Origin of the sequence: Dendrosporobacter quercicolus (assembly GCF_900104455.1) — a bacterium.
Lineage (GTDB): Bacteria > Bacillota > Negativicutes > DSM-1736 > Dendrosporobacteraceae > Dendrosporobacter > Dendrosporobacter quercicolus.
On sequence record NZ_FNHB01000003.1, the window covers coordinates 115,343 to 168,621 of the forward strand.

The following is a 53,279-nucleotide window of genomic DNA, read 5'->3' on the forward strand; positions in this document are numbered from 1 at the left end:
GCGTCTGACTGCGGGCCTGGGCTTTGTCCACCGCATTTTGCATCGCCCCGCCGCATCCGGCGGGCTGTAAACAGGACGCAATCCTATCCATTGCCGCCTGGCCGTCTTTGTCGACAATCGTCCGGCCGTTAACCAAATAAACACCATGGCGAATTAATTTAATCACTGTAATCACCTTTTTCAAATTTGATTAAATGCAGTTAATATCAGGATTTAGTGTACCGCATTATTCTGAATTGATAAAATCTTTTAATTTTATTGTATTCAATTAAATTTTTTTATTATAATAAACCTATTAACGCTAAAGGACTGTGATCGCAATGGACCGAAGAGACTGGATTATTCTTAAAACGATAGCCGAGGAAAAAAATATGACTAAGGCGGCGGAACGCTTGTACATCTCACAGCCGGCCCTCAGTTACCGTCTGAAAAACATGGAGAAGAAGCTTGGCGCCGCCATCCTGATCCGTACCGCCAACGGCGTTTCACTTACCCAGCAGGGCGAGTATCTGCTGGAATACGTCAACGACATGCTGCGGCAGTTTACCCGGTTGAAAGAAACCATTCAAAATATGGGCGGTAAGGTGCAAGGCATGCTTCGGCTGGGCTCTTCGACCGTCATTGCCCATTATAAGCTGCCGGCGATTCTCAAGGAATTTCTTGATTTGTATCCCGAGGTGGAGGTTTCGCTGAAAACAGGCATGAGCCAAAAAATTTACCGCCTGCTGCAGAAGGACGAAATTTCAGTCGCTATTCTGCGCGGCGATTTCAGCTGGGACGAAGAAAAGCATCTGCTGGCGAACGAACCGATCTGCCTTGTTTCCAGTCAGTCGCTTAAGCTGGCGGACCTGCCCCGCAGGCCGGGACTTGTTGCTCAGACCGACGCCTCGCTGCAGGCGATATTCCACGAATGGTGGCGGCAGAACTTCGACCGGCCGCCAATGGTGACAATGGAGCTTGACAGTATGGAAACCTGCCGCCAGATGGTCTGTCAGGGGCTGGGCTGGGCGATCATGCCGGCGATCGGCATCTCCAGCCATCATGAACTGCACCGGCAGCCGTTATACTGGAAAAATGGACAGCCTCTCTGCCGGCCGACCTGGCTGTTATGTCATCGCTCAGCGCTGGAGCTTTCGGCGGTGCAGGCTTTTGTCGAATTCGTACAGACCGCATTTCAGGCGGAAGCGGATATTTTTGAAAAAAATGTGTCGCCAACCCCGTCCCCTTGACACGGCAGGAATGCCGCTGCTGAATGCGCGGGGCGGAGCAGTTGGAGCTGTAGCAGCTTGGATGGCCAACGAAAATACCTTTCGCGCTGATAATAATCCCTTTTACCGGTAGGAAAAAAAATCATTTGGCGTAAAATAGATAGTGATAATTAATTTCAATTATTTTGGGAGGTCTTAGCTTGAGCCAAATGGTAGTCAATAATAAAGAAAAACAGAAACAGCTGATTTTGACTGAAAACCTGTGGAAAGTCATGGTTAAGTTATCGTGGCCCGCCATTATCGCTATGGTGCTTTACGGCTTAAACACCGTCATTTCGGCTGTTTTTGTCGGCCGCTATGTCGGGGAAACCGCGCTGGCGGGAGTTTCTGTGGCCTATCCGTTAACGCAGATCAGCATTGGTATAGGGTCTTTGATCGGCGTTGGCGCGGGTTCCGTATTAAGTATCGCCCTGGGCAGCGGGGATAAACATACTCAGCGGAGGCTGCTGGGCAATGTGAATGTTCTTTCGCTGGCCTTAACCGTTGTTTATATGGCGCTGGGGACTTTTTTCTCCACCCGGCTGGTTGGGATGATGGGCGGAGAAGGTGAAGTATTGGCGCTGGGCGACATTTATTTTAGAATTACGGTGCTGGGCGCTTTTTTCTGGATTTATGGCCTGGCGGCCAATATGATTGTCAGAGCCGAAGGGAAAATGAAATCAGCGGCGGTGATGATGGGGATAGGGCTTGCCGCCGATGTGCTGGCAAACTATATCCTGGTCGCGGTGCTTGGGCTGGGTGTGGAAGGCTCGGCTTGGGCGACCAATATCGGCATGCTCGTCTATACGCTGCTCGGCTGGATTTATTTTGGCCGTGATTTTTCTTCCTTTTCAACGGAAGCATTTTCCTTTTATTGGGACAAAGCTGCCGTAAAGTCCATCGTGAGCCTGGGAATGTCGTCCTTCATCATGATTGTCATGAGCCTGGTGCAGGGCGTGGTTGTGTTTAACGCGCTGGCCCGGTACGGCACAGTGCTTGATATTGCCTTCTACGGGGTGGTCTACCGGATCTTCGTATTTATGCTGACGCCCATCTTCGGCCTAATGCGGGCGCTGCAGCCGGTCATCGGCATCAACTACGGCGCCGGTCAATATGACCGCGTCATCAGCTCTTACAAGATATTTACTGCGGCGGCGATGCTGCTGACCCTGCCTTTCTGGCTTGTTTGCATGGCTGGCCCGGCTTTTGTTGTCGGTCTGATGCTGCCCGGGCAGAGCTTTAGCGGCGAGCAGCTGATGTATTTTCAGGTCTACATGCTAATCCTGCCGCTGTTGTCAGCCATTTTTATGGCAATGACCCTGTTCCCTTCGATCGGCAAAGGAAAGCCTGCGGCGCTGATCGGCATTGCCAGACAACTGGTTTTCTATATTCCGGTCATGATTTTTTTGCCGGCCAAGATCGGTGTTCCCGGCATTTATTTTGGGTCGCTGGGTATTGATGCGGTGATGGTTTTGTGGACCGTGATTATGGTGCGGCAAGAATTTGCGTTATTAAGAACAAAAAATCAGCCTGCGGCAATTAGTGTTTCCTGACTGAGGGAAAGCACAAGCTCAAAAGTGAGCAGCCGGTCAGGGGAAAAGTTGCCCCGGCCGGCTTGTTTATTTGCTTTCCGGGCAGGAGCCCGGCCAGGCGCTTGGCGTTTTCGGGAGAGGGAAATGTGGAGAATATGGGATGGGTTTGGGGAAATCTATTGACAAAATATTCAAGAAAATAAATAATATAAGTAAGTTAAATAACTAATGTACAGGCTGTCCCTGAAGCTGAACTGAAAGGCTGCAATGGCGATGAAAACCTCAAAATGTCTAAGCCGGACAGGGCTTGGCTTGCAGACCGGCGGGGCGAAGCTTTCGCGGGAGTGAATGGTGAACAGAGCCGCCGGCGAACTGCCTGTACGACAGTCACCCGTTTTTACCTGCGAGCGATCGGGCGGATTTACCCGAAGATTGCATTTTGCACTGGTATGGCGGCCGAAGTGAGACAAGCCTCCTGATGGTGTAGCGGCGCAGGGGGCTTCTTTGTTTTTTTCGGGTGGCCAGTTTTTTGCTAAAGGAGGGGATATAGCCGGCCTAAACGGAAGGAGAATTTGGCGGTCTCAGTCGCTGGATCAACGCAATAGGGCAAAATCAGCTGAAATAAGTTCTTTATGCTGTAAAGAAGCTTACAAAAAGGTTCTAATGCGGCGCAGGCTTGCGTAGAATGAAATTGTGTCTCAGCGGTGCATTTTCGTTTGCCGAACCCTTGTGCAAAGGTGTTTTATGAAATGGTTGATAATTAATATCATTAATGCTATAATTAATTTACAAAAAATACCATAAATGAGATTGGATTATATGTTTTTTATCGGCTAAAAAAATATTCGGAATAGGTGCCCTTAGGGGCTTAATAGGGAAGACCGGTGTAAAACCGGCGCGGTCCCGCCACTGTAACGGGGAGCAAGGCCAAATAAATGCCACTGGAACGGAAGTTCCGGGAAGGTTTGGCGGCGCAATGATCCGGAGCCAGGAGAACTGCCTATTTAACAATCACCACTTTTACCTGCGAGCGACAGGGAGGGGATTACGAAAGCCGGCGGACAATCAATCCGGCGGTCTGGCGTAAGCACACTCCCCTGACGGGAGTTTTTTTATTGCAGCAGGGCTGGATGGACAGCTATCCGGTCATTTAGATGTTTGATCAATTTGTTACGAATTTAAGTTCATATGGGGTTAAAAAGGAGTAGATTTTGTTGTGAAGCAAAGCAAGTTAACATATAGAGCGCTGGCCGTGAGTATGGCCTGTACGCTGACGTTCAGCCTGAATCCGTTTATCGCCGGGATAGCCTATGCGGCTGAGGAACAAGTGCAGGAAACAACGGAGGCGGAGCGGGCGGGCGGTGAGGACCTACAGGCGGCCAATGAAGCCCTGCGCAGTGACAAGCCGTGGAGTACAGAAGACTTTGCCCTGCCTGCGGTGACGGTGCAAGCGCCCCGACCGGACTGGGAAACTAAGCTGTCGCCGGGCACAGTGACCGTTATCCGCCCGGAGGATTATAAAGGCGAGCAAAAAACGCTGCCCGAACTGCTGAAAGATGTGCCGGGGGTTCATGTGCGCTATGTAAGCGGCAAAGGCCAGTATACCACCGTTACTGTCCGCGGCAGTACCGCTGCCCAGGTCGGCGTATTCGTAGACGGCGTGCTGTCCAATCTGGGCGGCGATGCGGCGGTGGATATTTCCACCATTCCGGTGAAAAATGTTGAGCGGATTGAAGTCTACCGCGGCTACATCCCGGCTCGCTTTGGCGGCACCTATATGGGCGGCGTCATCAATGTCGTAACCAAAAAGCCGGAGAAAACTAATATTTCCGCCTCTGTCGGCCAAAGCTCCTGGGGCGGCTACAATACCAGTTTAGAGATCACCGAACCGCTGGGCAGCGGCAGTCTGATGGTCGGTATAAACCATGACCAAAGCGACGGCGATTTTAGATATAAGAATCCGGGGTCTGATGCTGCGTACGCAAAATATATGCCAGGTTATCAAGCACAATTAGTAAGTCAAATTGCTTGGACTAATGAGTATATGGGGTATATGGGAGTTAATACAGATTTTGCTACGGTGGACGAAGTTAATTCTGCCTTTGATAATTCGGCTGTTTATAATCAGTACTTATCCACAGTGGTAGATCAGTACTATAATTATCTGGGATTTTCGAGTAAGCAAGAGGTACTTTCGGTATTTGGATGGAGTGAGCAGCAGTATTATGGCAGCGCAAAGCTAGAACTAGATCATGTCAGAACTAGTTTGAATAATCAAACGGAAGGAATTAGAAAACGAATAAAAGGCCTTTCTTCTGATGCTATGCGTTGGCGACGTAATAACGATTATAAAAATACTGATGCTCTGATTAAATGGCAAGATGACCATTGGATTATTAAAGGAAGTTGGAAAAAAATTGACCGGGGCATGCCACAGCCAAACATTCTAACGGGCGATATCACTGACCCTAGCCATGTAAGTGTGGATCTCCCAGGTTTTTTCGAAAGAAAAAGGCAAAAATTGACTACAAAAGACTTGCTGATTGGCCGGAGGGATACCGCTGACAATTTAGAATGGGGCTGGCAGGTCAACTATCTGGATCAGGACAAAGACTACCGCAATCCGGATCATGCCCTTGACGGCTCAGCCGAGCGGGCAATGGGCAAATGGAGCACCTATGATTCCCGGCGGTTTGGCGGGGCGGTTGACGGGAGCTATAAAGCCGGAAAAAACCATCTGCTGGAATTCATGACCAACTGGTCCTTTGAAAAAATGGATATCGACGGCAGCCGTATGGAAAAATTCGATATGAGTGATGAGCTGCCAAATGCACTGCGTTATCGCACTTATTATGAACAGACGCTGTTCAATCTCCAGCTGCAGGACACCATTACGCTAAATAAGGCGGAGGACTTATGGCTGACGCCAAGCGTCAGGTACAACTCCTCAAAAGTAATGGGGCGGGCCGCAGGCCCTAACCGGAGTGCAATTGACCCCAACCATCGCTGGGTAAAGCAGGAGGATACCCAAACAGACAGCAAGACCACCTGGCAGGTGGCCCTGAAAAAGAAGGTCAACGAGCAGTTAACCCTGCGATCCACCATGGGGACTTACTACCGGCTGCTCAACCTGTATGAAATTGCCGGCGATGGGGCCGGCATCATGCCTCGGCCCAATACCGGATCTGATGGAAAACTGCTGGGCGGTTCGATGTTTCCGGTGCCGGAGGAAGGCCGCCAGTGGGATATTTCCGCCATTTGGGACGGTAAATTCCTGGGGGCGGATTCCTCGAATATCCAGTTGACCTATTTTGGACGCAAATCAGAGAATTTATTGCAGCTGTACCGTTTTGGCCTGGACTACTGGTCTTATACCAATACGGCCAAAGGACGGGTTAACGGTGTGGAGATGCAGGGCAACTTCAGTTGGAACAAATTGGATTTGAATTTGTCCGCCACCTATATGCATACTAAAGCCCGGGAGAAAAATGATTCCCCGACAGGCGACAACATTTATTACGATCAGCCGCATCTTTATGCACCGGACTGGGAAGGCTCGGTAAGGCTGACCTACCGGCCTGACAGTAGAACATCAATCTTTACTGAACTGAAATATGTGGATGAAATGTACTGTTGGAATCAATGGCCCAAGTATGTTCAAAGTTCCTTAACAACCATCGGCCTTGGCGCAAAATATAAAATAGATAAAGATGTTCAGGTCATTGCCGGTGTCAACGATTTATTTGACAAAGGACCGGAAGCTACCTTTACAAGCAAGTCATCCTATGATGGCAGTGCTCAAAATAAACCGGTGGAATATCCATTACAGGGCCGCACCTATTATGTGACATTGCAGTATAAATATTAATTTCAATTATTCTGAAATCAGTTGAGGAGGTGATGCCAGGGATGAACGCTTTGCAAGGCTAACACAAAAAGGAAGGAGATGATGTGTGCTAGGCACCATCAATAGTTTTTTCGTTAAGCAGTAAAAATAAATGAAAAGAGGGATTGTATTATGGCTGAAACTTTGTTTGCGTATACCATTACCGATCAATATTATTCTCAGGGAACGGCCGGCGCCATCAAAGGAGACAGAAGTGCGACAACTCCCGCTGCTTTCACTACAGATATAGATAAGGTTGAGCCTTTAAATGGCGATCCAGCGGTATTTAATTTCTTTGATACCAATAATCAGAGCCGGTTGGTGTTGCGGCAATATACCTACAGTCCGACGGCTGAACCATACAAAATCATTAACCCTTTCGCATCTTCATGGATGCCTTCAATTGTTCTGCCGGAACCAAGCTGGTCTAATGTTGCTAATTTGCATGCGGTTGCTACTACAGGCAGATGGTTGTATGCAACTGGGTATGACCTGGCAAGAATTGCTAGAATTGATATGCAAAGTGGCTATACTGAATCAACGAGTTATCAATTTCCAACAGCATGGCCGAGCATTTCCTTACCATCAACTGCAGAGTGCCATGGTGAAGGATTAGTGGTTGTTGGAAATTTCCTCTATGCCCTTTTTACAGTTAATCCGTCCGGTGGCTATTCAGAATACAGTAATAGCATTGTTGTGAAATTAAATATTACTCCTAGTACTGGTGCGCTTACTTACGTTTCTCATCTGGAAGTCGGTAAAAATGCATTCACCCTGGAGCTTTTCAATAATAAACTGTATGTCTGCGCGTTGGGTGGCATGCAGAATGCAGGCAGCGCCAATGCCGACACCCGCCTGGATATCATTGATTTAGCCACTTTCACTAAAACCTCTGTTTCCACCATTTCCTCCATTGGCGGGGATTTTCGCGATGTCACCATCCGGGACGCCAATAACGCCTATATTTTTGTCGGGCATTATGATGCTTCTTTTGCCAATATGGTCGGGGGCGTATATCGTACCAGCGTAGCCAACATACCTTCTCCTTCGGCCTGGACGAAAGTGGCTACGATTAATTCTCCCGGCTATCTTTGGGGGCTTTACGCTGAAACCAACCGCTTATGGTTCATCAAGGGGACGCCGGTGGAAATTTTTGCACCCCTCCCGACTGCTGCCGCCACTCCGGCGAAAAATTTTACGGCAGCTCAGATGGGCAGCTTTGGCGCCAGCGCCAACCTGAATTCGGCAACCATTATTGCCCCCAACCCGACGATGGCCAGCGATGTTGCCTTTAAAGCGGCTGTCGCCAAGTCGTTTGCCGCCCATGCTGTTTTGGCGCAACAGGCCCGTCAGGCTGCTGAAGCGCTCAAAGGCGCAGCGGAAGCTGCCGCCGGCGAGGAAAAGAACTAACTTAACCCTGCATTCGGCGTAACGGTTGCCGCACTGAGCAGCGATACGCCGCAACAACTGTTCCGCCCGCAGCTTCGTTCGGCCAACCGGCGGCGAAGCGGCGCGGCGGAACAACATTTACTACTCAGAGTCCATTTAACAAAGGCAAGAACGGTTCTCGTGTATCTTATTGTTAAAATACAGATTGTTAGTTTGCAGGAAAAGCAGTCCTGGAATTTATGGACAAAATGGTAATAAAATTTGTCCCTCCCGCATAGAACTGCTATGAATGGCGTTAACATGAGCTGAGGAGGTATTTGCATGAATGAAATGAACCTAATGCCCTTTACTGTTGAAAATATTATTGACCGTACGGAACAAATTCCCGAAGGTATTCAACTGATGAAAGCGCCCGAGGTATGGGAGGAAGGCAAGCGGGGCAAGGGGGTGGTGGTGGCGGTTTTGGATACAGGCTGCCAAATCGATCATCCTGATTTGCAAGACCGGATCATCGGCGGGCGCAACTTTACCACCGACGACAATAGCGATCCGGAAAATTTTACCGACTATAACGGACATGGCACCCATGTGGCGGGCACCATTGCCGCGGTGGAGAACGGGCAAGGTGTTGTCGGCATGGCCCCGCAGGTCGGGCTGCTCATCCTCAAGGTGCTGGACAGCAGCGGCAGCGGCGGGTATGAGAACCTGATCAGCGCCATTGATTATGCGCTTGCCTGGCAGGGGCCCGAAGGACAGAAGGTGCGCATTCTGTCCATGTCCTTAGGGGGGCCGGCCGATAACCAGGAGCTGCATGACGCTATTATCCGGGCAATACGCAGCGGGGTACTGGTGGTATGCGCCGCCGGCAATACCGGGCAGGTCGAGAAGCAGTTTCCCGGCGGCTATAATGAAGTGGTCGGTGTGGGGGCGGTGGATCTGGAGAAAAAGCTGGCCGAATTCAGCACGATGAACAAAGAGATCGACGTCGTTGCGCCCGGCGTTAATATTGTATCCACCTATCCGGACAGCCGCTATGCTGTTCTGTCCGGCACCTCTATGGCCACGCCGCATGTCGCCGGGGCGGCCGCGCTCATTATTAACCAGTGCGAAAAAGATTTTGAACGCACTTTGACCGAAGCCGAAATTTACGCCCAGCTTTGCAAACGGACAAGCGCTCTGGGCTACAAAAAAATCAAAGAAGGCAATGGTTTCCTTGATTTGACTGTCGGCTATCAGATTATCCTGAATCCGCTGGCGGCAATTGATCAATGCAAGCAGGAAGTGGCGGCCGGTTAGAGCGTTATTGCAGTCAAAAGGATGTGCTGGTGATGAAGAAAAAACTGCTGTTATTTCCCCTCGCGTTTTTATTTGCCTTTCCGTCTTGCGGCTGCGCCGCCGATACCGCGAAAGCCGCCGAACTTCCTGCCTCATTCTATTGCGCTTCGGCCAAGCAGATTGCTGAAGGCTACGTTTCTCTGATTAAAGAAAAATACGCCGATAAAGAAAAAGACCAAACCTACTATGAAGCCAGACTGAAATATCAGATTGCGGCGGCCAAGTTTTCCGGAGTGCGTTCCACCTTTGAATTAGAAATGATTGGCGGCAGCCGTATTCCCAATATAAACAACGCCCAATATCAATCGATGGTAATGGATGCACTGAGAGCTTTTGACGAATTTGACGCTATTTCCCAAAAGATTATCTTTTCTTCGCCTGACCAATTTAACGGGCATTCCATGGCCGAGCTTAACTTCGCAACCGTTATTACCGACATTTTCACATTTGTAACCAGATTTCAGGAGATTTGGGTTAGGCATGATCAGATTAGGGAGACCAGACTAAAAAAACTGGAAGAATGGGTTGACGATTATTTTAAATGGACAAATTGGGAGGAGCTTGGCAAACCAGCTTCAGGTGACAATGCGTTAGCGTAAATTAGCGGAACAATCCCGGGACGCCGCAAAACAAATTGCCGGCCTCATTGGAGAGATTCTGCAGGACATGAATCAGTCTTTGGCGGAAGTTGTTCCCTTGATCGGCCAGGTAGCGGGACAAATCCGGAAAATGGCGGAAAACCTGCAGCACACCTGCGGCGAGAGTACACAAATTGTCTCGTCAGTACAAGCAATTCACCAAATCAGCCAGGACATAGCAGCCCAGAAGCAAACGGTTTCGGCTGCGACGGGAGAGAAATCGGCGGCCGGGGAGGAATTGCTTCCGCCAGCCAGGCGCCGGCCCGCCTAGCGGAACAGCTGCCAACGCCGTTAATAAGTTTCATCTACAGGATATTTATTACTGCTAAGCAGAATACAGGCTCTGCCCTTTTTGGGCGGAGCCTGTTATTTCTAATGTATCTGTCGCCTTTTCCATTCAGCCGGTTTACCTTGTGATTCAGCCGTTCCGGTTGCCGGCGTTAATGGCGGGCTGCAAACAGAGAAATTGGGCTGCAATATCCAGGAATATGAAGCCCCTGCCCCAGGAAAATGGGAAGAATGTCCCGCTGGAATTCTATAGAAATACGATATAATAAAGATAATCATTCTTAGTAAACCATATATCAGCCGGGAGGAATTAACTTGCAGCGGATTGTTGTAATTATTTTTGTCTTAGTATTATCAGCGGCAGTGGCAAATGGCGCTGCTGCGGAAGATGCCCCGCCTGCCGCGCAAGGTGAGGTGGTCAGCGGGAATGCTTATATTCCAAAAGGCACGGTATTGCGGGCTGAGTTAATGGACACTCTGGATTCGAAGACCTGCAGCGCTGGGGATAAGTTTTCATTTAAAATATTACATCATGTGATTATTGCCGGGAATCTGGTGATTGCCAAGGGAACGGTCGGGGAAGGAGTGATAAAGTCGGTTAAAAAAGCCGGACTGTTTGGCAAAGGCGGCAGGATTGAATTAGAAGCCACCAGCATAAAAACCCGCAATGGAATTGAGGTTCCGGTGATATTACGGAAAAAGAGCGACGGGGGCGGACATAAGGCTGATTTGGACTGGTATGATGATGCTTCCAGCGCTACGCCTGCTTTGACGATTGGCGTGATGAGCGGTATTGCCGCCGGAAGTGATATCCGTCTGGGCGCGGGTGAGAAATTAACGGTTACCGTACCTTTTCGTGTGGACTTGCAGGCAACACTGCAGGAACTGCCCGGTAGACTGCATCATGCTGTGGCGGAAGAAGAAGCTGGCTCTGACAAAACTGACCGGAATTCTGCGGAAGTGACGGCAATGAATACTGAATGAAGTTAAAAAAACCGTCTGATTTTTAGAAAAAATAATGAGAAAATTGTACTTAGGAAGTGAGCGTTGATTTATGAAAAAAGTTTTGTTGATAATGATGGTGCTTTTTATGGGAATTACAGCTATGGCAGGGGCCGGCGAAGTAAAAGAACCGGCGGAGGAAATGACGGTAAGCGAGGTTATGCCGGGAAACGCCTATCTGCCGAGAGGAACAATGATACCGGCTGAATTGTTGACGGCTGTGAGTTCGGGGGACAATAAAGCTGGCGATAAAATTTCTTTTAAAGTCTGCGAGGATGTTGCGGTCGGCAATATTGTTGTTATACCGAAAGGAACTGTTGGCGAAGGTTATGTCAAGGCAGCAAAAAAAGCAGGATTATTCGGCAAGAGCGGTTCCATCCAACTGGATGCATCCAATATAGAGACCCCTGGTGGCCTGGATGTACCGTTAACCATGGATTTTGCCAAAATTGGCAAAAATCAACGGGTTGAGTTGAATTATAATAACTCGATTGCCGGCGCGGCCTTATCGGCATTAATTCCGGGGAGCAATCAAAAAATCAATGAAGGGGCTCCCATAATGATTTTTGTTCCGGTAAATGTGGACTTGCAGGTCAAAAGTGACGAAGTAAGCCCGCCGGCGGATGATCCCGCCGGGAAGAACATCTTTGTTCAGCCAGCGCCAATGGCTGCAAATCCTTATGTGACCGGAAATGAATGGACTTATACAGGCAGCAAGGGAACGATCGCTTTTTCCATTGTGGAAGTTGGCAAAAAGAAATTTAAAGGACAGCTAATCAGTACGGGAGATGAATTACTCGTTTTTGATCAGTCCTTTGAAGCGGAAAAGACGAATCAATTTACCTCGATTAAAGCGAAAAGCAAGACTGATGGGAAAAAGTATACGATTCAATTATTTTTCCGAGACGACGGAACATGGCAATATGTTGTTGATCATTCACCAAAGGCCGATCAAGAATCCATTATTTTAATTAAACAGGATTCCGGCAATAGCCTATAGTCATTCAATAATGTTTTGTATTATTCTTTAAGAGGGCTGATTTGAACGGTGGTTTACATGTCAAATCAGCCCTCTTTTTTATTATGGCTTTAGCCAGTGTGTCGAGAAGGACGGGTGAAAGCACTGAAATATCCCTGTTATTTATATAGATATTGCAAGATGAGGATCTTTGCTACAGAATGGCGATCGTCTTCAGAATATGATCGTTGGGGATTTTGTCATTAACAGGCTATATATACTTAATTGCTTCGGCGCTTCTCTAAGCAAAGCAATCCCTCCATTACGGCAAATATCTATAGTTATATTTTACCATAATTGAGGGCCGCTGGGTATTTATTTGACTTTTTCAGTGGTTTCACCCCGTCCCCCTGAAACGTGGTTTCTCTGACACGCATGCAGAGAGAGCGCAGGCAAACCACCAAATCATGAAGAGATTGCAAAATGATGCAGAATAATAAAGTAAAACTCTACTAGTAAAACTTTACTAGTAGAGTTTGTTTTGTTATAATAAGAAAAAATGGCAGAATGGATTAGGCGAAAAACGAGAGAGGATGAGGAGATGCAGCTCGCTAAAATGGTCGCGCTGGGGGCGCTGGAAGCGCTGGGAACGGCCAGCGGCTACGATATTTTTCAATTTCTGGCGGTCAACCAGATTGACAAGTGGACCGATATTCAAAAACCGTCCATCTATTACGCCTTGCGTCAATTGGAAAAGGAAAGGGCCGTTGAAGGAATCAGCCGGCTGAGAGAGGGCAAATACCCCGAAAAAGTCATGTACCGGCTGACGACAAAAGGGGTGGAGCTGTTCGACCGGTTACAGGAGAAAGCCTTTTTAGGCATTTATCCCCGTTTTTACGGCTTTAAGCTGGCGCTGAAATTCAATATCCGCCGCTCCGCAGCCGAAATCGAGGTTTTGGCTAACCGGGCGGTAACGGCTATTGACCGGCAACTGGCGATGATGGAAAAATACTTATCCGGCTTGCCGGCCGGCGAGCGGGAACGCAACGCTTTTTTTATTGAACATGACCGCCGCCTGTTTACGGCCGAGCGGCAATGGATTTTGGAGGCGGCGGAATGGGTAAAGACAGGGCAGTAAGCAAAAAAGGGGCGGACGGGTTGCCCCTGTATATGCTGCTGGCTTTGGCCGTTGGCTCGGCCTTCGTCAGTATTCGCTTTCATGCCTGGACCGGCGGCGCGTTATTCCTCGCGGCCGCCGTGCATGGCTATCGGCGGCGGGGTCTGGTGACAGGAAAGCAGTTTTTCACGCCGAGGGGCGCGGTAGGCGCGCTGTTGGCCGCGTACAGCGTCTTGCTGATAGTAAGCGGCCTCCTGCTTTTTGGGGTCTATGCGCCCCGGCTGAGCTTGCTCCATAAGTTGCTGACGGTTCCATTCGTCGTTTTGACAATCGGTCATGTTCTGCAAAACCGTCTTGTTAGGCGGAAAAGTGAAGGGAGGTCAACAAGGTGACACAGCATAAAATCAGCCGGAGAGGTTTTCTGCTGGGAGCGGGAGCCGGCCTGGCGGCGCTAGGCGGGGGCCTTTTCTGGGGAGCGCGTTCTCCGCAAATCTCGTTCGCCGAACCCAACTTTGCCGGCGGCAAGGATCATCTCCTGGTGGCTTACTCCAGCCGCTACGGCTCAACCGGAGATGTGGCGGCGGCCATCGGCAAGACCCTGCAGCAGCACCGTTTTCGAGTAGACGTTCGGCGGCTTAGTCGTGTGGAGGGGATCGCGGGCTATCGGGGCGTGGTGCTCGGGTCTCCTGTCCATTCGGGCAAGTGGCTGCCTGAGGCGACCGACTTTATTCAGCAGCATCAGGATGAGTTGGCCAAGCGGCCAGTTGCTTATTTTCTCACCTCTATGACCCTGGCGCTGACGCAGGAGGTACAGGCGGTTGCAAAGATCGGGGGCGCGTTGACGGCGGTCCGGCAGCAGTTCACCCGGATCGAGCCGGTGGAAACGGCCCTGTTCGCCGGTGCGCTGGATTATCGGAAGATGTCGCCGCTGATGCAGGTGATGTACCGTATTTTCGCCGCTGACGACCGTTCGGGTGATTATCGCGACTGGAAGGCGATTGCCGCCTGGGCCGGTCAAGTGGCCGTCCGGTTTTCATAAACGGGCGCGCAGTGCTGGTATGGGAAAACCGTCTGTCGGTATTGGCCGTCTTTGGGATGGTGTGCAGGTCACCAAGCCGCAGTTTTGAGGACGGCGGCTTGTTTCTTGTTGGCTGAAAGGAGAAAGCCAGGGTGCTTCGGCTTCAAGATTTCCCCAGCCACATAGACTTTGACGTTTTGGATGCCGAAGGTGTTGGCGGCCTTGCCGGAGTCCAACACGATATTGATGCGGCTGCCTTTGATGGCGCCGCCGTCCGGGTATTCGAGGTAGACCCGGCTGCCGAGAGGGATGACGTTAGGATCGACGGCGATGACGTCGGGTTGGGCGGGCGTACCGAGATAGGTTGTCATGCCGTCCTTGTAATTGTCGGGCTGACCCGGGGCGTAGACGGTGGCTTTGACCTTCCGGCAATCCCGGCAGCAGCGCTGAGGATGCCAGCGCCACGCCGGCCAGAGCGGCGGCGACATGCTTGGCTTTTGGACCGGGACGCTTGCTGTATTTACGGGACGATTGGTGATTATCTTACAGGGGACGGGGTTATCGACACAAACTAATTTGAAGTAAGATAACCTGGAGATGAAATGAATGCAGCGAAAGCCATAGAAGAAAGTAAGTGGAAATTACTGTAGCCAGACCTGTCTACAGGCCGTAAATAGGAAAAGGCTGCTGCAGTTGAAACAAGATTTATTTAATGACCAAAACAGGGCACGGGGAGTGATGAAGGACGTAAGTGCTGACGCTTCCCAGGAGCAAGCCGGAAATCGCTCCTAATCCCCGATTGCCGATGACAATGATATCATAGTTGTTTTGGGCGGCGAAGTCGATAATTGCAGTACGCGGTTCGCCAATTTCGTTGTGGGCTTGAACGTTAATGCCTTCCGGAATGTGTTTGATAGCCTCCGCCAGAATTGCTTTAGCAAAGCTGGCGGGATTTGTAGATGCGTTTGGCGGGATTTTGGCTCCCTTTACTTGGTCATATAAAGGGACTTGCTGCGATAGAACCGATACGTAAAGAATACTGATCTCAGCAGCAAAGGAACGGGCTAACGCTACTGCATGCGACAAAGCCCTAAGCGAATTGTTAGAACCGTCCACCGGAACTAAAATTTTGCTATACAAAACTTCCATAATGACCAACTCCTTATAAAATATTCGATAAAATATACGCTGGCTAAGCTAAAAATTAACTTTGTCAAGGTACTAGTACCTTGCGTCGCTTGAATTTTGCAATTGGAATGCGAGGTTTTTTTGCCCTGCGAGGCGGAGAAGCACATGCAAGGGCCGGCAACGAGGCGGAGTGAAAAAAGACTGCATGATAAGCCAAATGTTTAGGTGACGCACGGTACTGGCGGAGTCTGAGAAATCAACCGGAATGATTGGCAGTGCCGGTAGTTGAAGAGCTTTGCATATCCATGTTGGGCTGGGCTTTATACCAGGCGGCATACATGACCGGCAGCACCACCAGGGTGAGGACGGTGGCCCCCATTAATCCCGCCGCAATGGCGACAGCCATCGGACCCCAGAAGATGCTTGAGACCAATGGCAGCATTCCTAAAATTGCCGCCGCTGCTGTCAGGAGGATGGGGCGCAGCCGGATAATAGTGGCATCGATAATGGCATCCCAGAGGTTTTCGCCGGCCTCCAGCAATTGATCAATCTGATCCATTAATATAATGGTATTGCGCATAATGATTCCGGCTAAAGCCAAAATACCCAGCTGTACGACAAACCCCATAGGGCTGTTCGTAAAGACAAGCCCGACAGCTACGCCGATAATGCCCAGCGGCGCCGTAAGCAGCGTCAAAATCATTTTTGGAATATTTTGCAGCTGTATCATTAACAGAATCATAATCGCAATGATCATGGCCGGTATTGGTTGTGACATGAATTTTACTGCTTTGATGCTGTCTTCTTTGCCGCCGTCATACTCAATACTGTAGCCAAATGGCAAATTTGCGCGCAATTCCGCCAAGCTGTTGTATACCTGTTCGGCCACATCGTCACCGGTTACATCTCCGGAACTTAATTCGGCCTGTATCCAGATCATCGGCTTTAAATCACGCCGGTAAATCAAACCGTCCTCAGTCTCGAAGCTGATTTTTGCAATCTGGTCCAGTGGCACGTATTTGCCGTTGCCGATTGGAATATTCAAATCTTTCATATAGGCGGGATCGTTCCTATCCTGGGCATCAAAACGCAACACCATATTGACTGTTTTATCGCTTTCCCTGAATTGTGTAATGTCCGCTCCCGACTGCTGCATCTGCAGTGCAGTAGCCAGCGCCTGTGAGGTTATGCCCAGTTTACGGACTTTATCCTGATCAATGGCTAAATGCATAATCTTGCTTTTTTCGCTCCACTTTAGGTTTACATTGCGGGTATGGGGATTCGCGGTCATGATTGTCCGTGCTTGTTCGGCAATGTCGCGTACCTTGTCCACATCGTAACCTTTTACGCGCAGCATGACCGGATAGTCGGACGAGGGGCCATTGTTGATTATCTTGGTGTGAACGTGCACGTTAGGAAATTCCCTGATTAATAGTTCGCGATAGTTAGTCTGCAGTTCGTCCCGTGCTTTGGCGTCTTTGGCCACAATAATAAATTCCGAAAAATTCGGTTTGTAAGAGGTCGGCTCAAAACTCAACACAAAACGGGGAGCGCCTTCGCCTACATGATAGGTATAGTAGGAAATTTGCGGATCGCCTTGTAATTTTTCCGCAAACTGACGGGCAACGGCATCCGAATTTTTAATGGAAGAGCCCTCAGGCAGTTCCAGTTGAATAATCAGTTCCGGACGGGTGGAAGCAGGAAAGAACTGTTGCTTTACCAGCCCCAATAAGCCAATGGCGGCAATAAAAACCCCTACAGTGGCAATTAATACGGTTTTTTTGTGGGTCAGGCACCAGACCAATAATCTTCTGAACCTTTGATAAAATTTCGTATCATAGGGATCATGTGCCGTCTCGCCGTCACCTTTTGGTTTAATTCTGATAAACAAATAGCCTAACAGCGGGGTGGCCGTTCCGGCAACAAGCCAGGAGGTGAGCAGGGCGATGGTTACAACCATAAAGATGCTGGCGCAGTATTCCGAAGCGGTCCCCGCAGCAAAGCCTACCGGGATGAAGCCGGCGCAGGTTACCAGTTCGCCGGTTAAGCGTGGATAGGCTGTGGAAGTATAGGCAAAGCAGGCGGCATTAAACCTGCTCCAGCCCTGCTCCAGCTTAACGACCATTGCTTCAATGGTAATAATCGCGTCATCCACCAGCAAACCCAGCGCAATAATCAGAGCGCCAAGGGAGATACGCTGTAAATCAATGCCGAACAGATTCATGAAGGTGAATACAATCGCGATGACCAGCGGAATACATAACGCCACGATAATGCCGGAACGCATGCCCAGACTGACAAAACTTACAATCAGAACAATGACGATGGCTTCAAACAAAGATTTAACGAATTCATCAATCGAACTTTCCACCACCTTGGGCTGATTGACGGTCTGGTGAATCTCCAGGCCGGCGGGCAGTTCTTTTTTTATCTCTTCAATTGTCTGTTCGATGTTTTCTCCCAGGACAAGCACGTTGCCGCCTGGTTCCATCGCCAGGGAAATGCCGATGCCGGGTTCCCCGTTATAATAAAACCGGGGATCGGAAGGCTCGCTATAGGAACGGGTAATGGCAGCAATATCACCCAAGCGGAAGGTGCTTCCATTTGCCTGAATCGGCGTATTTTGAATATCCTCTAGGCTTTCAAACATGCCGGTAATGCGTAAATAAATATTATCGGTTCCCGTTTCCAGCATGCCGGCTGCTGACATGGCGTTTTGCGCCTGCAGCGTTGTTGTAATTAAATCAGGGTCGACTCCCAGTTGCGCCAGCTTGCTATTTTCAATTTCTATATAAATTTTTTCGGTTTGTACCCCGAGCAGGTTTACTTTTTTCACACTGGGAACCCCGAGTAAGATCCGCCGGATTCTTTCCGCTTTTTCGCGCAGGTCTTCATAAGTATAGCCATCGCCGGTCAGGGCAAACACCACACCGTATACTTCATCAAACCGGTCGTTAAACTGTGGAGTCGCAACACCGGTGGGGAAAGTGCTGGCTATATCGTTGACCATATTGCGCACTTCCAGCCACTTGCCGCGCACATCTTGTTGCAGAACAGTGTCTTTTAAATGGACGTAAATCACTGTGGTTCCCGGGGTGGAGTAGCTTTTCAAATAATCAAGCCCTGGCAGATCCTGCAATTTTTTTTCGATTTTGTCAGTAACCTGCTCTTCCATCTGCTGGGCAGTAGCTCCCGGCCAGGCGGCGGTTACGATCATTTGCTTGATGGTAAAATCAGGGTCTTCCATGCGGCCTAGGTTTTTATAAGAGACGACGCCGGAAATAAAAAAGAGAATAATGAAGAAGTAAACAAACTGCTTATGGTTGAGGGACCATTCGGTCAGATTGAACCCCTTCATAGCGAATCACCGTCGAGTTTCACCTGTTGCCCCTCGGTCATTTTATGTACTCCGGCAATGACGATCCGCTCACCCTGGCGCAGGCCGCTGATTATCTGGACGGTATTGTCTTTGCCGTAATTGCCGGTCTGAATGGAGCGCTGGGTTACTGTTCCGTCTGTTACTACCCAAACAGCGGGGGTGGAGTTTCCGGCTTGATAGACAGCCGTTACAGGAATGCTTATGACCGGTTCGGTTGTGCTGCCTATCGATACGGCAGCGGTCATGCCTAACTTCATTTCCGGCGGCGGGTTGCTTACACTGATTCGTACTTTAAAGGTCCGGGTGATTTGGTCGGCCATTGGGGATATTTCTCTTAATCTGCCATCGGTTGTTATATTGGGTAAAGCCCAGAAGGAAACCTGAAATTTTTCCGCCTTGCGCAGTTCTTCAATCCGGTTTTCCGGCACGCTGATTTCCACTTCCCGTTCGCCGTCCTGTACGACGGTGACGATAACCTGCCCGGCGCTGACTACTTGGCCTATTTCGGCAGAGATACCTGACACCACGCCTGGTTTATCGGCTTTTAACAAAGTGTAATCCAGTTGATTGGCACCTTGCGTATATTGCGCCTGGGTTTGCCGAACTCCGGCAGCGGCCACGTTGTAGGCATTGGCGTATTGGTCATATTGCGATTGACTGATGGCGCCGCCTTCCAACAATTCACGGTAACGTTTCAGATTGCTCTCCGCTAATTGCAATTGCGATTCAGCCGAGTATACCTGGGCGGAATAGTTTTGCACCGTTTGCACAACATCCTTGGCGTCAATTTGCAGGAGCACGTCGCCGACATTTACGGTACTGCCCAGCTGTACGTTTCTTTTCACAATTTTTCCGTTTACCTGAAAAGCAAGCTGGCTTTCATAGCGGCCGCGTACTTCGCCGGAATAGGTATACCCTTGGGCGACTCCTGTCGTGCCGGCAACGACGGTATGTACAACCGGAATCTCTTTGACAACAGTCTGGGGGGGAGGGGGTTCTCTCCAAAGCACGATGCCGACAATACATAAGCCGATCATTGCTGTTAAAAAGAAATATATATTTTTTCTGGGCATATTAACTAACCAATATGGTAATTGCATGATTTCACTCCTTAAAATTGACCTGTTGAGTAGGGCTTATTCCGGGGGCATTTTTACGGGAATGCCGTAGATAACTGTGCATCATATCATTGGCGGGGCGCTGAAGCTATATTTACTAGATGGGTAGCTGTTCAATGTAACGGAGTCCGCTTTATAATGCCGGTCAACAGGATATCAATAAGCTGGTCGCACGCGTCAAAGAAATTCATCCCTTTGGGTAATGGAGGAGCGCGAAGCAACTCTTGTAAAGACTTACGGATCATTAGCTCCAGGATGTCAGGATTGATTGGGCGGATATATCCCCGGCTGATTTCCTTGTGCAGCAGGTCCACAATTCTTTGCCATTTGACTTGCCGGAATTCATCTGTTTTTTTCCATAGGTTCGGGTAATATCGCTTCACATCTTCCAGTGACATTTGATGAAGGGGTTGTAAAATTCGACAGTAAAGCAGCAATAACTGTCTTATTTGTTCTAATACGATAGAATTGGATTTTGGGCTAACTGTTTTTTCAAGCCGGGCTATCTTGGCTAGCTGACTGTCAATAACAGTGCTAATAAGTTCTTCCAGGCTGTTAAAGTTTTGATACAGGGTTCGTTTACTAATGGATAGGCGAGTGGCGAGAGTATTCATAGTAAGGTTGGTCAAGCCTTGCTGGTTTAGTACTGTCTGGGCCATAAGTATAATTTCCCGGTGGATATTTCTGCGATTATGCAAAATACGGCCCTCCTTTTTAGGTGATCGGTAGATACATTTTTTCGAAAATGCAGCGTTAGAATTAATTAAACTAGTTTAATTAATTTACCTGAAAAAACCGCTTAATCTCAATTTCTTTGGAAAGCGGAGTAGTTTCAGGAAAAAATCTATTATGTTTACATTGCACTCTATCGCGAGAGCTGGGTATTTCTTCTTGCATGCCTACCGTCTTCAATAAGTACTTCCGCCATCTGCAGAAGCAGGGACAAGAGTTCTTCGGGGAGTTAGTCCACACCATTTCTTTGGCAATGTCATTAACGGTTGTTCAGGAATAACCTTTAACAGTAAACAAATATTCAGCTATATCTAAAATCTCGGTAATTCATACCTGGGGATATTGTGGAAATCTGCCGTCATACACCTCCATTATTTAAATATGTTTAAATTATAAATCCTGTTAAAAAGTTTTTCAAGGATTAATTTTCCACCTTCAGGCTTCACAGATCATTCACCAAAAGCCCGATCAAGAATCTATTGTTCTCATGCCAAACCATTCCGGGCAATAGCCGTCATTTCACTTTTTGGCAGCAGCTAAATGAAGATGGATGGTATTCATTCCGGCTGGTATCTGAGCATAACGTTTCGATTTCAGGTTAGCGGGCTGTTAAGCTCAATTAGTCATAATTTTAATGGTGCAATAATAGTAAAATTATGGGCAATTTACCTCTGGTTTCTTGACAAAATTTGAATTTAAGTCAATAATTAAACTTAACGTTTGCAGGTAGTAGTGATATGGCGTGGAATGACTGGTCAGTCATTTTAGTTTCACTCAGCGACTGCAGCTTACCGTTAATGAACGATGAAGCCTATTTTCCGGTGCTGTAATTTTATTTGAGTATTGTTTGTTTGAAAATCCTTCATTTTAGGAAAAATCAAGAAAGAGGATGATCAGGTGCACTTAAATAAACAGCAATACAATTCCAAAATTCAAGTATATTATGGAAAGTGCAATTTAAATCGTGATCTGGTCGAGGAAATAATTCAGTATGTATGGATGAAGCAAAAAGCCAATAAAGGGAACTTTAAGCTGGTTCAGGATACCAAAGCTAACGTATATAAACTGGAATTTGATCATTGTACTTATTATGTAAAAAGCTATAAATTTCGCGCTATTGGTAAATTTTTAAAAAATTTATTCAGACCGGCGGAAGCAGTTAGATACTATAAAACAGCGCTTAAGTTGATGCAGCTTGATATTGAAGTAGCTAAACCTGTTCTTGCGCTAACTTGCAGAAAAGCATTATTTTTAGTTGATAGTATTTTGGTGCTTGAAGAAGTCTCTGGTGCAGATTTGTCTACTTATTTGAATCAAGTTACTACTAAAAAAGCAAGGGAGATCATTATAAAAAAACTGGCTGTGATATGGAGTAAATTAATTCATCATAAATTTTTACACTTAGATCCTCGACTGGTAAATTTTATTATTTATGATAAAGCAGACGAAGTACATATCAAGCTGATAGATATTGACAGTGTTATGCGTTTATCTCTTTTGCCTTTTAAAATGATATTAGTTAAAAACTTAACAAGGCTAAATCGAAGATTATTAAATGAGTTTACTGCATTTGAGATCGATTTATTTTTTGAAGAATTTATCAAAAATTGTCAGAAAGAGATGAAGATAAACTTATTACAGGAAATTTATCAGCGTCCGTCGTCTCATCACCGGATTTAATCTGAATCTCAAGACAGTGGAGACGTCAAAATTATTGACATTATCTGGTAAAACATGATAGTATTGAATGAGTTTATAGCAGCAAGGCGTTGGCATTTCCTCTTTGCATTACAAGTGCTGTTATTTCAGCGCAGATGGGGTCTGCGAAGTAATTCTATAATGACTCAGATAAGCTGGTCGGCAAAAAGCTGAAGGCCTGACGGGATGTTTTCCGTACAGGCCTTTGTTTTTTGTTGAAGTACTGTGCAGAAAACAGTCACAAGGTTTCAAATGAAAAATTTCAGGGGAGGTTTGAGGTCATGAAAAAAATGTTAGTAACCGGATTAATGGGTTTAACCATATTGGCATTGATTACAGGCTGCTCAGTGTTTACTCAGAAAACTGCCGATGACGATAAGCCTAAGTTCATTAACGGCAAGCTGACTAAAGAATTCCATTTGAAGGTGGTTACCCCTACAAGCTTTAATGAACTTATTATTGCAGATAAGAAAGGATTCTTTAAGGAAGTAGGTATTATTCCCGAATATACAGGTTCAGCTCCCAGTGGCACTTTGGCGCAATCGGTCATCAAAGGAGATAACCATTTATTCGGATCCGGCCATCCGTCCACAATTGCCGCCGCCCGTAAAGCGGGAGCCGGAATTAAAATCGTGCTGCACAGCATGGTCGATGATCCTGACCCCGATAAGATGCATATGACGTGGTTTGTGAGAAGGGACGGCGCTATTAAGTCGGCGAAAGATCTTGTTGGCAAAAAGATTGCAATGAGCGGACTGGGCAGCTGCGCTGAGTTCCTAAACGGTGATTTTCTGCGTCGCAACGACATTTCCCGTGATCAGGTTGAAATTGTTGTAATGAAAGATGCTCAGCAGGAGCAGGCATTGCGGCATGGGTTCATTGATGTTGCCATTGTGCATCCGCCCTATAACAAAATTGCTAAAAACCGCGGCGGTCTGGAAGTTTTGACAACCAGCTATGAAATCGGCGAGCTTGCCGGGAATGGAGCGCTCAGCGGCCTGGCGGTGCGGGCCTTTAGCGAGGAGTTTATCAGGGACTACCCTGATGTGGTGAAAGCGTATATTGTTGCCGACTTAAAGGCCCAGCAATATATTAACGAACATTATGAGGAGTCTTTGCAGGTTGCGGCCGAGTTTTTAAAAGTAGACGTTAAAGATATGGCCGGGAATATTTACCCTAGGCAGCAATGGCTTAAAGATGAAGACATTGATTTCTGGGTTAAGCTGGGTGAACGCAACGGATTTTTTGCTCAGGGTGAAATCAAGGCATCTGATTTGTATACCAATGAGCTGAATCCATATTATAAAGGTGAATTACAATAAAAAGATTTGGGGGTTCATTGCGGGGCTGAAGGGGGATGATTTCAAAGAAATCCTACCGGACAGCCCTGCATATTTTTCAACAATAAAAACGCCGGTATAGGTATGCAGCCAGGGTTTGCTTGCACAGCCCTTGGCCGGCGCCAGCACATGCAGAAAAGGGCCTGTTTTGTTATAGCAGCAGGGTATGTTATGTATTGCTGTCATATCCTGAATTATATAAATTCGAGGTGTTCTTTTATCTTACATACTTTATAATTGCCCATGCTCATCATCAGTGACATCGGGCTTTATAGGGATAGTGGGCTGGCAACCGTTCGTCGTCGGCTTGGTGGGATCCTTTAAAGTGTGTCAACAACCCCGTCCCCTGACACGCGTCCTTGACACGTTGAGACGAGTTATGATTAAATTCATACGTAACCCTTCGATTTAACCAGATATTGTTTTAGTAGGAGAGGCGCTTAGGATGAACAAAAAGTTTGCACTGCCATTTGCACTAAATAATATTAAATTGATAGCAACTTTTTTTGTTGATGAAACATATAGCCAAAGGCATGCACATATGATTCATTCCCATCAAAATGTACTCGAATTACTTTATATATGTAGCGGAAAAGGAAGATATCTTGTAGGTAATCGCGAATATGCTGTACATTCTGGTGATCTCATTATTTGCAATGCGGGAATTCTTCATGGAGAAGCTCCTTTTCAACAGCATGATATGCAAACGTATTGTTGTGCTCTTTCTGGAATTAACATAAATGGATTGCCTCCAAACTGTTTAATCGATTATAGCCATAAACCTGTATTTTCTTTTAAAGATACAGCGGAGCATTTACAGCAACTTATGCCTATGTTGCATGAATTTTATATGACATTACCAAATGTGGTTTCATATCATTTGGCTATAAGTATTTTACTTTTGGTTTATGAACAAATATTAAAACAACAAAAGTGCGGACAAATGGAGCATGAGCAGAAAAATGAAAACCTTGTGCGTAAAATTACGGAATTTATTGATGGACACTATAAAGAGCCGATCAAACTATCAACCATCAGCTGCGCTCTTCATATCAGTTCTTCGCTATTATCCCATGTTTTTAAGCAGGAAACAGGTTTATCGCCAATTCAGTATGTAATTCAGCGGCGTATCGGAGAAGCGCAAAGTCTTTTAATGGAAACGCATCTTTCGATTCGAGAGATAGAAGAAAGTCTTGGGTTTGGCAGTAGTGTTCATTTTAGTGCGATGTTCAAAAAGTATGTTGGGATTTCTCCTAAGGATTACAGAAATCATTTTAAAAAATAATATTGATTTCAAAATGCATAGTATTGTTATATTTATGATACTATGTATTTTTTTGCAAGATTTTATAACAGGAAATTAAATTCTATTTATTTGTTGCGATTATTCTGAAAATTATAACAAGATTATAATAACAGTAACAAATACTATTAATTATAATATTAATTAAGGTTCATGAACTGTAAGAGATTATAAGTTTGTACAAATTGAGAGGGGCCTTCAGCATGAAAGAATTGAGAATAGGGTTAGTCGGAACAGGTAATATTGGCCGTACCCATATTGAACGAATAAACCAGCGTTTACAGGGTGGCCGCGTTATTGCCTGCGCAGATGCAAATTTTGATTTTTGTAAAACGGTTGCTGAGCAATATGGGCTTGATGCCTATCAACGTGGAGAAGATATGATTTCATCTAATGACATTGATGCTGTTATTGTGGCAACGCTTGATCCGTTTCATGAACAATATGTTAGGGCGGCTATTCAGGCCGGGAAATATGTCTTTTGCGAAAAACCGCTTGCGCCTGAAGCTGAGGCCTGTAAGCGTATTGTCGAAGCGGAAATTACTGGTGGAAAGCATCTTGTACAAGTCGGTTTTATGCGCCGCTACGATCCAGGCTATCGCCAACTGAAAGGTTTGCTTGCGTCTGGGAAATATGGACTTCCTTTGATGCTGCATTGCGCACACCGCAATTATGATGCACCTGGCTTTACAACTCCTATGTCTGTTGAAAATTCGATGATCCATGAAATTGATGTACTTCGTTGGCTGCTCAATGAAAATTATGCAACAGTAGAAGTTGTTTTTCCAAAATCGACTCGTCATGCGGAAGGTGATTTACGTGATCCGCAAATTATGTATTTGACGACGGAATCAGGTGTGCGAATTGATGTTGAGTCTTTTGTGAATTGCCGTTATGGCTATGATATAAAATGTGAAATTGTATGCGAAGAAGCTTCTTTGAATTTACCAGAACCGCCGAATGCAATGATCAGAACCAACGATTCGCGTATGACTCCAATTTGTCATGATTGGTCAGAACGGTTTATTGACGCATACAACATCGAATTACAAGAATGGATCAACTTTTGTAAAAATGGACATTTAACAGGGCCCAATGCCTGGGATGGCTATGTTGGGCAAGTAACTGCTAAAGCTGCATCCAAAGCCCGCGATACACAAAGTGTTGTAAGAATAGAATTGGAATCTATGCCTGATTTTTATAAAAAATGAATTTTTGAGGTGAATATTGTGAATCTTTGCTTTAATACGGATGGTTTGGGATATATGTCTTTCGAAGAGATGTTGGATACTGCAGCAGAACTGGGATTTGATTCAATTGAAATTGCTTGTGGAAACTGGTCAAAAGCTCCGCATATTGATTTAGATCATATGCTTGAGAATAAAAGTGCGCGTGAAAATTTTATGGAACAAATCAAACATCGCGGACTTGCCTTAGAAGCATTGAATTGCTCGGGAAATCAGCTTGCGCCAAATGAAGAAGGAAAAGAACATCAAAAAGTTATTGAAAAAACGTTTCAACTAGCCGAAGAGCTCAATATAAAACAGATTGTAATGATGTCTGGCTTGCCTGGCGGTTCGCCTACGGATATAACACCTAACTGGATTATAACCAGTTGGCCGCCAATTACAACGAAAATTTTAAATTGGCAATGGAATGAAGTATTAATCCCTTATTGGCAGTCTACGGTAGAGACAGCAAAATCGCATGGAATAGAAAAGATTGCATTAGAAAATCATGGCTGCCAATTAGTTTATAATCCTGAGACTCTTATTCAGCTGCGGGATGCGGCCGGTCCCATGATTGGCATGAACTTAGATCCGAGCCATCTGCTTTGGATGGGCGGCGATCCTGTTATGGCCTCACGCAAATTAGGGGCTGAGCGCATCTATTATGTGCATGCAAAAGATGTGCGTATGGAACGAAACCTTCTAGAGGCTGACGGCGCTTTAGATACAAAAACAATAGATCAGTTCTCTCAACGTACATGGAATTATGTGGCATTAGGGCATGGTCATAATGTTCAGTGGTGGAAAGAATTTTTTTCTGTTCTGAGCATGATCGGGTATACCGGGCCAGTCAGCCTGGAAATGGAAGATTTAACAATGTCGCCATTAACTGGAGTAAAGAAGTCTTTAAATGTGCTAAAAGAAGCTTTACCAAATGATTATGAGTGAGACACAGGTCGGTCACGGCGGTATTGTTGGATCCTGTAATGCTTTTTTCGTTTAAACCCGATTGGACGGTTGCGCCCGCCGCCGACATTCGCTATAGTAAAGGAGAATGGAAACATAATAACGCCCGGCCAACAGGCTATGAATGCGAGCAGTCGGCCTGGAACAGTGATATTCAGTAAAAATCTAAAATGGGTGGAAGTTATTTATGGAAAACGAAAAAGTCCGCCATCTTGATTGCACAAGTGCTCAGATTGGGAAATATGTATTTTTGCCAGGTGATCCGGACCGGAGTAAGTTGATCGCTTCTTATTTGGACAGGGCAGAGCTTAGTGCGTCTAAACGCGAATTTACCACCTATACCGGATGGCTTGACGGAACAAAAGTCAGTGCGACTTCAACCGGGATTGGCGGACCCTCAGCGGCGATTGCGATGGAAGAACTGGTAAAGTTGGGAGCGCATACGTTTATTCGTGTGGGCACCTGTGGCGCCATTCAGGAGGATCTGGAACCAGGTACGCTGATTATTCCCACCGCTGCCATCCGCAAAGAGGGGACAAGCAGGGAGTATCTGCCTGTCGAGTTTCCGGCGGTTGCGGATTTCTTTTTAGTAGATGCGCTTAGATCAGCGGCGAGCAACTTACGGCACCCTTACGCAATTGGCGTTGTGGAGTGCAAGGATTCTTATTATGGACAGCACGAACCGGAAAGAATGCCATTCAGGAAAATGCTGATGGAAAAATGGCAAGCTTGGAAGAAGGCTGGCGCGCTTGCTTCGGAAATGGAATCAGCCACATTGTTTACAGTAGCTTCTGTCTTGCATGTAAGATGTGCAACGGTCTTGCTGCTGTACCGCAACCGGGAACGTGAAAAAGCGCTTGGCGCTGCTCCTATTTGCTCAGATACGGTGCACGTTGCCGTTGAAACGGCCATAGAGGCCATGCGCAGGGTAATTAAGCAGGATTTTGATTTGAAGGTGTGAACGTTATGGCGGAAGAGAAAGCGGATAGGCTGAAAAATTTGATCGCCGGCGCCAAAGAGGAAAAAGCCTGTCAATGGATAGCCGGTATTTTACAGTTTATGCCGGAGGATTTACAGCAAAAATGCCGGTTGGTACATCGTAATAAAGGCGCAACTTTGATGCGCGTGGGCGATGAGGCGCAATCCGTCTATTTACTGATCGACGGTGAAGTGAAAATCATGAATGAACTGCCCCGCGGCATTATTTACGCCCTTGGTAATCTGCGTGCTCCGGGAATTTTAGGTGAGAACGAGGTGCTGACCGGTATTCCCTATTATCGGGGGACAGTGATGTGCGAAACAGATTGTAAGTTTATCTACTTATCCAAAAATGATTTTTTGCTTTGGATGAAAGAGAGCCACGACGCATTATACCGGGTTACCATTCAAATTATTGAAAAAAATTTATCGCAAGTTTCCCGCGACCGTGTATTCCTGTTTTCCACCGGCGAAAAGAGATTGGCCTATTTGCTGGCAAGGTATTTTGAGCAGAAGGCGGAAGCCGGCATTTGCGTTCTGCATATTCCGCGCAGCAAACTGGCTGATGAGATCGGTTTTTGTATGAAAACAGTCGATCGTTGTATCGCCAAGTTCAAGCAATTGGACATGATTGGCCGGCATGGCGCGAAAATTACGATTACCAAAGCCCAGTACACGAAGCTAAGAGAGTATTTTGGCTAAAATTACCGGCAAGATTATTGCTAAATATCCAGTAAAAAGGGACACATGTCCTTTTTTTATTGCTGTTAATCGATATAATTGAACCATGGTGATGCAACGGGGCAGTCAACGACCTCGGAGCGCGCCATTTTTTTATTTTTTAGGATGGATGCCTGAAATAAACGGCTACGATTCAAGGTTGCCGGATTATATCGACAAGTGGAGGGGACTTATCATGGAAAAAACGATTTCGGAGGAAATTGCGGAATTGGCGGCAGGCCTCAGTTATGGGGACCTGCCGGAGTATGCAGCCAGTCACGCCAAGCTTCTCACACTGGACGTTCTGGCTTCTATGGTTGGAACTAGAAACATTGTTACAAGCCAGATTGCCAGGGAGGTTGCGCAAGAACTGGGAGGTCCCGCAGAGGGGACAATCGTAGGGCTGGACAAAAAAGTGGCATTGCCCAATGCTGCTTTTGCCAACGCGATCCAGTGTTATGGCTATGATTTTGTGGATGACCACAACGAATCGAATGCTCATCCGTCACCGGCGACTTATCCGGTGGGGCTGGCTTTGTCGGAACATAAAAAAATGAGTGGCAAGCGTTTCCTGGAGGCGGTCGCCTTGGGGAATGAAGTTGTCTGCCGCATGGGAGCGGCTTATCTTGGCGATATGTATTACCAGGGCTTTCACCCAACCGGCACTTGCGGTACGATGGGGGCGGTAGTCACTGCCGGCAAGCTGATGGACCTTGATGTACAGCAAATGGTGTATGCACAAGGCATTGCCGGCAGCATGGTTGCCGGGCTGATGGCTTGGAATTCCGAAGGTTCATTCACCAAGCGGCTTCAGGCGGGACATCCGGCGATGAACTCGGTGATTGCGGCCAGAATGGCTCATAAGGGCTTTAATGGCCCGACCGATATCTTTGAAGGCAAGGATGGTTTGCTTCATGCCTACTCTTATTTGGATCATTATGATGCCAAATATTTGTTGGACGGTCTGGGCAAACAGTGGGTTTTTGCCACTTCCAGCATTAAGGTATATCCGTGCTGCCGTTATTCAGGCGGACACCTGGATGCCTGTCTGCAAATTGTTGATCAATATCAACCCAATCCGGAGGATATCGTTAAAATCCTTATTCGATCTTCTAAATATACGATGCGTTTGTTGGCGGAAGAGCGGAAATGGAACCCCAAAAATATCGTGGATTTGCAGTTCAGTATGCCCTATCAGGCAGCAATCGCCTTTAGAAACGGCAAAGTTACAGTTGATGAATTTGATGTCAAGTACATTGAAGATCCATTGGTCAAACGGTTGATTTCGGTTACGGAAGTGGTGGAAGATCCTGAATTTGAACGCAGGTATCCCGAACATTATTCGAGTGCTGTTCAAATTATCATGAAGGACGGCAAGAGTTTTGAAGTGACAGTCGATGATCCCAAGGGAGACTGGCGCAATCCGGTAAAACCTGAAGATGTCAGGGAAAAGTTCCGTGTACTCGCAAACCGTGTTTATCCTGATTCACAGAGAACCGAAGCCATTATTCGGTTTGTGGATAGCCTCGAGTGTCAGGAGGACATGTCGGAACTGATGAATTTGGTCAATGACGCAGGCTGCTAGTACCTCCTCACAGTGGAAAACATCCGGTTTATGGTTGGTCAACATAATACGTTAAATGCAACGGCGCAATAAAAGTACTGCTTTATAGAAGTACTGCTTTATTGGCCGTTGTATTTTTTTAGGAGGTTTGCTATGAGCACCGCTTACAAATTACAAATTGAAGATGTCAGCATGGTTTACCGGGGGCAAGGCGGCGAGGATATCACTGCGCTAAAAAACGTGAATTTGAATATTCGCAAAAGCGAATTTATCTCCTTACTGGGACCTTCCGGCTGCGGTAAAACGACGCTGCTGCGTCTGATCGCCGATCTTTTGCAGCCTACGTCGGGGAAAATTGCCATTGGCGGCCTCAGTCCGCGAGCAGCGCGTAAGGCCCGGCAATACGGAATGGTGTTTCAAAGCCCGGTTCTTTACGAATGGCGTACGATCCGGGAAAACATCTGCTTGCCGCTTGAAATTATGAACAAGACGCGGGAAGAAAGAAAAAACATATCGGACGAAATGCTGGAAATGGTAGGCCTGAGCAAGTTTGCCGAATGCTATCCTTTTCAACTGAGCGGCGGTATGCAGCAACGCGTCGGCATTGCCCGGGCCTTGGCGATCAATCCGGAAATCCTGCTGATGGATGAACCGTTTTCCGCCCTTGATGAGTTTACGCGCAACAAGCTGCAGGAAGACCTGCTGCGTATTTGGAGCAACACCAAAAAAACAGTGATTTTTGTCACCCATAATATTTCCGAGGCGATTTTTCTCTCGGATCGTGTCTGTGTGCTGACGCCCCATCCGGGAATTCTTTCGGCAGTCATCGATATTGACCTTCCGCGTCCCCGGGTGGATGATATTCGGGATACGCCGGAGTTTGCGGCCTTGCTTAGCAAAATTCGCAAATGTTTTGCGGGGATGAACGAATGAAAAGGTGGCAAAGCAGCAGACATATCGCAACCTTGGCCTGGGTGGCGGTCATGATTGTGTTGTGGGAAAGCGGCGCATGGTTTTTGCAGAATGTGCTGCATGACAACATGCAAGTTCAAAAGCTTCCTTATTTTCACCAGGTGATGAGCACCTTTTTTACTCATTTCGGGTCGTTGTTTGCCGATGCCATGCTTACTTTGTCCCGGGCGGCAACTGGTTTTGTGTGCGGCGCAGCAGCCGGTATCGCTGTAGCGATCGTCATGAGGTTTAGCCGGTTTATCGGGGAAATGATTTTTCCTTATCTCATTGTTTTGCGGATGCTGCCCGTATTAGCGCTAGCACCGATTATTTACTCCATTGTCAAAAGTCAGGATGCGGCCCGGATCGTTCTAGCGGCATTCATTACGTTTTTTCCGGTTGCGGTGAATATGTACAGCGGACTAAAGAGTGTGGACAGGGACAAGCTTGATCTCATTTACTCCTATGCTGCCAGCAAAAGGGAAACCTACTGTAAACTGATGATCCCTTCTTCCCTCCCCGATCTCTTTGCCGGACTGAAAATTGCCGCCCCTTCCGCGATCACGGCGGCAATCCTGGTCGAAATGTTTGGCGCGGATGCCGGGATTGGCATCAAGATTTTAAACTCACTTTATTATGGCGCCAGCAGCGCGCTCATGTTTTGGGCTTCAGTCCTAACCGCAGCATTGCTGGGGATATTCGGATACGCAGTTATTTATTTCTTGGAAAAAATGCTGATGCCCTGGCAAAAGGCTGACGGAAAAGAGGAGGCGCACTGATGCTGAAAAGAAATAACCTTGCCAATCAACTCATCGCTCTTCTATTCGGCCTAGCGGTTATTCTGTTCTGGCAAGCAGGCGGTTTCCATGTCCTCTTAAGATTGCGGCCGTACCAGCTTCCATTGCCCAACGAAATTTTCGAGGCGTTTATCGATAACTTTGATGTTATGATGGTGCATACCCAATATACCATGACAGAGGCTGTGGCTGGTATTTTTCTTGGCTCCGGCATGGGGTTTCTCTTTGCTGTATTCACTGCTGTTGTTCCACGCTGGGGCGGGGGCGGGCTAAAGCTGGTGACGGCCATTAACGCCATACCGATGATTGCCATGGCGCCGATCATGAATAATTGGTTTGGCATGGATATGGGATCTAAGATTGCCGTGGTGACCATGTTTACAATGGCGCCAATGACGATTAACGCTTACTATGGCCTTACTCATCTTCGGCCCTTTGCGCTCGATTTGATGATTTCGTATGCCGCTGAGCCCAGCGCGGTCTTTTGGCAGCTGAGGCTGCCGAATTGCCTGCCTCATGTGTTTACGGCCATGAAAATCAATACCACGGTGGGGCTGATGGCTGCGATCGTCAGTGAGTTCTTTGTATCGCATCACGGTATCGGTTTTGAACTTTCCACGGTCTTAAAGCTATCTCAGATGAGTCTGGGCTGGGCTTATATTGTTGACGCTGCTGTCTGCGGCATTCTGTTATACAGTATCGTATCTGTGGTTGAGCGTTATGCTATCAAATGGCACGCTTCTCAAAGATAAAGAACAATTTGTAAAGGGGAATGAATATGAAAAAAGCACACAAGAGTATCGGTCTTTTACTGACTATGTTCCTATTAATCGCTTCCCTGGCAGGCTGCGGCGGTACGAAAGGAACGGGAGACAGCGCCAAGGGGCCGGCAAAAGTCCGTGTTCAGCTAAAATGGTTGCCTTCGGCGCAATTTATGGGGTTTTATTACGCTAAGGAAAAAGGTTATTACGCGGCGGAAGGTCTTGACGTTGAATTAATCAACGGGGGGCCGGATCTGGTTTCAACCAATCAGGTTTCCGTCGGCGCGGCCGAATTCGGTATCGCCAACCTTTACAGTGTTCTGCCTTTTATTGAGAAAGGACATCCTGTGGTGGAAATCGGTCAAATCTTTCAGAAAAGCTCTTTTTTGCTAGTATCCAAAAAAGAAAAAGGAATTAACAGTCCTCAAGATCTTGCCGGCAAGAAAGTAGGCGCTTGGCTGGGATCGGCGGAATTCCCGGTTTATGCCCTGCTGGATAAGTACGGCATCGATAAGGATAAGGATCTTACGATCGTCAAACAGGACAATACGATGGATGCTCTGCTTAACGGGTCTTTGGACGCGGCTTCGGCGCATACCTATAATGAATATCTGGTGCTGCTGAAAGCCGGTTTACGCCCGGAGGATATCAATGTCATTGATCTGGAACAAGAAGGAAGCGGCATGCTGGAGGACTGCTTAATCGTGAATAGTGAATGGCTGGCTGAAAATAAGGATATTGCCGTTAAATTTATGAGGGCTACCATGAAAGGCTGGGCAGAGGCTTGCAAGGACCCGGAGGCAGCGACCGAAATTGTCTGGAAATATCTTGATGCGGCCAGTAACAATAAGGAACACCAGTTGAATTTTGCCAAAGAAATTGCTAAGCTTGTTGCCCCTTCCGGCGCCAACGCCGCCCAAATGCTTTATCTCGATGAAGCACAGATTAAAGCTACCCAGGATTTGGCCTTAAAGTACAAGGTGATTAAAAAAGTACCTGACAAAGTTTATGATAAGCAGTTGTGGGAGGAAGCGGCTAAATCTTTACAATAGGATGAACCGAGGGTCTGGGGTCGGGGAGGCTTTCTCCCCGTGGACCATCTTGTCTTAAGCTGCTCCGGAAATTTTTGTTTGAAAGGATGAGAGGTTTTATTCATGTCATTGCACAAAGAAGATGCCCGCAGCAAAAAAATCATATTTGTGGCCAATTGCCTGCTGAATGCCAATAATAAAGTGCGTGAATTTGCGCGCTATTCAGGGATGTTTTCGGAAGTAATCCGGATATTGGATCATTTTGGTCTAGGCGTTATGCAGCTGCCTTGCCCGGAAACCCTGTATATGGGAAACCAGCGCTGGTGGAACAGCCGCAATCTCTATGACAATACTGGCTACCGGCGGTTTTGCCGTCAATTGGCCAGTCAAACAACTGATTATCTGGAGAATTACGAGAAGGTCGATTATGATGTAGTGGCGATTTTGACTTGTGACGGTTCACCGACCTGCGGCAGCACCATGTCGAGTTATTGCGAGGACTGGGGAGGCCGCCCTAAGGAGGTGCCCCGGACGCTTGTCGATCAACCGGGCATCTATATGGAAGAGTTAAAAAAAGAAATCATGGAGCGTCAACTGCCAGTTCCTTTTATTTATGGGCTGGCTATGGATGATCGCAACCGGACCAATGACCAAATCCTCGCGGCATTCAGCGAGTTTATGGAAAATATGCTGGCAACCCCGGAAAACAAGCAGGAAACTCTAGCGAAAACGGATGTGAAGTCATGGCGGCAACATTAAAGACCAATTTTGTTGGCATACAGATGCCTAATCCCTTTATGCTTGCGTCCGCGCCTCCCACCACTTCAGCGGAGAATATCGCCAGGAGTTTTGAACGTGGCTGGGGCGGTGCGGTGATTAAAACTGTACAATATTCTCCCCGGTGGATTAAACCGAATGTTAGTCCCCGTATCCATGCAGTGAAAGATAGAAACCAGATTATCGGTTTTACCAATTTTGAAATTGGCAGTCAGAAAACGTTGGAAGAATGGGCAAAAGGGATTGCTTGGCTCAAGCAGCGTTTCCCGGAGCACGGCGTTCTGGCAAGCCTGATGCACACCGATGTCCTTAAAGAAGAAGAATGGCGTGAGACGACCCGGATTCTTGATGATGCCGGCGCTGACGGATTTGAACTGAATCTTTCCTGCTCGCACGGCCAGGCGGAAAGCGGCTGTGGCGCAATGCTGGGAGTAGACGAAGAAAAAATTAAAATGGTCGTTTCCTGGGTCCGGGAAGAAACAACAAAGCCGGTGATGCCGAAACTTACCGCCCTGACGATGAATGTACAGGGCAAAGGGCTTGCCGCCAAAGCCGGCGGCGCCAGCGCGATTACTGCCATCAATACCATGAATTCTCTGCCCGGAATCGATCTTGATCGTTTTGTTCCTTATAATATGGTTGACGGCATGAGTGCGCCGCAGGGTCTAAGCGGCAAGGCGATCAAACCCATTGCTTTAGGCTGTGTGATGCGGCTGGCTTTAGCGACGGGGCTGCCGATTTCGGCCACCGGCGGGGTTTATACCTGGCGGGATGCCGCCGAATTTATCTCGTTGGGCGCTCAGACGATCCAGGTCTGTTCGGCGGTGATGGAAAACGGCTACGGCATTATTGACCAACTGACCGGCGGCTTATTGGATTATATGGAAAGAATGCATTTCGCCAGCATCGACAGTTTCCGCGGCAAAGCGCTTGCTCATATCACCAGGCAAATTGACCTCAGCCGAGAACACAAGGTTGTCGCGTCAGTGGATGCCTCCCGCTGCATCGGCTGTGAAAAATGTATTCATTCCTGCCGGGATAGTGGTTATGAAGCCCTGCGCTTGGAGGGGAAGACTGCGGTGTGTGACAGAACCCAGTGTGACGGCTGCGGGCTGTGCGCTCAGGTTTGTCCAAGGGAATGTATTTCGTTTATCAAAAAATAAGCAGGGTGTGACAATGTTTAATGATATCAACATTTTAAATGGAACCTTGATATTTCCGGAAAACAGCCGGAAAGGCCATATTGGCGTCACTCAGGGAAAAATCAGCCAGATAACGGCGGACGCCCGAAAGCTCACACCGGCGGAAAAATCGATTGATGCAGCAGGTTTGCTTGTTTTTCCAGGCTTTATTGATTCGCATGTCCATATTCGCGGCGGGGTATTTTCCTTTCGGGAGGACTTTGTGTCGGCGTCCTCGGCGGCCGCGGCCGCCGGCATAACCACATTAATGGAAATGCCGGGCTGCGCCAAGCCGGCTTCCACCCTGCAAAACTTTTTGCTGCGCGTTGCGGAAGTTGAGCGGGACGCCTGGGTGGATGTTGCGCTTTACGGCGGTGCAGGCGCGGATAATCTGGACCAGATTGTCCCGCTTGCCGCGGCGGGCGCGATTGGGTTTAAAACCTTTTTAATGCCGCCTGTCCGGGGACGGGAAAAAGAGTTTTACGGGTTGTGTGCGGCCGGGCCGGGCGAGCTCGAAAGCGTGATGACGCAGGTCGCAAAAACCGGATTGCCTTTAACCATTCACTGTGAAGATCCTGTTATTGTAAGCGCCAGCACGGAGCGGATGATGGCGCAAGGGAAAAACCGGGTCCGGGATTTTTGCGCCTCGCGGCCGGAGACAGCCGAAATCAAGGCGGTTGAAAGGGCAATTCGCGCCGCCGGTCAAACGGGGTGCCGGACGATTGTCGCCCATGTCAGCTCAGTTGCGGCCCTGGCGATGATTGTGAAGGCGCAATTGGCCGGCGTCGACATCCACGCCGAAACTTGCGCGCACTATCTGACCTTTGATTCGGATTCCATGGACAGGTATGGCGTGTTTGCCCGGATGAAACCCCCGTTTCGTTCAAGGGTCAACGTTGACCGTCTTGTCTTAGGCTATGCTGCCGGCCAAATTGAAATAACCGGCAGTGATCATGCCCCGTTTACAAGACAGGAAAAACTGCAAAACGGAACTTCAATTTGGCGCGCTCCGGACGGACTGCCCGGTCTTGAAATGACCTTACCGCTCCTGTTCCGTCTGGTGGAGGAAGGCAGGCTGACGTATGAGCGGATTGCCGGCAATACGGCGGAAAACACAGCGCGGCTGTTCGGACTGGCTAAAAGCAAGGGCCGGCTTGAGCCCGGCCGGGATGCCGATCTTGTTTTGGTCGCCCGGCTGGAGACGCCCGAATACCTGAAGCGTGCAACACTTCGGAGTAAAGCGCGGGACTGTGCGGTTATTTACGACGGACTGGCAGTACGTCATAAGGTGATGTATACGTTTGTCCGGGGCCGGCTGGCCTATGAAACCGGCAATGTGCTGCCGCAGAGGGGACAAGGCCGCTTTTTACAGCCGGATTCAAGGGCTGCTGCAGGAAGCGGAACTGCAATAAGAAACGACAAGGAGAAAGGGAGCGTTTAGCATGGTTCAGGCGAATCGTTGCCGGATTCAGCAAAGGTTGGAAAGAATTGCCGGATTTACAGTTGAGAAAGGCCGGATTACCCGTCCTACTTACTCGCAGGCGTGGGTTGACGCTATCCACTACTTGCGGTGCGAGATGGAAATGATGGGCATGGAGGTTCGGCTGGATACCTTTGGCAATCTTGTCGGCCGGTATAATCCGGGTAAGAGCACGGACAAAGCGGTTGGCATTGGCTCGCACCTCGATACGGTGGTCAACGCCGGGGCCTATGACGGCGCCGCCGGAATTGTAGCGGGACTCGAACTGGTTTCCATGATGCATGAAACCGGCTTGCAGCCTAAGCGCCCGGTGGAAATTCTGGCAACTGCGGATGAAGAAGGCCTCATCTGCCAAAAAGGTTATTTCGGCGCCCGGTTTATGACTGGAGATATGAGTGTCGACGAGGCATTATCCTATAAAAACGCCCAGGGAAAAAATCTGGAAATCCTGAGAAAAGAAAGCGGGATTTTTGCCGGTCGTCCTTTCGGCTCCGACATTGGCTGGGCTGCCGATTATTACAGCCGGTTTATTGAAGTCCATGTTGAGCAGGGCGCCGTGCTCGAAGAAAACCAGTATGATGCGGGCATTGTTGTAGGCATTGCAGGAATCGGACGGCTGTTTTTTGATTTTCGGGGGGAGGCTGATCATGCCGGTCCCACGGTGATGAAAGGACGCAAGGATGCGTTAGCGGCAGCCGCCGACTTGATCACGAAAGTGTGGGAAACCGGTCAGATTTATAGCGGCAGCGCTGTTGCAACCGTTGGCCGCCTGGCCCATTACCCCAACATTCACAATGTGATCGCCGGACAAGCGGAACTTATTGTCGACTATCGGGCGACAGAGGATGAACTTGCGCAACAGATCGCCGGCCGGATTAAAGAGTATGCAGCGGCTTTAGAAGAAAAATATGGCGTGGCTGTTCGGCTTAGTCATGAGCTGTATACGCCGGTCTTGCGCTTTTCTGAAAAACTGCTTGATGAGTACCGTTCGTTAAAAATTCCCAATACGATGGAATTATTCAGTTGGGCCGGCCATGATGCCAAGGCCTTTGCCCAGGTTACCGATGCGGCAATGATTTTTATGCCCAGTATCGGCGGTAAAAGTCATTGTCCCGACGAATATACAAAAGTTGAGAGTTTCGAACTTGTTTGCAATTATCTTATCCGGCTTTTTCTGTCCGAATAGTTGACTAACCGGGTAGCCTGCGTCCGTCGTCCGAAAGCAAGATCATCTTGTCGCGTGTTTGTTTTTTGTTTCAGTTGTCAAGTATTGTTGCGGACGCGCCGGGTTTGATAAAACCGCGGTTTCCGGTTGCGCTTATATCCCGGAAAAATAGGAAGAATGTCCCGCTTGCATTTCATAAAAATACGATATAATGATTGTGATAACCATACAGCAGCAGACGCAAGCCGGCGGTGTATTGATTTAAAGCCTCTTTAAGTGCTAAAAGTATAACCCAAGGGGATCGTCCGGTCTGGAAAGTGAGACAGGCTTGGAACCCTTGCCTCAAGGAGGCGATCTGGAGTTGCGACTGATAGAAGATCCTTATTTTAAACTGCTGGGTTTACCTAATATTGAATACTGGGAGGGTGGAATGGTTTCTTTTAGAGGCTGGGGGTTTCTAGGTCTGGTATATGGCTTTATTGGTTTAACAGGAATACAGCTGCTGGCCCGTACGGTCACAGGAGATCCTGCCTATTTTCAAAAACATTTAACAGGCCTGGGATTAGTTGCGTGTCTAATTGCCGGCTTACTATGTTATGTGACCGGAATCTGGTTAAATAAAAATGAAAGAAAACAGTGGAAGCAGGACAGTAGGCCAGGAAAATTCCTGCTTGGTCAAAGCACAGGAAAATATAAGACCCTTATTCCCATGAATGGCCGCCATCAACTTATGTCTTATAATTTGGAGCATTGGTTCGTCATTTATATTTTTATATGGGCGCTGGGCGTGATTGCCGGTTTCTTTTTTTAATAGTCTATGTGACTGCGTTAAGCCCGAAGCTGCCGGGGAATGGCGGATTCAGCGGGGCGCCTGGTATAGTGATGATTTTGCTGGAAAAACCCTTTGTCACAGCCGTTCGGCGTAACATTGACGGAATTGTTTTCCGAACAATCAACGATCCGCATTATTGGAAAGCCGAGTATGAAGATCAACAGCGTAAGTTGCTGCTGGCTTGCCGCTTTTAACGTCCGCGGTTTCATTTGTATCACTGGCGTTCTTGCCAGGTCCAGGCGGCAGGCATTCGGCGAGAGGCCGGCAGATGAGAGAATCTGCCGGCTTCTTTTTGGTGGGCAAAAATCAACAGGAGGCCCGCAAGAGACTCGCCGGTTACAAGCCAAATGATTTGCGGATATGATGTGGTCCACAGTTTAAAAAAAGCTATTTGGGCATGGTGTCGGGCGCGGAAGATGCCGGACGGAGCGGGCCAATCAGGCTGCCTTTTTTATGCTGAGGAATATACTAACAGCAGCAAAGCCGGGGCCGGCGGGAGTTTGATGAATTTCCGGCAGGATTACGGCGGCAATGCAAAGAATATTGAACGAATAAGTATTTCGATAGCGCTCTGTATTCGCCGTTTACAGTCAAACAGCCTGTTATGGCGGACTATTATATCAATTGCAATAGGGAGGTACGCAATGCGATTTCATGTTAAACCGCGATTATGGTTCATGTATATTTTGATTATTATTGTGGCGGTCGTTTGGTCCATCTTTGAGACTAAGCCGGATTTAAGTGAAGTCAGCCGGCTGTCGCAAAATAAGCAGTATGGAGAGGCGCTGCAAGCGGTCAATCATATTCTGGAGGAGTATCCTGACGACCTCGATGCATTAAATGAACAGGGTTATTTATTGTTGCGCCTGGGAAGAAATGAAGAAGCCCTGCTGGCCTTGACCAAAGTTGTCGAAGAAGATCCCGCGCATGCTGCCGCGCTTAATCATTTAGCCTGGGCCTATCATAATCTGAGCCTGCAGCGCATCGCCAATGCTTATATTGACAGGGCTTTGCTCATTGGTCAGAATACGGATATACAGTATGTGAATAAAGCGAATATTGAATTGGCGCTTAACAATTATGCCAATGCGCTGAAGTATTACGATTTGGCCCTAAAGCTCAATGCCGGCAGCGAAAACGCCGCATTCGGCAAAGGCCTGGCATATTACCGCCAAGCCAATTACCAGCAGGCGGTTGTCTGGCTGTCGAAGCACCTGGCGTTAGTTCCTGATGATCAGGATGGCTGGAATTATCTTGTTTCCGCTTATCTGAAGTCCAATGATTATGCCGGAGCGATTGGTGAATATCAGAAGCGGATTGAACAGGAGCCTGGCAATGTTCAGCTTTTGGTCTCCCTGGGCGGCGTGTATACAACTATGCGGGAATATGGCAAAGCCATCGAATTGTTCGATCAGGCGATTGGACAAAATCCGGAGTTTGCTCAGGCTTATTATGAAAAGGGCCTGTCAATGATTATGACGGGAGATTATGACGCCGCTTGCGATCAACTGGTTTTAGCGGTTCGATATAATAAAGATTACCTGTATTCTTTCAAAGATGAGCCGAAGCTGGACAAGATTAAGCAACTGCCTAAATTTAAACAACTGTTTATGTAACCTGCCTAATAATAATGCGCATGGTCGTTTTTTGACCATGCGCATTATTATTAGGCAGGTTAAGTATTAACACCGGTTTGGTGTGACATTGCGGAAAACAGCGCTGTGCATATTGGCAAGCAATGCTTCCAGAGTTGTGTTTGCATATTCCAGGACCAGCGTCGCATCCGGGGAGAAGGCCTGAATTGCGGAAAACAGCGCTTTCCAGTCCAACTGGCCCTCACCGGCGGGAAGGTGCTCGTCATACAGGCCGTGATTGTCATGCAGATGGTAAGCTTTTATCCGTCCGCCAAGCTGCCGGATGACGGCAGGCAGATCCCAGTTGTTTAACAAAGCATGCCCGGTGTCAATGATCGCTCCGGCCTGCGGCAATGCCGCCAGCAGGTCAAGATAATCCGGCCAATCAAACAGCAGCGTGTTTTGTCTTTTTACTCCGACATTTTCAATTAACAGCGGGATTTTCTCCTTCCGGGAGATCAGGACAAGTTCGGCGAGGCGGCTTCGTACCAGACGGCGGGCTTCTTCAGGCGATCCCCCGAAGGCTTCGTTGGTATGCGCGACCAGGAAGCGGGCCTGCCATTTGCCGGCAAACTGAAACGCCTGCCGGTACAAGGACAGGTAATGGGTATCGCTCCGGCTGGCCAGATTGACGCCGACCGACGGACCGTGTACACTTAACTCCAGCAACGGGCGGTTATCCGTTAAGTGGCGCATCACTTGTTCCCAGTAGAATGGATTGCCAAATTCCCAAAACAGTTCCAGGCCGAGATTGTCCGGCAGTTGTTTCATTAGCGCATAATCAAATCCGGTAAAGGATAAATTGCTGATAGAAAGTTTCATATCCGCCTCCGCAAAATATTTACGCCGGTTTGGCAGGCGCAGTTTGATTTATCTGGTCGGGATAACCGATATTCAGGCCGGTTTCGTCGGCAAAGCAGCTGATCCGGCGCCAGGAAAAAGATATTCCTTTGATGCCTTCGGGCAACGGCTGATCAGCCGGGAGCAGGCACAGCACGCGCTGGTTATTGTGGGTTAGGCGCAGATGAATGCACAGCTGAGCGCCAAGATGTTCCTTGAATTCCACTTGTCCCGGAAGCAGGGGGGCGTCACTCAAATAGCACTGTTCGGGCCGGATGCCGAGATAAAGCCCGGGATGCCTGGCCAGCAGCGTTTTCCAGCCGGCAGGAGGGCAGAGCCGTTGATCGCCAAACCACAATGCTCCTTCGCGGAATTGCCCAGGCAATAAATTCATTGGCGGCGAACCAATAAAGGAGGCGACAAAGGTATTGGCGGGATGCTGATAAATATCACCCGGGCTGTCCAATTGCTGCAGGCTTCCCTGGTTCATAATCGCAATCCGGTGGCCTACGGTCATGGCTTCAACCTGGTCGTGGGTAACATAAATCATGGTTGGCCGGTACAGGCGGTGAATTTTGACTAATTCGGTCCGGGCCTGAAGGCGCAACTGAGCATCCAGATTAGACAGTGGCTCGTCCAGTAGAAAATAGGGCGCCTGCTTTACCCAGGCCCGGGCCAGCGCCACCCGCTGCTTTTGTCCGCCTGAAAGCTCATGCGGTTTACGCTGTTCATACCCTGATAAGTTCAGGATAGAAAGCGCCTGATCCGCTCTGGTTTTTATTTCAGCCTTGTCAACCTTTTGGATACTAAGGCCAAAGGTAATATTTTCCCATACCGTCATATGGGGATACAGCGCATAGTTCTGAAATACCATAGCAACATTTCTCGCTCCGGGCTCAAGCTGATTTACCTTTTGTCCGCCCATTAGCAGGGCGCCGGAGGTAATGGACTCAAAGCCTGCCACCATTCTGAGAATCGTGGTTTTCCCGCAGCCTGAAGGCCCAAGCAAAATCAGGCGTTCACCTTCATCAATCGTAAAATTTAAATTCTTGACAACGGTATTTTCACCATAAGCTTTGCAAACGTGTTGAAATGTGATTTTGTTCATTCCCATCATCCTTTCACTCCGGATTGCATAAACGTACCGATAATAAAGCGCTGAAATACCATATACAGAAGCAGGGGCGGCAGCGAGGTCAGTACGGAAACGGCCATTGCCACACCCCACTGACTGCCGCCTTCAGCGCTGATGAACATTTGTAAAGCCAGCGGCAGGGTATAAGCCCCTTTATCCTGTAATACCAAAAGCGGCCAGAAGTATTCATTCCAGGAGTTAATAAAAAAGAAAATTCCGATGGCGGCTATGGACGGCCTGATTAACGGCAGTACCAGGCGTGTTAATAGGATCCGTCCCCCGGCCTGATCCAGCCTGCCGGCTTCGAATAAGGCTTTAGGAATATTGCGCATTGCCTGCCGCATTAGAAAAACACCCATGCCGTCGCCCAACTGCGGCAGGATGACGCCCCAGGGCGTGTTTAACAAGCCTAATTTGGCAATCAGCAAATAATTCGGTATGCTGACAACCGTAATTGGAATGAAAAACGTCAGCAGAATTGCATGAAAGATTTTTTCTTTGTGGGGAAATTCATAATAAACAAAGGCAAAGGCGGCCAGAATGCTGGTGACTAGCTTGCCCAGTGTGACGCCCGCTGCAATCAGAAAGGTATTCAGGGTAAACTGGACAAGCGGAAAGGAGGCCAGAACATAGGAATAGTTTTCCAGCGTGGGCGGATAGGGAAGCGGATTCAGGGAAGCCTGAAAGATCTGGTCCATTGGCTTAAACGAAGCGCTGAACATGAAAATGAGCGGCCAAAGCTGTAGCAGTATGGCGGCCCAAAGCATCATATGCCAGCGCCACTGGGGATTGCTGTTAGTTTTCATAGTGCACCTTTTGATCAAGATATTTGCTTTTAACCAGCAGAAAGGCGGCGTAAAGCGCCATTGTCAGGACGGAAAGGGCGGCAGCTCTGCCTGTCTGGAAGAATACAAAGCCATACTGGTAAATGATATATACCAGATTGGTGCTGCCCTGATCAGGCCCGCCCTGGGTAAGCATGTTTACCGGAACCAGCACGTACTGCAACCCGAACACAATGGTAATGACAAAGACATAAAGGGCTGTAGGCGAGGTCAGCGGCAGAATAATGCGCCGGAAGATTTGCCAGGGGGAGGCATTGTCAAGCCGGGCGGATTCGATCAGCTCCCTGGGAACCTCATTCATTGCCGCCAGCAATATAATGAGGTTGTAGCCGAACACTTTCCAGCCGATCACAATGCCAATTGCGATGATGACTAAGCCGTTTTCCTTAAACCAGCGGGGCGATTCCAGTCCGAAGCCGGACAGGATAAGACTGAGCGGGCCGGCCAGAGGATTAAAGAACCAGAGGAAAAGAATGCTGGCGACGGCAAGGGAAACCGTACTGGGAATAAACAGCGCCGAACGGTAAAAAAAACTGCAGGAGCGGATGCAGTGGGCCATCACAAAGGCAAATAAGTAAGGCAGCAGGAAATTAAGCGTCAGCAGGACAGCAATATAAAGCAGGGTGTTTGTCAGAACTTTTGCGAGTTCATCGCCGGCTAATAAGGCCAGGTAATTTTGCAGACCGGCAAATTTTATGACAGGACTGACCATATTCCAGGTATGAAAGCTCAGCCATACATTCTGTAATAACGGCCAGTAGGCAAACAAGAGAAAGATTACGGCAGCGGGAGCCAATAGCAAGCAAGGTCGCCAGAGGTTATGTTTCATGGATGTTTCCTTTCTAAACGGTGATAAGGAATTGCTGCAACCGCCCTGAGGCAAATTGCAGCATTGGCTGAATGCGTATTTACAGCAGGGAGTTTACTTTAGCCGCTGCCTGCCGCAACGCATCGGCGGCAGTTTGTTTACCGCTGAGAATGACATCGCGGACATCAATCAACGCCTGTTCGGCCTGTAGTCCGTTGGCGCCGGGAAAACTGGCCCATTTCACAACATCCGGCATTTGAGACATGGCTGCCTGCATATTTTTATTCTGGGCAATAAACTCTTTCAGACCCTGCGGATGGTCAATGACGTCTTTACGGGGCGGCAGATAACCTGTCCCTTTGGTCCAGAGCGCCAGCGCCTCGGGCGATTCAAGATATTTTACAAACCGCCAGGCCGCTTTCTGTTTGGCTTCATCCCGTGAGAATATCATGAGAAAGTTACCGCCTGCCGGTACCTTGCGATTTTTCCCCTCAAATATAGGAAATTCAGTTGCCATTACCGGGAATTTGGCGCTTTTTTCAAAGTTATCCCGTTTGCCGATGGTTGTGCAAACCATGCCGAGCCTGCCGCTCAGAAAAGCCTGAAACCCTTCTTCATTGGTGGCATGGAGGCCGGTTCCCGCCGCGACCATGCCGGCTAAGAGCTGGTAAGCCTCACTTGCCTGGGCTGAATCAAAGGCTGCGACCGTACGGCCGTCTTTTTTTGTCAGCATTTGCCCGCCATTGGACTCAATCAAGGCTTGCTGGGCCCAGTTATCGGCGTATTCCTGCATAAAGAAACCGGTATAGCCTGTCTTGTCTTTTATGGTTTTGGCATAAGCGGCTACTTCCTGCCAGGTGCGCGGCGGTTGGCCGGGATCTAAACCCGCCTGTTTAAAAATCTCAGGATTGTAGTAGAGCACAGGCACACTGACCGAATAGGGAACGCCGATCTGTTTGCCATCGTCGGTCATGGCCAGCGACAGGATATTGGGCAAAAAATGATCGTTAAAGTAATTCCTGTCTTCCGGCGAATGGGCGGCAATGATGTCGTTTAGTTTGCTGTAGGCTAAATTTTCGCCTGCATAGTTCAGGTAACTGTAACCCATCTGCACAACATCGGGATATTTTCCGGCGGCGATGGCGGCCTGCAGGTTTTGGGTAAGGCCTTTATACATATCAGGATTATACTTTTCCACTACTTCAATGTCCGGATTATTTTTATTAAATTGTTCCACCAGTTGTTTAACCGTGGGACCGCCAAAGCTTTCGGCGTTGACATGCCAGTATTCAATGACTGTTTTTCCACTGCTATTTTCCGATGTGACTGCCGAACTGCCACAGCCCAGGGCCGCGGCTGTCAGCGCTCCAAGGCAAAATAAAGCAAGCAGCTTCTTCATTTTTTTCATTCATTTTCCTCCTATGTAGTCTCTGTTGCCGAGTTGAATTCATTGTAGCTTGTTTTTGACCGATTTTTGTTAACAGGAAGTTAAGGTTAGGTTAAGTAAATAAAAAGGCTGCCGCCAGGCGATTTTCTTATCGCTGGTACGGCAGCCTTTCGTTCTCCACATTAAAAATATAAATCGCGTTTTCCCTCCGTTATTTGCCGGAGGCGTTCGATGGTTGTCCGGCGGACGGCAGGCTGGGAAATATCGGTCAGGCTGGCGGTGATCAGGCTTTCCCCGGCCTGTCTGGTGATGTCGTCGGCATAGTCAATAAGGTACTCCTTAAAGGTCAGTAAAGCGTTAGGCAGGCAGACATTCTGGATCTCGCCGGACTTGGCCAGACTCATGAACCTGTCTCCAGTCCGGCCCTGCCGGTAGCAGGCCGTGCAGTAGCTGGGGATAAAGCCTTTATCGCACAGCATTCGGATAATTTCGTTGGGAGAGCGCAGATCGCCTGTTTCAAACTGCATGCCGCTGGCCTGGTCATGGTTTTGATAGACATGCTGGTAGCCGCCAACCCCGGTACAGGAGCCGGCGCTTATTTGCGAGATGCCATAGTCAATGAGCTTATCGCGGAGGCCGGGGGCTTCGCGGGTGGAAAGGATCATGCCGGTGTAAGGGACGGCCAGCCGGATGATTGCGACCAGTTTTTCAAATTGCTCATCACTGACAAGATGAGGGAATTCTTCCAGTGTAACGCTGGAAGCCGGACGCAGCCTTGGCACGGAGATGGTATGAGGGCCGACGCCGAAGGTTTTTTCCAGATGCTCGGCATGCAGGAACATGGCTACCGTTTCATACTGATAGTCATAGAGGCCGTAGAGCACGCCAATGCCGACATCATCAATGCCGGCTTGCATTGCCCGGTCCATGGCCGTGGTGTGCCAGTTATAATCGCGTTTGGGGCCGGTGGGGTGCATCACTGCATAGGTGGGGCGGTGGTAAGTTTCTTGAAACAGAATGTATGTGCCGATTCCGGCTGCCTGTAGTTTGCGGTATTCGTCAATGGTGGTTGCCGCCACATTCACATTAACCCGGCGAATGCTGCCGTTCTTATTTTTAATGCTGTATATTTCCCGGATAGCGTCAATGACATAATCAACCGGACAGTTCAGCGGGTCCTCCCCTGCTTCAAGAGCCAGGCGTTTATGTCCCAGCGACTGTAAAATTTCGACCTCCCGCCTGATGTCGGCCAGCGACAGACGACGGCGCAACTGTTCGTTATTGTCGGTGCGGTAACCGCAATACGCACAGTTGTTAATACAGTGACTGGAGATGTACAGCGGGGCAAACAGGACGATGCGGGCGCCATAGATGGCTTGCTTTACCTGCGCAGCGGCCGTAAATAATTCGGTCAGCAGGGCTGTATCGGTTACTTTTAGCAAAACGGCGACCTCTGCCGCCGACAACCCGTGGTAATCCTTGGCTTTGGCAATTATGGCGCGCACATAACCGGAATCCCCGGCTTTGGTTTGGGCGGCGGTTAATAGTGTTTCAATGAGGCCATCGTTAATAAAATCGTCGGATGTACGTTCAGCGTTGTTCATCATTGGTCTGGTTCCCCCTATTGAGATTTTTGCTGGTGAGGGCTGATTTTACAGTGACGCCCGGGAGATTGCCCAGCTTACCGGTCAGAGCGCCGACCTGATCGGTACTGCCTTCAATGATCAGAGCAATCATACCAACCTGTTCTTCCGGTTTAGGGATACCCATCCGGCCGATGACCAATTGACTATAGCTGCTGATGATTCTATTCACGTTACCCGAATTTTGTTTGGGGTTGTCAATGATAATGCCAACTACGCCAATTCGTTTGGACATGCTCAGGCCTCCCTATAAAAAATCCTTTCTTGGCCGCAGCAAAGAAAGGAATCAATTATTCCGGTATTTCCTCCCGTGCGCAGGCTGTTAACCCTTGCTGCAGATTTCATTTATATTCGTTTTTCCAGTACTCTGGATCCTCCGGGAAATGGGCAATATGCTCACTTGCCGTCAGATATTATTATTATACAACTTTTTGGGTCAGGATTGCGTAATATTGAAATAAAAGTTGTTTTTTTACTATAAAAAACGAGGCGGAAAGCACTCTGACAGAGAAAAACGGCATTTCAGGGAGAGCGGTGGTTCAGCGCTTGTCAAAGGCTGGCAGGAATTTGCCGATCACTATTGAATAATAAACCAAATAATTGTAGTGTAAACTATAATTAAATCGTCTGGATCAGCAGTTACAGGAGGCGGCTATTTTATGAAGAAAAAGTTGACCATTCCTCAATTTAAAGAAATGAAAGCGCAAGGTCAAAGGTTCAGCATGGTAACAGCATATGACTATACGTTTGCCAGGATTGTGGATAAGACTCCGGTTGAAATGATTCTAGTAGGAGACTCGCTGGGGATGGTCATGCTTGGTTACGATAGTACAGTTTCCGTTACAATGGAAGACATGCTGCATCATATCAAGCCGGTGGTGCGGGGAGCACGGCATACCTTCGTTGTCGGCGATATGCCCTTTGGCTCGTATAACGTCAGTGTGGGCGAAGCGATCCGCAATGCCAATCGCATTATCCAGCAAGGCGGCGCAGATGCCATTAAAATTGAAGGCGGTTCGAATGTACTGGAAATCGTCAGTGAAATGGTAAAGGGCGGTATTCCGGTCATTGGTCATATCGGGCTGACGCCGCAGACGGCAGCCCAGCTAGGCGGATTTAAGGTTCAGGGAAAAGATGCCGAGATTGCCAGGCGATTGGTCGAGGATGCGCTTCACCTGGAACAGGCCGGTGTGTTTGCCCTTGTTCTGGAATGCGTGGTAGCGCCCATTGCCGAGCTGATCACCGGGAAAGTAGCCATTCCGACGATCGGAATCGGCGCCGGGCCGGCCTGTGATGCCCAGGTGCTGGTACTTCAGGATTTATTGGGCCTGTACGATAAGTTTACCCCCAAATTTGTTAAGCAATATGCGCAGTTAAACGACCCTATTGCGAATGCGCTCACCACCTATGCCCGGGAAGTTGCCGACGGAAGCTTTCCGGGGCCTGAGCAGTCTTTTGGTCTAAATCAGGAACCGCTTGGCCGGTTATACTAGTTTGGCGGCTCAAGTGAATGCCGGTATGAACATAGTGATTATCGGGGCCGGTGCAATGGGCAGCCTGTTTGGCGCTTTGCTGTCCCGCAGTGATGCGGATATACTGTTGGTCGATAAACGATCCGACCATGTGCAGGCCATCCAGCAGCATGGGCTTCACGTGGTGGGCGTTCATCCGGAAACTACCGTCCAAATCAAGGCTGTAACCCAAATTGTTCCGGACAGACCGGCTGATTTGATTATCCTGTTTGTTAAGGCTTATGATACCAGGCAGGCGCTGCTTGACTGCCTGAAACTGATTGGGCCGGACACGACGATATTGACCCTGCAAAACGGCTTGGGCAATATTGAAGCGATTCGCGCGATTGCCGGCAGCGCAAAGGTAGTTGCCGGTACAACCTCCTATGGCTGTTTGCTGCCGGCGCCGGGTTCGATTAAGGTAAGCAATGCGGGGGAGGTAACGCTTGGCGAGCTTGACGGCACTTTTTCCGGAAGAATAACCAGGCTGGCCGGACTGTTTCATCAGGCGGGAGTCAGCGTTCAGGTCACTGACAATGTCCGGGGCTTAATCTGGACCAAATTAGCCGTCAATGTTGGTATCAATGCACTTTCGGCCATTACGTCCCTGACCAATGGCGAGCTTTTAGCTCATTCCGGGACAAGACAGTTGATGCAAATGGCAATCAGCGAATTAGCGGCAGTGGCCGCTCACAAAAATATTGCGTTATTAACGGAACCAGTCCAATTGGCCGTTAAAGTTGCACAGGATACTTATACAAATAAATCCTCAATGCTGCAGGATCTGGAACGCGGCTCCCGTACTGAAATCGACCATATCAACGGGGCTGTCGTTGCGGAAGGGCTAAAGGATAAAATCGCCGTACCTGTGAATCAGGTACTGACATCACTCATCAAAGTGCTGGAAGATAGCAGAATGCGAAATAAGAGAAGCGGGGGAGCAGTATGAGGAGCGATATTGTAAAAAAAGGATCAACCAGAGCCGCACACCGGGCTTTGTTTTATGCGATGGGGTATACGCCGCAGGATTTGCAAAAACCCTTGATTGGGGTTGTCAATGCTTTCAATGAAATCATTCCCGGCCACATTCATCTTAGAACAATCGCTGACGCCGTCAAAATGGGCGTTGCGTCTGCCGGCGGCACGCCGGTCGAATTTCCGGCGATCGGTATTTGCGATGGTATTGCCATGGGGCATGAAGGAATGAAATTTCCTTTGGCCAGCCGGGAACTGATTGCTGATTCGATTGAGGCAGTCGCTACCGGACATGCCTTCGACGGGCTGATCCTTGTTCCCAACTGTGATAAAATTGTGCCAGGGATGCTGATGGCTGCCGCGCGTCTTAATATTCCCTGTGTTGTAGTGAGCGGCGGTCCGATGATGGCCGGCCGTCATCAGGGCAAAGACGTAAGTGTAAGCAGTATGTTTGAAGCGGCGGGTTTATTCGAAGCTGGTAAAATAAGCGCCCAGGAACTGGATTCCATGGAAAAATCGGCCTGTCCGGGCTGTGGATCATGCGCGGGTCTGTTTACAGCCAACACCATGAACTGCCTTGCCGAGGCCTTGGGGATGGGCCTTGCCGGCAATGGCACAATTCCTGCGGCTCAGTTCGGCGCCCGGCGAATGCTGGCCAAACAGGCCGGTACGGTGATCATGGATCTAATTGCCAGGGACATCAAACCACGTGATATTATGACAATGAAAGCATTTGAAAACGCCATTACCGTTGATATGGGGATTGGCGGTTCGTCCAATACCGTCCTGCACTTAACCGCCATTGCCCATGAGGCTGATTTGGAGCTGCCGTTAAGTTTATTTGACAGTATCAGCGCCGCTACTCCTTATATTACCAAACTCAGTCCGGGAGGGACGCATCATATTCAGGATTTGAATGAGGCAGGCGGGATTTCGGCGGTGATGAAAGAACTGGCCGGGCGCGGCTTGATTCATACGGACGCGCTGACGGTTGACGGCACGATTGGCGGTCGGATAGAGCAGGCCGGCCGTACTGACCATAACGTCATAAAGACGGTGGACACTCCTTATCGCAGCCGCGGCGGTATTGCGATCCTGCGCGGCAATCTGGCCGTTGACGGCGCTGTTGTCAAAGAGAGCGCCGTGGCGGAGGATATGCTGGCATTTAAAGGCCCGGCCCGGGTGTTTGATTCGGAGGAACAGGCAATTGACGCTATTCTGGCCAAAAAAATTATTGATGGCGATGTCATCGTCATCCGTTATGAGGGGCCGAAAGGCGGGCCGGGGATGCGGGAAATGCTCAACCCGACTGCCGTAATTGCGGGTATGGGTCTTAAAGTGGCTCTGCTGACTGACGGCAGATTCAGCGGCGCAACGCGCGGGGCCTGTATCGGCCATGTTTCGCCTGAGGCAATGGAGGGCGGTACGATTGCCCTGGTTAAAGAAGGCGATATCATTGCGCTTGACATTCCCGGACGGAAGCTGGATTTGCTGGTAAGTGAAGCTGAACTGGACCAGCGCCGGGCAGTATGGCGGCGGCCGGAGCCTAAAGTAACCAAAGGTTACCTGGCCCGTTATGCCAGGATGGTTACTTCAGCCAGTACCGGGGCTGTTCTAAAATAGTTTGAGGCTGGAGGCGATTGGCAGTATGCCGGATATTGGAGTTTTAATCAAAAAACACACCGCGGCGGTTGTTGCATTGCGCCGGTATTTTCATACTTATCCTGAATTAAGCGGACAGGAATACAATACGCAAAAAAGAGTGCTGACTGAGCTTAGGGCATTGGGCATTGAAGCCAAACCGGCGGCTGATACCGGCGTCATTGCCGATATTGCCGGCCCGGCGGCCGGCCCGGTTATTGCCATTCGGGCGGATATGGATGCATTAAGACTGCAGGATGAATGCGGGCAGACCTATCAGTCAGTCAATCACGGAGTTTGCCATGCCTGCGGTCATGACGGGCATGTGGCCATGCTCCTTGGTGTGGCCAAAGTCCTGGCGGAAATGCAAGAGCAGCTTGCCGGTACGGTGAGGCTGCTGTTCCAGCCCAGTGAAGAGGAGTTTCCCGGCGGTGCACAGCCGCTGATTGAGGCCGGCGCCCTGAAGGGCGTTGCGGCCATTATCAGCGCCCACTTATGGCAAACGCTGGCCGCCGGAACGATTGGCATATCCTATGACCGGTTGATGGCTGCACCCGATGCGTTTACCATCACCGTCCAGGGAAAAGGCGGCCATGGTTCAATGCCTCAGCAAACAATTGACCCCATTCTGACCGGGGCGCAGATTGTCATGGGCCTGCATACCATTGTCGGCAGGAATATTGATCCTCTGGAGAATGCTGTCGTATCGCTGGGGTCGTTCAAAGCCGGCGAGGCCTTTAATGTTATTCCGGACATCGCTGTTCTGAAGGGAACGGTGCGGTCTTTTGATCATGCCCTGCGGCTGCAGATTTTCGAACGGATTGAAGCGATTGCCCGGGGGATAAGCCAGGCGTCCGGGGCGAGCTGCACCGTGGAGAAGAAACTTGGTTTCCCTCCGCTGGTCAATTCCCCGGAAATTGTCAAAACCGTGGTTGAGGCGGCCGGGGAACTGCTGCCTGCCGATCATATCATTACGATAAAACCGGTCATGGCCGGCGAAGACTTTTCCTGCTATTTGCAGAAAATACCCGGCATGATGATTTTTGTCGGCTCCGGCAATGCCGCGAAAAATATTATCTATCCACAGCATCATCCCAAATTCGACATTGATGAGACGGCCCTGCCCATTGGTATGGAGGTCCTGCTGCGTTCAGCGTTAAAATTATTAAATAAAATGAAATGATCCGGCCTATCCGGGGAATGCTGTAAATGGGCGGAGGAACGGAACGGTTAACCACAGAGGGCACAGAGTACACGGAGGGTTACGAAGCGCAATGGCCTTGCGCCGGAATTTCAATTTACATATTCCGTCTTTTCCGT

At 48.6% G+C, this 53,279-nt stretch carries 49 protein-coding genes and 1 riboswitch (1 of these 50 cut by a window edge); of the genes, 36 read left to right on the top strand and 13 right to left on the bottom strand.

Annotated elements, in window-relative coordinates; all coding sequences use genetic code 11:
- Positions 1-166 carry the start of a hydratase gene (locus BLR06_RS08620; protein WP_092071441.1) on the bottom strand. It extends 2,159 nt beyond the left edge of the window, so 166 of the gene's 2,325 nt are visible here — the first part of the coding sequence; its start codon is at positions 164-166; its stop codon lies beyond the left edge, outside the window.
- A gap of 154 nt (positions 167-320) precedes the next feature.
- On the opposite strand from BLR06_RS08620, the gene BLR06_RS08625 reads away from it, so the two are divergent.
- From BLR06_RS08625 to BLR06_RS08690, 12 genes are all read left to right on the top strand, one after another.
- Complete coding sequence (locus tag BLR06_RS08625) at positions 321-1,229, top strand: LysR family transcriptional regulator (protein WP_092071444.1); 909 nt, start codon at positions 321-323, stop codon at positions 1,227-1,229.
- 188 nt (positions 1,230-1,417) lie between these two features.
- The gene (locus BLR06_RS08630; RefSeq protein ID WP_245698094.1) at positions 1,418-2,800 is read left to right on the top strand and encodes an MATE family efflux transporter; all 1,383 of its coding nucleotides are present in this window, start codon (positions 1,418-1,420) and stop codon (positions 2,798-2,800) included.
- Positions 2,801-3,614: 814 nt separating this feature from the next.
- Positions 3,615-3,797, top strand: a riboswitch (cobalamin riboswitch).
- A 240-nt stretch (positions 3,798-4,037) separates the two neighbouring features.
- Positions 4,038-6,647 carry a TonB-dependent receptor gene (locus tag BLR06_RS08645; RefSeq protein WP_245698095.1) on the top strand — a complete coding sequence of 870 codons (2,610 nt, stop codon included), beginning with the start codon at positions 4,038-4,040 and terminating at the stop codon, positions 6,645-6,647.
- Positions 6,648-6,797: 150 nt separating this feature from the next.
- Entirely contained in the window at positions 6,798-8,075 is a 1,278-nt protein-coding gene (locus tag BLR06_RS08650) for a hypothetical protein (protein ID WP_092071459.1), read from the top strand.
- 300 nt (positions 8,076-8,375) lie between these two features.
- Complete coding sequence (locus tag BLR06_RS08655) at positions 8,376-9,350, top strand: S8 family peptidase (protein ID WP_092071462.1); 975 nt, start codon at positions 8,376-8,378, stop codon at positions 9,348-9,350.
- A complete protein-coding gene (locus BLR06_RS08660) occupies positions 9,323-9,988 on the top strand; it encodes a hypothetical protein (protein WP_092071464.1) in 666 nt (221 codons plus the stop codon). The genes BLR06_RS08655 and BLR06_RS08660 overlap by 28 nt, the downstream gene beginning before the upstream one ends.
- Positions 9,989-10,043: 55 nt before the next feature.
- Positions 10,044-10,298, top strand: coding sequence for a hypothetical protein (locus tag BLR06_RS08665; RefSeq protein WP_340148020.1), 255 nt, complete (start codon positions 10,044-10,046; stop codon positions 10,296-10,298).
- 332 nt (positions 10,299-10,630) lie between these two features.
- Complete coding sequence (locus BLR06_RS08670) at positions 10,631-11,299, top strand: hypothetical protein (protein WP_092071471.1); 669 nt, start codon at positions 10,631-10,633, stop codon at positions 11,297-11,299.
- Between the two features lie 70 nt (positions 11,300-11,369).
- Positions 11,370-12,317, top strand: a complete 948-nt coding sequence (locus BLR06_RS08675) for a hypothetical protein (RefSeq protein WP_092071474.1) — start codon at positions 11,370-11,372, stop codon at positions 12,315-12,317.
- A gap of 559 nt (positions 12,318-12,876) precedes the next feature.
- Positions 12,877-13,413, top strand: a complete 537-nt coding sequence (locus BLR06_RS08680; RefSeq protein WP_173812979.1) for a PadR family transcriptional regulator — start codon at positions 12,877-12,879, stop codon at positions 13,411-13,413.
- On the top strand, positions 13,392-13,784 hold the full coding sequence (locus tag BLR06_RS08685) for a hypothetical protein (RefSeq protein WP_092071480.1): 393 nt from the start codon (positions 13,392-13,394) through the stop codon (positions 13,782-13,784). The genes BLR06_RS08680 and BLR06_RS08685 overlap by 22 nt, the downstream gene beginning before the upstream one ends.
- Positions 13,781-14,431 carry a flavodoxin domain-containing protein gene (locus BLR06_RS08690; protein WP_092071483.1) on the top strand — a complete coding sequence of 217 codons (651 nt, stop codon included), beginning with the start codon at positions 13,781-13,783 and terminating at the stop codon, positions 14,429-14,431. The genes BLR06_RS08685 and BLR06_RS08690 overlap by 4 nt, the downstream gene beginning before the upstream one ends.
- Positions 14,432-14,499: 68 nt before the next feature.
- Here BLR06_RS08690 and BLR06_RS20250 read toward each other — a convergent pair whose 3' ends face one another.
- From BLR06_RS20250 to BLR06_RS08715, 5 genes are all read right to left on the bottom strand, one after another.
- Positions 14,500-14,898, bottom strand: a complete 399-nt coding sequence (locus BLR06_RS20250) for a 3D domain-containing protein (protein ID WP_092071486.1) — start codon at positions 14,896-14,898, stop codon at positions 14,500-14,502.
- A gap of 217 nt (positions 14,899-15,115) precedes the next feature.
- The gene (locus BLR06_RS08700) at positions 15,116-15,559 is read right to left on the bottom strand and encodes a universal stress protein (protein WP_092071489.1); all 444 of its coding nucleotides are present in this window, start codon (positions 15,557-15,559) and stop codon (positions 15,116-15,118) included.
- A gap of 235 nt (positions 15,560-15,794) precedes the next feature.
- Positions 15,795-18,896, bottom strand: coding sequence for an efflux RND transporter permease subunit (locus BLR06_RS08705; RefSeq protein WP_092071492.1), 3,102 nt, complete (start codon positions 18,894-18,896; stop codon positions 15,795-15,797).
- Positions 18,893-20,017 carry an efflux RND transporter periplasmic adaptor subunit gene (locus BLR06_RS08710; protein WP_092071495.1) on the bottom strand — a complete coding sequence of 375 codons (1,125 nt, stop codon included), beginning with the start codon at positions 20,015-20,017 and terminating at the stop codon, positions 18,893-18,895. The genes BLR06_RS08705 and BLR06_RS08710 overlap by 4 nt, the downstream gene beginning before the upstream one ends.
- Positions 20,018-20,148: 131 nt before the next feature.
- Positions 20,149-20,694: a TetR/AcrR family transcriptional regulator gene (locus BLR06_RS08715; RefSeq protein WP_139164469.1), complete on the bottom strand. Its 546-nt coding sequence runs from the start codon at positions 20,692-20,694 to the stop codon at positions 20,149-20,151.
- Positions 20,695-21,664: 970 nt separating this feature from the next.
- Between BLR06_RS08715 and BLR06_RS08720 the strand changes: the two genes are divergently transcribed.
- The 20 genes from BLR06_RS08720 to BLR06_RS08810 all read left to right on the top strand — a co-directional run bounded on the left by BLR06_RS08720 (position 21,665) and on the right by BLR06_RS08810 (position 41,156).
- Entirely contained in the window at positions 21,665-22,447 is a 783-nt protein-coding gene (locus BLR06_RS08720) for a hypothetical protein (protein ID WP_092071501.1), read from the top strand.
- A gap of 299 nt (positions 22,448-22,746) precedes the next feature.
- Positions 22,747-23,787 carry an ABC transporter substrate-binding protein gene (locus BLR06_RS08725; protein WP_245698088.1) on the top strand — a complete coding sequence of 347 codons (1,041 nt, stop codon included), beginning with the start codon at positions 22,747-22,749 and terminating at the stop codon, positions 23,785-23,787.
- A 463-nt stretch (positions 23,788-24,250) separates the two neighbouring features.
- Positions 24,251-25,090: a helix-turn-helix transcriptional regulator gene (locus BLR06_RS08730; protein ID WP_092071504.1), complete on the top strand. Its 840-nt coding sequence runs from the start codon at positions 24,251-24,253 to the stop codon at positions 25,088-25,090.
- Between the two features lie 221 nt (positions 25,091-25,311).
- Positions 25,312-26,319: a Gfo/Idh/MocA family protein gene (locus BLR06_RS08735; protein WP_092071507.1), complete on the top strand. Its 1,008-nt coding sequence runs from the start codon at positions 25,312-25,314 to the stop codon at positions 26,317-26,319.
- Between the two features lie 18 nt (positions 26,320-26,337).
- Complete coding sequence (locus tag BLR06_RS08740; protein WP_092071512.1) at positions 26,338-27,285, top strand: sugar phosphate isomerase/epimerase family protein; 948 nt, start codon at positions 26,338-26,340, stop codon at positions 27,283-27,285.
- 26 nt (positions 27,286-27,311) lie between these two features.
- Positions 27,312-27,464: a hypothetical protein gene (locus tag BLR06_RS19510; protein WP_173812977.1), complete on the top strand. Its 153-nt coding sequence runs from the start codon at positions 27,312-27,314 to the stop codon at positions 27,462-27,464.
- Between the two features lie 26 nt (positions 27,465-27,490).
- Positions 27,491-28,264, top strand: a complete 774-nt coding sequence (udp, locus tag BLR06_RS08745) for a uridine phosphorylase (protein ID WP_092071515.1) — start codon at positions 27,491-27,493, stop codon at positions 28,262-28,264.
- A gap of 5 nt (positions 28,265-28,269) precedes the next feature.
- Positions 28,270-28,983, top strand: coding sequence for a Crp/Fnr family transcriptional regulator (locus BLR06_RS08750; RefSeq protein ID WP_092071519.1), 714 nt, complete (start codon positions 28,270-28,272; stop codon positions 28,981-28,983).
- A 214-nt stretch (positions 28,984-29,197) separates the two neighbouring features.
- Positions 29,198-30,586, top strand: a complete 1,389-nt coding sequence (locus BLR06_RS08755) for an MmgE/PrpD family protein (protein ID WP_173812975.1) — start codon at positions 29,198-29,200, stop codon at positions 30,584-30,586.
- A 132-nt stretch (positions 30,587-30,718) separates the two neighbouring features.
- Entirely contained in the window at positions 30,719-31,498 is a 780-nt protein-coding gene (locus BLR06_RS08760) for an ABC transporter ATP-binding protein (protein WP_092071525.1), read from the top strand.
- A complete protein-coding gene (locus tag BLR06_RS08765) occupies positions 31,495-32,295 on the top strand; it encodes an ABC transporter permease (RefSeq protein WP_173812973.1) in 801 nt (266 codons plus the stop codon). Before BLR06_RS08760 ends, BLR06_RS08765 begins: the two co-directional genes overlap by 4 nt.
- The gene (locus tag BLR06_RS08770; RefSeq protein WP_092071527.1) at positions 32,295-33,065 is read left to right on the top strand and encodes an ABC transporter permease; all 771 of its coding nucleotides are present in this window, start codon (positions 32,295-32,297) and stop codon (positions 33,063-33,065) included. Before BLR06_RS08765 ends, BLR06_RS08770 begins: the two co-directional genes overlap by 1 nt.
- Positions 33,066-33,091: 26 nt before the next feature.
- Positions 33,092-34,126, top strand: a complete 1,035-nt coding sequence (locus BLR06_RS08775; RefSeq protein ID WP_217636868.1) for an ABC transporter substrate-binding protein — start codon at positions 33,092-33,094, stop codon at positions 34,124-34,126.
- 102 nt (positions 34,127-34,228) lie between these two features.
- A complete protein-coding gene (locus BLR06_RS08780) occupies positions 34,229-34,864 on the top strand; it encodes a CD3072 family TudS-related putative desulfidase (protein ID WP_092071533.1) in 636 nt (211 codons plus the stop codon).
- On the top strand, positions 34,849-36,045 hold the full coding sequence (gene preA / locus BLR06_RS08785; protein WP_092071536.1) for an NAD-dependent dihydropyrimidine dehydrogenase subunit PreA: 1,197 nt from the start codon (positions 34,849-34,851) through the stop codon (positions 36,043-36,045). Before BLR06_RS08780 ends, preA begins: the two co-directional genes overlap by 16 nt.
- A gap of 13 nt (positions 36,046-36,058) precedes the next feature.
- On the top strand, positions 36,059-37,504 hold the full coding sequence (locus tag BLR06_RS08790; protein WP_173812971.1) for a dihydroorotase: 1,446 nt from the start codon (positions 36,059-36,061) through the stop codon (positions 37,502-37,504).
- Position 37,505: 1 nt separating this feature from the next.
- Positions 37,506-38,729, top strand: coding sequence for a Zn-dependent hydrolase (locus BLR06_RS08795; RefSeq protein WP_092071541.1), 1,224 nt, complete (start codon positions 37,506-37,508; stop codon positions 38,727-38,729).
- Positions 38,730-39,036: 307 nt separating this feature from the next.
- A complete protein-coding gene (locus BLR06_RS08800; protein ID WP_173812969.1) occupies positions 39,037-39,519 on the top strand; it encodes a hypothetical protein in 483 nt (160 codons plus the stop codon).
- Between the two features lie 68 nt (positions 39,520-39,587).
- The gene (locus tag BLR06_RS08805; RefSeq protein ID WP_173812966.1) at positions 39,588-39,734 is read left to right on the top strand and encodes a hypothetical protein; all 147 of its coding nucleotides are present in this window, start codon (positions 39,588-39,590) and stop codon (positions 39,732-39,734) included.
- A gap of 450 nt (positions 39,735-40,184) precedes the next feature.
- Positions 40,185-41,156, top strand: a complete 972-nt coding sequence (locus tag BLR06_RS08810; protein ID WP_173812964.1) for a tetratricopeptide repeat protein — start codon at positions 40,185-40,187, stop codon at positions 41,154-41,156.
- A gap of 66 nt (positions 41,157-41,222) precedes the next feature.
- Here the strand turns inward: BLR06_RS08810 and BLR06_RS08815 are convergent, their stop codons facing one another.
- The 7 genes from BLR06_RS08815 to BLR06_RS08845 form a co-directional block, all read right to left on the bottom strand.
- Positions 41,223-41,996, bottom strand: coding sequence for a sugar phosphate isomerase/epimerase family protein (locus BLR06_RS08815; protein ID WP_092071553.1), 774 nt, complete (start codon positions 41,994-41,996; stop codon positions 41,223-41,225).
- 19 nt (positions 41,997-42,015) lie between these two features.
- Entirely contained in the window at positions 42,016-43,122 is a 1,107-nt protein-coding gene (locus BLR06_RS08820; RefSeq protein WP_092071928.1) for an ABC transporter ATP-binding protein, read from the bottom strand.
- 5 nt (positions 43,123-43,127) lie between these two features.
- Positions 43,128-43,955 carry a carbohydrate ABC transporter permease gene (locus tag BLR06_RS08825; protein ID WP_092071556.1) on the bottom strand — a complete coding sequence of 276 codons (828 nt, stop codon included), beginning with the start codon at positions 43,953-43,955 and terminating at the stop codon, positions 43,128-43,130.
- On the bottom strand, positions 43,945-44,823 hold the full coding sequence (locus tag BLR06_RS08830) for a carbohydrate ABC transporter permease (protein ID WP_092071558.1): 879 nt from the start codon (positions 44,821-44,823) through the stop codon (positions 43,945-43,947). Before BLR06_RS08830 ends, BLR06_RS08825 begins: the two co-directional genes overlap by 11 nt.
- Before the next feature lie 79 nt (positions 44,824-44,902).
- A complete protein-coding gene (locus tag BLR06_RS08835) occupies positions 44,903-46,210 on the bottom strand; it encodes an ABC transporter substrate-binding protein (RefSeq protein WP_092071561.1) in 1,308 nt (435 codons plus the stop codon).
- 161 nt (positions 46,211-46,371) lie between these two features.
- Complete coding sequence (hydG, locus tag BLR06_RS08840; RefSeq protein WP_092071563.1) at positions 46,372-47,796, bottom strand: [FeFe] hydrogenase H-cluster radical SAM maturase HydG; 1,425 nt, start codon at positions 47,794-47,796, stop codon at positions 46,372-46,374.
- The gene (locus BLR06_RS08845) at positions 47,780-48,067 is read right to left on the bottom strand and encodes a TM1266 family iron-only hydrogenase system putative regulator (RefSeq protein ID WP_092071566.1); all 288 of its coding nucleotides are present in this window, start codon (positions 48,065-48,067) and stop codon (positions 47,780-47,782) included. Before BLR06_RS08845 ends, hydG begins: the two co-directional genes overlap by 17 nt.
- Before the next feature lie 424 nt (positions 48,068-48,491).
- Here BLR06_RS08845 and panB point away from each other — a divergent pair, with 424 nt between their 5' ends.
- The 4 genes from panB to BLR06_RS08865 are packed head-to-tail and all read left to right on the top strand — an operon-like array spanning position 48,492 to position 53,142.
- Positions 48,492-49,325 (top strand): 3-methyl-2-oxobutanoate hydroxymethyltransferase, encoded by an 834-nt coding sequence (panB, locus tag BLR06_RS08850; RefSeq protein ID WP_092071569.1) that lies wholly within the window; start codon positions 48,492-48,494, stop codon positions 49,323-49,325.
- A gap of 25 nt (positions 49,326-49,350) precedes the next feature.
- Complete coding sequence (locus BLR06_RS08855; protein ID WP_139164472.1) at positions 49,351-50,292, top strand: ketopantoate reductase family protein; 942 nt, start codon at positions 49,351-49,353, stop codon at positions 50,290-50,292.
- Positions 50,289-51,941, top strand: a complete 1,653-nt coding sequence (gene ilvD / locus BLR06_RS08860; protein WP_092071574.1) for a dihydroxy-acid dehydratase — start codon at positions 50,289-50,291, stop codon at positions 51,939-51,941. The genes BLR06_RS08855 and ilvD overlap by 4 nt, the downstream gene beginning before the upstream one ends.
- 25 nt (positions 51,942-51,966) lie before the next feature.
- Complete coding sequence (locus tag BLR06_RS08865; RefSeq protein ID WP_092071577.1) at positions 51,967-53,142, top strand: M20 metallopeptidase family protein; 1,176 nt, start codon at positions 51,967-51,969, stop codon at positions 53,140-53,142.
- Positions 53,143-53,279 lie beyond the last annotated feature (137 nt).

Coding starts and splice junctions, on each gene's coding strand:
- BLR06_RS08645 (WP_245698095.1), top strand. CDS start 4,038: ATGGCCTGTACGCTGACGTTCAGCCTGAATCCGTTTATCGCCGGGATA.
- BLR06_RS08825 (WP_092071556.1), bottom strand. CDS start 43,955: ATGAAAACTAACAGCAATCCCCAGTGGCGCTGGCATATGATGCTTTGG.
- preA (WP_092071536.1), top strand. CDS start 34,849: ATGGCGGCAACATTAAAGACCAATTTTGTTGGCATACAGATGCCTAAT.
- BLR06_RS08815 (WP_092071553.1), bottom strand. CDS start 41,996: ATGAAACTTTCTATCAGCAATTTATCCTTTACCGGATTTGATTATGCG.
- BLR06_RS08650 (WP_092071459.1), top strand. CDS start 6,798: ATGGCTGAAACTTTGTTTGCGTATACCATTACCGATCAATATTATTCT.
- BLR06_RS08845 (WP_092071566.1), bottom strand. CDS start 48,067: ATGTCCAAACGAATTGGCGTAGTTGGCATTATCATTGACAACCCCAAA.
- BLR06_RS08705 (WP_092071492.1), bottom strand. CDS start 18,896: ATGAAGGGGTTCAATCTGACCGAATGGTCCCTCAACCATAAGCAGTTT.
- BLR06_RS08865 (WP_092071577.1), top strand. CDS start 51,967: ATGCCGGATATTGGAGTTTTAATCAAAAAACACACCGCGGCGGTTGTT.
- BLR06_RS08735 (WP_092071507.1), top strand. CDS start 25,312: ATGAAAGAATTGAGAATAGGGTTAGTCGGAACAGGTAATATTGGCCGT.
- BLR06_RS08685 (WP_092071480.1), top strand. CDS start 13,392: ATGGGTAAAGACAGGGCAGTAAGCAAAAAAGGGGCGGACGGGTTGCCC.
- BLR06_RS08700 (WP_092071489.1), bottom strand. CDS start 15,559: ATGGAAGTTTTGTATAGCAAAATTTTAGTTCCGGTGGACGGTTCTAAC.
- BLR06_RS08730 (WP_092071504.1), top strand. CDS start 24,251: ATGAACAAAAAGTTTGCACTGCCATTTGCACTAAATAATATTAAATTG.
- BLR06_RS08675 (WP_092071474.1), top strand. CDS start 11,370: ATGAAAAAAGTTTTGTTGATAATGATGGTGCTTTTTATGGGAATTACA.
- udp (WP_092071515.1), top strand. CDS start 27,491: ATGGAAAACGAAAAAGTCCGCCATCTTGATTGCACAAGTGCTCAGATT.
- BLR06_RS08830 (WP_092071558.1), bottom strand. CDS start 44,823: ATGAAACATAACCTCTGGCGACCTTGCTTGCTATTGGCTCCCGCTGCC.
- BLR06_RS08820 (WP_092071928.1), bottom strand. CDS start 43,122: ATGAACAAAATCACATTTCAACACGTTTGCAAAGCTTATGGTGAAAAT.
- BLR06_RS08855 (WP_139164472.1), top strand. CDS start 49,351: ATGAACATAGTGATTATCGGGGCCGGTGCAATGGGCAGCCTGTTTGGC.
- BLR06_RS08680 (WP_173812979.1), top strand. CDS start 12,877: ATGCAGCTCGCTAAAATGGTCGCGCTGGGGGCGCTGGAAGCGCTGGGA.
- BLR06_RS08810 (WP_173812964.1), top strand. CDS start 40,185: ATGCGATTTCATGTTAAACCGCGATTATGGTTCATGTATATTTTGATT.
- BLR06_RS08715 (WP_139164469.1), bottom strand. CDS start 20,694: ATGGCCCAGACAGTACTAAACCAGCAAGGCTTGACCAACCTTACTATG.
- BLR06_RS08655 (WP_092071462.1), top strand. CDS start 8,376: ATGAATGAAATGAACCTAATGCCCTTTACTGTTGAAAATATTATTGAC.
- hydG (WP_092071563.1), bottom strand. CDS start 47,796: ATGATGAACAACGCTGAACGTACATCCGACGATTTTATTAACGATGGC.
- BLR06_RS20250 (WP_092071486.1), bottom strand. CDS start 14,898: ATGTCGCCGCCGCTCTGGCCGGCGTGGCGCTGGCATCCTCAGCGCTGC.
- BLR06_RS08750 (WP_092071519.1), top strand. CDS start 28,270: ATGGCGGAAGAGAAAGCGGATAGGCTGAAAAATTTGATCGCCGGCGCC.
- BLR06_RS08630 (WP_245698094.1), top strand. CDS start 1,418: ATGGTAGTCAATAATAAAGAAAAACAGAAACAGCTGATTTTGACTGAA.
- BLR06_RS08790 (WP_173812971.1), top strand. CDS start 36,059: ATGTTTAATGATATCAACATTTTAAATGGAACCTTGATATTTCCGGAA.
- BLR06_RS08755 (WP_173812975.1), top strand. CDS start 29,198: ATGGAAAAAACGATTTCGGAGGAAATTGCGGAATTGGCGGCAGGCCTC.
- ilvD (WP_092071574.1), top strand. CDS start 50,289: ATGAGGAGCGATATTGTAAAAAAAGGATCAACCAGAGCCGCACACCGG.
- BLR06_RS08660 (WP_092071464.1), top strand. CDS start 9,323: ATGCAAGCAGGAAGTGGCGGCCGGTTAGAGCGTTATTGCAGTCAAAAG.
- BLR06_RS08710 (WP_092071495.1), bottom strand. CDS start 20,017: ATGCAATTACCATATTGGTTAGTTAATATGCCCAGAAAAAATATATAT.
- BLR06_RS08775 (WP_217636868.1), top strand. CDS start 33,092: ATGAAAAAAGCACACAAGAGTATCGGTCTTTTACTGACTATGTTCCTA.
- panB (WP_092071569.1), top strand. CDS start 48,492: ATGAAGAAAAAGTTGACCATTCCTCAATTTAAAGAAATGAAAGCGCAA.
- BLR06_RS08780 (WP_092071533.1), top strand. CDS start 34,229: ATGTCATTGCACAAAGAAGATGCCCGCAGCAAAAAAATCATATTTGTG.
- BLR06_RS08770 (WP_092071527.1), top strand. CDS start 32,295: ATGCTGAAAAGAAATAACCTTGCCAATCAACTCATCGCTCTTCTATTC.
- BLR06_RS08765 (WP_173812973.1), top strand. CDS start 31,495: ATGAAAAGGTGGCAAAGCAGCAGACATATCGCAACCTTGGCCTGGGTG.
- BLR06_RS08760 (WP_092071525.1), top strand. CDS start 30,719: ATGAGCACCGCTTACAAATTACAAATTGAAGATGTCAGCATGGTTTAC.
- BLR06_RS08625 (WP_092071444.1), top strand. CDS start 321: ATGGACCGAAGAGACTGGATTATTCTTAAAACGATAGCCGAGGAAAAA.
- BLR06_RS08725 (WP_245698088.1), top strand. CDS start 22,747: ATGAAAAAAATGTTAGTAACCGGATTAATGGGTTTAACCATATTGGCA.
- BLR06_RS08835 (WP_092071561.1), bottom strand. CDS start 46,210: ATGAAAAAAATGAAGAAGCTGCTTGCTTTATTTTGCCTTGGAGCGCTG.
- BLR06_RS08795 (WP_092071541.1), top strand. CDS start 37,506: ATGGTTCAGGCGAATCGTTGCCGGATTCAGCAAAGGTTGGAAAGAATT.